General features: G+C 36.0%; 63 protein-coding genes and 1 riboswitch (2 of these 64 cut by a window edge). Of the genes, 6 read left to right on the forward strand and 57 right to left on the reverse strand.

Annotation, left to right across the window (positions count from 1 at the left end; all coding sequences use genetic code 11):
• From der to MKY26_RS09135, 4 genes are all read right to left on the reverse strand, one after another.
• On the reverse strand, positions 1-775 hold the 5' portion of the coding sequence (der, locus tag MKY26_RS09120; protein WP_095372747.1) for a ribosome biogenesis GTPase Der. The gene continues 536 nt to the left of window position 1, outside the view; 775 of the gene's 1,311 nt are visible here — the first part of the coding sequence; it begins with the start codon at positions 773-775; its stop codon lies off the left edge, out of view.
• 155 nt (positions 776-930) lie between these two features.
• Positions 931-1,116: a capping complex subunit for YIEGIA gene (locus MKY26_RS09125; protein ID WP_095372746.1), complete on the reverse strand. Its 186-nt coding sequence runs from the start codon at positions 1,114-1,116 to the stop codon at positions 931-933.
• 16 nt (positions 1,117-1,132) lie between these two features.
• Entirely contained in the window at positions 1,133-2,011 is an 879-nt protein-coding gene (locus MKY26_RS09130; protein ID WP_095372745.1) for a YIEGIA family protein, read from the reverse strand.
• On the reverse strand, positions 2,004-2,615 hold the full coding sequence (locus tag MKY26_RS09135; protein ID WP_095372744.1) for a YphA family membrane protein: 612 nt from the start codon (positions 2,613-2,615) through the stop codon (positions 2,004-2,006). Before MKY26_RS09135 ends, MKY26_RS09130 begins: the two co-directional genes overlap by 8 nt.
• Before the next feature lie 106 nt (positions 2,616-2,721).
• On the opposite strand from MKY26_RS09135, the gene MKY26_RS09140 reads away from it, so the two are divergent.
• Positions 2,722-2,859: a YpzI family protein gene (locus MKY26_RS09140; RefSeq protein WP_095372743.1), complete on the forward strand. Its 138-nt coding sequence runs from the start codon at positions 2,722-2,724 to the stop codon at positions 2,857-2,859.
• 228 nt (positions 2,860-3,087) lie between these two features.
• Here the strand turns inward: MKY26_RS09140 and fni are convergent, their stop codons facing one another.
• The 9 genes from fni to prsW all read right to left on the reverse strand — a co-directional run bounded on the left by fni (position 3,088) and on the right by prsW (position 11,462).
• Positions 3,088-4,152, reverse strand: coding sequence for a type 2 isopentenyl-diphosphate Delta-isomerase (gene fni, locus MKY26_RS09145; RefSeq protein WP_307313035.1), 1,065 nt, complete (start codon positions 4,150-4,152; stop codon positions 3,088-3,090).
• A 13-nt stretch (positions 4,153-4,165) separates the two neighbouring features.
• Positions 4,166-5,302 carry a 30S ribosomal protein S1 gene (rpsA, locus tag MKY26_RS09150; protein ID WP_095372741.1) on the reverse strand — a complete coding sequence of 379 codons (1,137 nt, stop codon included), beginning with the start codon at positions 5,300-5,302 and terminating at the stop codon, positions 4,166-4,168.
• 173 nt (positions 5,303-5,475) lie between these two features.
• Positions 5,476-6,057, reverse strand: a complete 582-nt coding sequence (locus MKY26_RS09155) for a lysophospholipid acyltransferase family protein (protein WP_095372740.1) — start codon at positions 6,055-6,057, stop codon at positions 5,476-5,478.
• Between the two features lies 1 nt (position 6,058).
• Complete coding sequence (cmk, locus tag MKY26_RS09160) at positions 6,059-6,730, reverse strand: (d)CMP kinase (protein WP_095372739.1); 672 nt, start codon at positions 6,728-6,730, stop codon at positions 6,059-6,061.
• 256 nt (positions 6,731-6,986) lie between these two features.
• Positions 6,987-7,172 (reverse strand): DUF5359 family protein, encoded by a 186-nt coding sequence (locus MKY26_RS09165; RefSeq protein ID WP_095372738.1) that lies wholly within the window; start codon positions 7,170-7,172, stop codon positions 6,987-6,989.
• 56 nt (positions 7,173-7,228) lie between these two features.
• A complete protein-coding gene (locus MKY26_RS09170) occupies positions 7,229-7,882 on the reverse strand; it encodes a flagellar brake protein (protein WP_095372737.1) in 654 nt (217 codons plus the stop codon).
• 230 nt (positions 7,883-8,112) lie between these two features.
• Positions 8,113-9,462: a germination protein YpeB gene (gene ypeB / locus MKY26_RS09175; protein WP_322909560.1), complete on the reverse strand. Its 1,350-nt coding sequence runs from the start codon at positions 9,460-9,462 to the stop codon at positions 8,113-8,115.
• A 13-nt stretch (positions 9,463-9,475) separates the two neighbouring features.
• Entirely contained in the window at positions 9,476-10,252 is a 777-nt protein-coding gene (gene sleB, locus MKY26_RS09180; RefSeq protein WP_370873269.1) for a spore cortex-lytic enzyme, read from the reverse strand.
• A 523-nt stretch (positions 10,253-10,775) separates the two neighbouring features.
• Positions 10,776-11,462, reverse strand: coding sequence for a glutamic-type intramembrane protease PrsW (gene prsW / locus MKY26_RS09185; RefSeq protein WP_095372734.1), 687 nt, complete (start codon positions 11,460-11,462; stop codon positions 10,776-10,778).
• A 102-nt stretch (positions 11,463-11,564) separates the two neighbouring features.
• Between prsW and MKY26_RS09190 the strand changes: the two genes are divergently transcribed.
• Positions 11,565-12,536, forward strand: a complete 972-nt coding sequence (locus MKY26_RS09190; RefSeq protein ID WP_095372733.1) for an asparaginase — start codon at positions 11,565-11,567, stop codon at positions 12,534-12,536.
• 272 nt (positions 12,537-12,808) lie between these two features.
• Here the strand turns inward: MKY26_RS09190 and MKY26_RS09195 are convergent, their stop codons facing one another.
• From MKY26_RS09195 to MKY26_RS09235, 9 genes are all read right to left on the reverse strand, one after another.
• A complete protein-coding gene (locus MKY26_RS09195) occupies positions 12,809-13,777 on the reverse strand; it encodes a YpdA family putative bacillithiol disulfide reductase (protein ID WP_307313029.1) in 969 nt (322 codons plus the stop codon).
• A 120-nt stretch (positions 13,778-13,897) separates the two neighbouring features.
• Positions 13,898-15,175 carry a Glu/Leu/Phe/Val family dehydrogenase gene (locus tag MKY26_RS09200; RefSeq protein ID WP_095373653.1) on the reverse strand — a complete coding sequence of 426 codons (1,278 nt, stop codon included), beginning with the start codon at positions 15,173-15,175 and terminating at the stop codon, positions 13,898-13,900.
• Positions 15,176-15,538: 363 nt separating this feature from the next.
• The gene (locus MKY26_RS09205) at positions 15,539-16,117 is read right to left on the reverse strand and encodes an adaptor protein MecA (RefSeq protein ID WP_095372731.1); all 579 of its coding nucleotides are present in this window, start codon (positions 16,115-16,117) and stop codon (positions 15,539-15,541) included.
• A 35-nt stretch (positions 16,118-16,152) separates the two neighbouring features.
• Positions 16,153-16,974: a metallophosphoesterase gene (locus tag MKY26_RS09210; RefSeq protein WP_341096087.1), complete on the reverse strand. Its 822-nt coding sequence runs from the start codon at positions 16,972-16,974 to the stop codon at positions 16,153-16,155.
• 312 nt (positions 16,975-17,286) lie between these two features.
• On the reverse strand, positions 17,287-17,745 hold the full coding sequence (locus MKY26_RS09215) for a YpbF family protein (RefSeq protein WP_095372729.1): 459 nt from the start codon (positions 17,743-17,745) through the stop codon (positions 17,287-17,289).
• 62 nt (positions 17,746-17,807) lie between these two features.
• Positions 17,808-18,533: a LysM peptidoglycan-binding domain-containing protein gene (locus MKY26_RS09220; RefSeq protein ID WP_095372728.1), complete on the reverse strand. Its 726-nt coding sequence runs from the start codon at positions 18,531-18,533 to the stop codon at positions 17,808-17,810.
• Entirely contained in the window at positions 18,530-19,120 is a 591-nt protein-coding gene (locus MKY26_RS09225) for a CPBP family intramembrane glutamic endopeptidase (RefSeq protein WP_095372727.1), read from the reverse strand. The genes MKY26_RS09220 and MKY26_RS09225 overlap by 4 nt, the downstream gene beginning before the upstream one ends.
• Positions 19,110-20,612, reverse strand: coding sequence for a RecQ family ATP-dependent DNA helicase (locus tag MKY26_RS09230; RefSeq protein ID WP_322909561.1), 1,503 nt, complete (start codon positions 20,610-20,612; stop codon positions 19,110-19,112). Before MKY26_RS09230 ends, MKY26_RS09225 begins: the two co-directional genes overlap by 11 nt.
• Complete coding sequence (locus MKY26_RS09235) at positions 20,612-21,667, reverse strand: helix-turn-helix domain-containing protein (RefSeq protein ID WP_322909562.1); 1,056 nt, start codon at positions 21,665-21,667, stop codon at positions 20,612-20,614. Before MKY26_RS09235 ends, MKY26_RS09230 begins: the two co-directional genes overlap by 1 nt.
• A 312-nt stretch (positions 21,668-21,979) precedes the next feature.
• On the opposite strand from MKY26_RS09235, the gene MKY26_RS09240 reads away from it, so the two are divergent.
• The gene (locus MKY26_RS09240) at positions 21,980-22,228 is read left to right on the forward strand and encodes a ferredoxin (RefSeq protein ID WP_095372725.1); all 249 of its coding nucleotides are present in this window, start codon (positions 21,980-21,982) and stop codon (positions 22,226-22,228) included.
• 302 nt (positions 22,229-22,530) lie between these two features.
• On the opposite strand, the gene MKY26_RS09245 is transcribed toward MKY26_RS09240, so the two are convergent.
• Positions 22,531-23,115 (reverse strand): ECF transporter S component, encoded by a 585-nt coding sequence (locus MKY26_RS09245; protein WP_095372724.1) that lies wholly within the window; start codon positions 23,113-23,115, stop codon positions 22,531-22,533.
• Between the two features lie 158 nt (positions 23,116-23,273).
• A riboswitch (FMN riboswitch) is annotated at positions 23,274-23,439 on the reverse strand.
• Between the two features lie 262 nt (positions 23,440-23,701).
• Between MKY26_RS09245 and serA the strand changes: the two genes are divergently transcribed.
• Positions 23,702-25,276 (forward strand): phosphoglycerate dehydrogenase, encoded by a 1,575-nt coding sequence (gene serA / locus MKY26_RS09250; RefSeq protein ID WP_095372723.1) that lies wholly within the window; start codon positions 23,702-23,704, stop codon positions 25,274-25,276.
• Between the two features lie 150 nt (positions 25,277-25,426).
• Here the strand turns inward: serA and MKY26_RS09255 are convergent, their stop codons facing one another.
• From MKY26_RS09255 to MKY26_RS09340, 18 genes are all read right to left on the reverse strand, one after another.
• Positions 25,427-26,239, reverse strand: a complete 813-nt coding sequence (locus tag MKY26_RS09255; RefSeq protein WP_095372722.1) for a histidinol-phosphatase — start codon at positions 26,237-26,239, stop codon at positions 25,427-25,429.
• A 205-nt stretch (positions 26,240-26,444) separates the two neighbouring features.
• The gene (locus tag MKY26_RS09260) at positions 26,445-27,092 is read right to left on the reverse strand and encodes a peptidoglycan DD-metalloendopeptidase family protein (protein ID WP_370873268.1); all 648 of its coding nucleotides are present in this window, start codon (positions 27,090-27,092) and stop codon (positions 26,445-26,447) included.
• 297 nt (positions 27,093-27,389) lie between these two features.
• Positions 27,390-28,688, reverse strand: a complete 1,299-nt coding sequence (locus MKY26_RS09265) for a hypothetical protein (RefSeq protein ID WP_341096129.1) — start codon at positions 28,686-28,688, stop codon at positions 27,390-27,392.
• Positions 28,663-29,214 carry an RNA polymerase sigma factor SigX gene (gene sigX / locus MKY26_RS09270; RefSeq protein WP_095372719.1) on the reverse strand — a complete coding sequence of 184 codons (552 nt, stop codon included), beginning with the start codon at positions 29,212-29,214 and terminating at the stop codon, positions 28,663-28,665. Before sigX ends, MKY26_RS09265 begins: the two co-directional genes overlap by 26 nt.
• 406 nt (positions 29,215-29,620) lie before the next feature.
• Positions 29,621-31,396: an ATP-binding protein gene (locus MKY26_RS09275; protein WP_307313015.1), complete on the reverse strand. Its 1,776-nt coding sequence runs from the start codon at positions 31,394-31,396 to the stop codon at positions 29,621-29,623.
• Positions 31,393-32,109 carry a response regulator transcription factor gene (locus MKY26_RS09280; protein ID WP_095372717.1) on the reverse strand — a complete coding sequence of 239 codons (717 nt, stop codon included), beginning with the start codon at positions 32,107-32,109 and terminating at the stop codon, positions 31,393-31,395. The genes MKY26_RS09275 and MKY26_RS09280 overlap by 4 nt, the downstream gene beginning before the upstream one ends.
• Before the next feature lie 122 nt (positions 32,110-32,231).
• Positions 32,232-33,419, reverse strand: coding sequence for a c-type cytochrome biogenesis protein CcsB (ccsB, locus tag MKY26_RS09285; RefSeq protein ID WP_095372716.1), 1,188 nt, complete (start codon positions 33,417-33,419; stop codon positions 32,232-32,234).
• Between the two features lie 2 nt (positions 33,420-33,421).
• The gene (gene resB / locus MKY26_RS09290; protein ID WP_341098682.1) at positions 33,422-35,065 is read right to left on the reverse strand and encodes a cytochrome c biogenesis protein ResB; all 1,644 of its coding nucleotides are present in this window, start codon (positions 35,063-35,065) and stop codon (positions 33,422-33,424) included.
• A 19-nt stretch (positions 35,066-35,084) separates the two neighbouring features.
• Positions 35,085-35,609, reverse strand: coding sequence for a thiol-disulfide oxidoreductase ResA (gene resA / locus MKY26_RS09295; protein ID WP_307313012.1), 525 nt, complete (start codon positions 35,607-35,609; stop codon positions 35,085-35,087).
• A 134-nt stretch (positions 35,610-35,743) separates the two neighbouring features.
• Positions 35,744-36,475, reverse strand: a complete 732-nt coding sequence (gene rluB / locus MKY26_RS09300) for a 23S rRNA pseudouridine(2605) synthase RluB (RefSeq protein ID WP_341096156.1) — start codon at positions 36,473-36,475, stop codon at positions 35,744-35,746.
• A 266-nt stretch (positions 36,476-36,741) separates the two neighbouring features.
• Positions 36,742-37,272 carry a spore maturation protein gene (locus tag MKY26_RS09305; RefSeq protein WP_095372713.1) on the reverse strand — a complete coding sequence of 177 codons (531 nt, stop codon included), beginning with the start codon at positions 37,270-37,272 and terminating at the stop codon, positions 36,742-36,744.
• A gap of 5 nt (positions 37,273-37,277) precedes the next feature.
• Entirely contained in the window at positions 37,278-37,865 is a 588-nt protein-coding gene (locus MKY26_RS09310) for a nucleoside recognition domain-containing protein (protein ID WP_095372712.1), read from the reverse strand.
• The gene (locus tag MKY26_RS09315; RefSeq protein WP_307313009.1) at positions 37,858-39,000 is read right to left on the reverse strand and encodes a D-alanyl-D-alanine carboxypeptidase family protein; all 1,143 of its coding nucleotides are present in this window, start codon (positions 38,998-39,000) and stop codon (positions 37,858-37,860) included. Before MKY26_RS09315 ends, MKY26_RS09310 begins: the two co-directional genes overlap by 8 nt.
• A 290-nt stretch (positions 39,001-39,290) precedes the next feature.
• Positions 39,291-40,172, reverse strand: coding sequence for a superoxide dismutase (locus MKY26_RS09320; RefSeq protein WP_341052766.1), 882 nt, complete (start codon positions 40,170-40,172; stop codon positions 39,291-39,293).
• A gap of 171 nt (positions 40,173-40,343) precedes the next feature.
• Entirely contained in the window at positions 40,344-40,832 is a 489-nt protein-coding gene (locus MKY26_RS09325; protein ID WP_095372710.1) for a YpuI family protein, read from the reverse strand.
• 72 nt (positions 40,833-40,904) lie between these two features.
• A complete protein-coding gene (locus tag MKY26_RS09330; RefSeq protein ID WP_307313006.1) occupies positions 40,905-41,261 on the reverse strand; it encodes a hypothetical protein in 357 nt (118 codons plus the stop codon).
• Positions 41,262-41,484: 223 nt separating this feature from the next.
• Positions 41,485-42,066 (reverse strand): SMC-Scp complex subunit ScpB, encoded by a 582-nt coding sequence (gene scpB / locus MKY26_RS09335; protein ID WP_095372708.1) that lies wholly within the window; start codon positions 42,064-42,066, stop codon positions 41,485-41,487.
• Positions 42,067-42,819, reverse strand: a complete 753-nt coding sequence (locus MKY26_RS09340) for a segregation/condensation protein A (RefSeq protein WP_095372707.1) — start codon at positions 42,817-42,819, stop codon at positions 42,067-42,069.
• Between the two features lie 216 nt (positions 42,820-43,035).
• On the opposite strand from MKY26_RS09340, the gene MKY26_RS09345 reads away from it, so the two are divergent.
• Together MKY26_RS09345 and MKY26_RS09350 are read left to right on the forward strand one after the other, a co-directional pair.
• Positions 43,036-43,170 (forward strand): YjcZ family sporulation protein, encoded by a 135-nt coding sequence (locus MKY26_RS09345; protein WP_095372706.1) that lies wholly within the window; start codon positions 43,036-43,038, stop codon positions 43,168-43,170.
• Between the two features lie 111 nt (positions 43,171-43,281).
• A complete protein-coding gene (locus tag MKY26_RS09350; protein WP_095372705.1) occupies positions 43,282-43,794 on the forward strand; it encodes a DUF309 domain-containing protein in 513 nt (170 codons plus the stop codon).
• A 13-nt stretch (positions 43,795-43,807) separates the two neighbouring features.
• On the opposite strand, the gene MKY26_RS09355 is transcribed toward MKY26_RS09350, so the two are convergent.
• From MKY26_RS09355 to fur, 16 genes are all read right to left on the reverse strand, one after another.
• The gene (locus tag MKY26_RS09355) at positions 43,808-44,170 is read right to left on the reverse strand and encodes a GNAT family N-acetyltransferase (RefSeq protein ID WP_095372704.1); all 363 of its coding nucleotides are present in this window, start codon (positions 44,168-44,170) and stop codon (positions 43,808-43,810) included.
• A 369-nt stretch (positions 44,171-44,539) separates the two neighbouring features.
• Positions 44,540-45,859, reverse strand: a complete 1,320-nt coding sequence (gene lysA / locus MKY26_RS09360; RefSeq protein WP_307313001.1) for a diaminopimelate decarboxylase — start codon at positions 45,857-45,859, stop codon at positions 44,540-44,542.
• Positions 45,860-46,041: 182 nt separating this feature from the next.
• Complete coding sequence (locus tag MKY26_RS09365; RefSeq protein WP_095372702.1) at positions 46,042-47,523, reverse strand: spore germination protein; 1,482 nt, start codon at positions 47,521-47,523, stop codon at positions 46,042-46,044.
• On the reverse strand, positions 47,520-48,086 hold the full coding sequence (locus MKY26_RS09370; RefSeq protein ID WP_307313000.1) for a stage V sporulation protein AE: 567 nt from the start codon (positions 48,084-48,086) through the stop codon (positions 47,520-47,522). The genes MKY26_RS09365 and MKY26_RS09370 overlap by 4 nt, the downstream gene beginning before the upstream one ends.
• A 28-nt stretch (positions 48,087-48,114) precedes the next feature.
• On the reverse strand, positions 48,115-48,537 hold the full coding sequence (locus MKY26_RS09375) for a stage V sporulation protein AB (protein ID WP_095372700.1): 423 nt from the start codon (positions 48,535-48,537) through the stop codon (positions 48,115-48,117).
• Entirely contained in the window at positions 48,527-49,147 is a 621-nt protein-coding gene (locus MKY26_RS09380) for a stage V sporulation protein AA (RefSeq protein WP_095372699.1), read from the reverse strand. Before MKY26_RS09380 ends, MKY26_RS09375 begins: the two co-directional genes overlap by 11 nt.
• A 167-nt stretch (positions 49,148-49,314) precedes the next feature.
• Complete coding sequence (gene sigF, locus MKY26_RS09385) at positions 49,315-50,070, reverse strand: RNA polymerase sporulation sigma factor SigF (protein WP_095372698.1); 756 nt, start codon at positions 50,068-50,070, stop codon at positions 49,315-49,317.
• A gap of 11 nt (positions 50,071-50,081) precedes the next feature.
• A complete protein-coding gene (spoIIAB, locus tag MKY26_RS09390; RefSeq protein ID WP_095372697.1) occupies positions 50,082-50,522 on the reverse strand; it encodes an anti-sigma F factor in 441 nt (146 codons plus the stop codon).
• On the reverse strand, positions 50,523-50,873 hold the full coding sequence (gene spoIIAA, locus MKY26_RS09395; protein WP_095372696.1) for an anti-sigma F factor antagonist: 351 nt from the start codon (positions 50,871-50,873) through the stop codon (positions 50,523-50,525).
• 177 nt (positions 50,874-51,050) lie between these two features.
• Positions 51,051-52,229, reverse strand: coding sequence for a D-alanyl-D-alanine carboxypeptidase family protein (locus MKY26_RS09400; RefSeq protein WP_341096233.1), 1,179 nt, complete (start codon positions 52,227-52,229; stop codon positions 51,051-51,053).
• Between the two features lie 270 nt (positions 52,230-52,499).
• Positions 52,500-53,804, reverse strand: a complete 1,305-nt coding sequence (locus MKY26_RS09405) for a pyrimidine-nucleoside phosphorylase (protein WP_095372694.1) — start codon at positions 53,802-53,804, stop codon at positions 52,500-52,502.
• 22 nt (positions 53,805-53,826) lie between these two features.
• Positions 53,827-54,645, reverse strand: coding sequence for a purine-nucleoside phosphorylase (locus MKY26_RS09410; protein WP_095372693.1), 819 nt, complete (start codon positions 54,643-54,645; stop codon positions 53,827-53,829).
• Positions 54,645-55,841 carry a phosphopentomutase gene (gene deoB, locus MKY26_RS09415; RefSeq protein ID WP_095372692.1) on the reverse strand — a complete coding sequence of 399 codons (1,197 nt, stop codon included), beginning with the start codon at positions 55,839-55,841 and terminating at the stop codon, positions 54,645-54,647. Before deoB ends, MKY26_RS09410 begins: the two co-directional genes overlap by 1 nt.
• Positions 55,842-56,090: 249 nt before the next feature.
• Complete coding sequence (xerD, locus tag MKY26_RS09420) at positions 56,091-56,984, reverse strand: site-specific tyrosine recombinase XerD (RefSeq protein WP_341096243.1); 894 nt, start codon at positions 56,982-56,984, stop codon at positions 56,091-56,093.
• 7 nt (positions 56,985-56,991) lie between these two features.
• On the reverse strand, positions 56,992-57,219 hold the full coding sequence (locus MKY26_RS09425; protein ID WP_095372690.1) for a YqzK family protein: 228 nt from the start codon (positions 57,217-57,219) through the stop codon (positions 56,992-56,994).
• A gap of 195 nt (positions 57,220-57,414) precedes the next feature.
• Positions 57,415-57,671: the 3' portion of a ferric iron uptake transcriptional regulator gene (gene fur, locus MKY26_RS09430; protein WP_224936064.1), read on the reverse strand. Its footprint extends 208 nt past the window's final position; 257 of the gene's 465 nt are visible here — the last part of the coding sequence; its start codon lies off the right edge, out of view; its stop codon occupies positions 57,415-57,417.

Here is a 57,671-nt window from a genome sequence, read left to right on the forward strand (position 1 = left end):
CAGAACGTTCAATGGCCCTTAAAGCACGTAACACACTATATTTCTCAGTTGTTTCGTACACTTTACCTTTTTTCCGCATACCCGCTGTATCTATAATGACATACTCATCACCATTATACTTAAGCTGTGAGTCAATCGCATCTCTTGTCGTTCCAGCTACATTAGAAACAATAACGCGATCTTCTCCTAGAATAGCATTTACTAAAGATGATTTCCCCACATTTGGTCGGCCTATAAGCGAGAACTTTATGACATCATCATCGTATTGATTTTCCTCATGATTAGGGAAGCTTTTAGCTGCCTCATCTAATAAATCACCCAAACCTAAACCATGTGATCCTGAGATTGGAAACGGTTCACCAAAGCCCAGGGAATAAAAGTCATAAATCATTTGTCTCATTTCTGGATTATCAATTTTATTGACCCCAAGAACAACAGGCTTTTTTGCTTTATACAAAATTTTCGCTACTTCTTCATCCGCAGATGTCACACCTTCACGACCGTTTACTAAGAAAACGATCACATCAGCCTCGTCGATAGCGATTTCAGCTTGTTGACGAATTTGTTCTAAAAAGGGCTCGTCCCCAATATCTATGCCACCTGTATCAATAATATTAAAGTCATGAGTTAACCATTCTGCAGAACTATAAATGCGATCTCTTGTAACGCCAGGAATATCTTCAACGATTGAAATTCGTTCACCAACAATTCTGTTAAAAATAGTAGATTTTCCTACGTTTGGACGTCCGACAATTGCCAGTACTGGTTTTGTCACGAACATCACCCCTCAATTTCATTAAAATACTTGCTTATATTAATTTAATGTAAGCAAATTTGATTTAAAAGAAACCCTTCAACTAATGAAGGGTTCAACTATAATATATTACCAAACAGCCACCTTCCTTACAAGAAGAAGCTGCATATTCATGATTAATGGCGGACAATCACGTACATTTCTTCAGTCAGCATATGAGCGATTCCGTCTAAAATAGCTTCTAAATTTGTAGCAATCACTTCCATTTCTTTTTTATCCTCACAATGAAACACTGCTGCACCACTAGGGACTTTCTTTGGGTTTGTTGTTATAACTGCAAGTACAAATTTATTGATTTCCATCATTTATCCCTCCCTATTATTTTGGCACATGCATTTCTTTTGGCATTTTTATTGCATTTTCCAGGGTTGGTACACCACCAATTACTTTAATTGCTTTTTCAACTGTTCTTTCCTGTGGAAGGATGAATACCCCTACTCGCCCATCATCTAAATCCCGTTTAGCTAATGGCACAAGTGCTGGGGCACCAGAATCCGTCACGACCCCTAGAGCCGTTGAAACATCATGTAATATCGCTTGTCTTTGCCCTAAATTTGCAATTGTCGTATTTACATTAAAATTTTTCGGAACCAGAATAAAACCCATCCCATACTTTAAAATTTCTTCTTGTCTTTCCGGAAGTCCAATGTTCATAATATAAATGTTGTCAACATATAATCCGGCTCCGTCGAAATGCGGCTTCACATATTTGATTTCCACAATATCTGATAACTTACCACCACTCATCATTACTTTTGATAACACGACGGCAATAGCAGCAGCGATAATTGCTACCCAAAGATTAAATAAGAGGTAAAATAATGTAGTAATAAGAGATGTAAACATGACTAAATAATTCCTGCTTTCAAAGGCAATAGCAATTCCTTCTATATAAGTCCTACCCCGTGGAACCATTTCATAACTATCTAACTCAGTTAACGTATTTCTTTCCATATTCCTAACCTCACGGAACTGTGAAGCAGCCACGGTTAAGAAGGTGATCGCAGTAAAATCCTCCTCCATGATCGACGGGATGGCCACACTGCCTAATCCAGCAGCAATAAAACCTAAAGCAATATGAATAATCTTCCCATGTAGATAGGTTGGGTACTGTCGATAATCTGTTCTTAACATATAAATCCTTGTTAATGTGCCAACAATTACACCTAAAACAACTGGATAGATATATTCATTCATGATAATTTTGCTTCTCCTTTACTAATGGATTTAAGTTTCTTTCTAGGTAAGCAGCCAAATATTCAATCATATTCCATCCAGAAACAACTACAAATGCCATACTTAGGACATCAAGAAAACGAAAAGATCCAATTTGGAAAGGAAATCCATACTTTTGAATAATAAGGGCAAATATTACCTCCCCGTTTAATGCAGCAAATATTAATATACAAATACGGCTTAACGCTTGCTTATGAAGAAGTATGACTAAACACGCTAACATACCGGCTAACATCCAGTCACGGTTAAAAACAACCCAGATTGGATCAAACATCTCAAAGCAGAGAAAAGCACAGTAAGCAAATGAGACAATGAGCATACATGTAACCAAATAGAGAGGATGACCACATTGCGATTTTACAAAGAGAAAACTAGCGGCAATGTAGAGAAGGAAGAAACTCACACCAATTTCTGTCGTTCCAATTGAAAAATGATAAGGCGTAATGATAATAAGCAATAATAGTGCGAATGACGCTAAATAACGGTATGTATTTGCTTTACTTACGAAAAATGTGACAATAATCCAAAGTGACCAACCAATCCAATAAAAGAAAAGACCTTCCAAATAAATACACCTCCTACTATCCCCATTATGGGTAGAAAATATGTAGTTTAATCTATTTGAATAAAAAATGTCTGATTTCTTATCTTAATAATTAGGAGGTGTAGATATGGGAAAAGATCGTCAGGAAAAAAAACTAAAAAGCAGTAAGAGAGTAGAATCAGATCGTGACCAAAGTATTCAGTACGACGGGGCAACAACAATGCAAAGTCCAGACAATGCACGCAAATTAAATAATAATAAATAACTTAAAAGAATTGTGTAAACCTCTTAGTAACGGGATTACTCTTTATTTAACTGTTTTACTTTAAATATTTTTGTCCTATTCGCGTGTTAGCGCGACTTTTGTTTCGTATTCAGTCAACAAAGTCGCGCTCTTCTTTTTATGACTTTTATTAATTATATAGTTTAAAAATCAATAGTTTTTAACGTAATAAAAGAGACTACCTTTGTAAGCAGTCTCTTATTTTAAAGATTATTTTGCATGAATCATTCTTGTACTGTATGTATGTGTATTAATTTGTCGCTGTTGCAGCCACTCAAGTACTTCTCCCTTAAAAATCAGGGGGGCAAGTTGTAATTCGTTAAGATTGCTTGCACCTATAGCTGTCATAATTATTTTTAATTCTTCATGAAGGGAAGTAACTTCTTTTACTACTGCTTCATAACCAGAATCCACTAATATCTTCAAGAAGTACCCTGCCATTCCTACACCGTTAGCACCAAGCGCAATAGCCTTTGCAATATCCATACTTGTCTGAATTCCACCAGATGCAAGTATCGTTATATCACTATTATGTGATTGTGCTTCGACAATTGAAGTAGCAGTTGGAATCCCCCATCCATCAAAGAATGACAGTACCCTCTCTCTTCGTTCGTTTTCGATTTTAGAGAAATTAGTGCCACCATAACCACCGACATCTACGATATTAACGCCAACACCTTTTAGCTTTTCTACAGCTTCGCGACTCATACCGAATCCTACTTCTTTAACGATAATTGGCACATCTAAGTGATTTACAATCTTTTCGATACGCATGAGGGCATGCGAAAAATCACGATCTCCCTCTGGCATCGTTAACTCTTGGACGACATTTACATGAATTTGTAATGCGTCTGCTTGTATCATCTCTACAGCATCTTTTGCTTGGTTTACCGTGGCTTCGCTACCTAAATTGGCAAATATCAATCCATCTGGATTTTCTTTCCTTACAATTTCATACGAAAAGCGTTCTTCTGAATTTTTTATTGCTGCCATCTGCGAGCCTACTGCCATCCCTACCCCTGTCTCTTTAGCCACCCGCGCGAGCAGGCGATTAATTTCAAGTGTCTTTGCACCACCGCCACCGGTCATTGCATTGATAAAAATAGGCGAACTGAGTTGTAGTTCGCCTATTTTCGTTCCCAAATGAATCTTTGAGAGAGATGTGTTAGGTAAGCTTTGATGTACAAAAGAAACACAATCAAATCCAGCGTTATTCGTTTGACCAGTTGTTAGCGCATATTGAATATGATCCCATTTTCTCTTTGCTCTCGTCACTATACTACCACCATTATTTATTTAATTTCTTTAACTGTTCACCAATCATTTCACCTAATTGGAACCCCTTAGACTCTTCAGGCAGTTCATAATCAGTTGGTTCTTCTTCTTTTTCAACAAGATCTTTAATACTTAGAGAAAGTCTTTCATCGCCTTCATTCACATCAAGGACTTTCACTTGTACTGCTTGACCTTCTTTTAATACTTCGTGCGGAGTGGCAATATGTTTATGTGCAATTTGAGAAATATGAACAAGCCCTTCCACTCCAGGGAATACTTCTACGAAAGCACCATAAGATACAAGTCTTTTCACTGTGCCTTCTAACACACTACCTTTAGGGGCTTTTTCAGCAATACCATCCCAAGGACCAGGCAAAGTATCTTTAATAGATAGTGAAATTCGTTCATTATCCTTATCTACACTTAGTACTTTTACTTTGACAGATTGACCTTCTGTAACAACATCTGAAGGCTTAGCAACATGCTCATAAGAAAGTTGTGAAATATGGACTAAACCATCAACACCACCGATATCAACAAAAGCACCGAAATCTGTAATACGTTGTACAGTTCCATCAATCACGCTTCCAGCTTCAAGCGATCCAAGTAACTCTTTCTTTTGTTTTCCTTGCTCCTCTTCAACAACTACACGATGAGAAAGAATTAAACGATTTTTATCTTTATCTAACTCTACAATTTTAAAAGCTAATGTTTGACCTTTATAATCTGAGAAATCTTCAACAAAATGTGCTTCAACTAAAGAAGCTGGTACAAATCCGCGAACTCCAAGGTCAACGACTAATCCGCCTTTAACAACATCTTTGATTTCAGCATCAAAAACTTCACCGTCATTAAATTTTTGCTCTAGTTGTTCCCAAGACTTTTCAGCATCTACTTTGCGCTTTGATAGTACAAGCGCTTCTTCTTCTACTTTTAACACTTCTAATTGTAGTTCATCACCTTCTGCAACAGCATCGCTAGCTGTTTCTACATGAAGACTTGATAGTTCACTAATTGGAATAATACCATCTAATTTGCTATTTTCGATATCGACAATCACTTGCTTCTCTTCTACTTTTGTCACTTTACCATTTACTTTATCGCCAACTTCAAAATTTGCTACTTCAATTTCATTCATTTCTTCTGACATATGTATTCCTCCTTAATCCAATGGCTAATTTCATTTTCCACTTATAAAATGCAATCTTACAAAGTGTAAATTGCACTAAATAAACTAGAGTTGTAAAACCACTTTGATCCTGAAATATAAAATGCCTTTTTATAAACTTCTTACAAATAGCACCTTTTGTCAAGTAAGAAGGTTTAGCGATTCTGTTCGATTAATTTTTTGATTTCATTCATAATGATATCCGTTGTTTCTTCTGCATTGACTTTGTTTGCACGGATTTCATCCATTGGGATAGGCTTTCCGTAGACGACTTTTAATTTCTTAAAAGGCTTATACGGGCCAATGATGGCACAAGGTACGACTGCAGCATTAGAACGAAGAGCAAAGAACCCTGCACCGGCAAGACCTTTACCAACTTCTCCGGTTTTACTCCTCGTCCCTTCTGGAAATAAACCTAAAACATGCCCTTCTTTAAGAACCTTCAACCCTTTTCTCAATGCTTCACGATCACTCATTCCTCTTTTTACAGAAAAAGCATTCAGATGTGGTAATAACTTCCCTAAAATTGGCACGTTAAACAACTCTTCTTTTGCCATAAAGTGAATGTCTCTTGGCGCTGTTATCCCTACAATTGGTGGATCCAGGTTATCAATATGATTGCAACATAAAAGGACGCCACCTTCTGCTGGGACATTCTCCCTACCTTTAACATCCATGCGATAAACGGGCTTTAATAAGCCGTATACTAAAGAGCGTGCAAATGTATATACACTCATATTATTGAATCCTTTCCTCAACCAACTTCATAATTCTATCAACAACTTCGTGAATGCTTAGTGATGTTGTATCCAATTCTACTGCATCCTCAGCTTTTTTGAGTGGTGCAACTTCCCTTTCCGAATCTAACTTATCTCTTTTAGCAATTTCCTCTTTTAAAAGAGCTAAATCTGAAGGAAAACCCTTTTCTAAGTTTTCAGCATGGCGCCGTGCTGCTCGTTCATCCACTGATGCTAAAAGAAACACTTTTACCTCTGCATCAGGTAAAACATGTGTACCAATATCACGGCCATCCATCACTACACCACCTTCTTGACCGAAGCGTTGTTGACGGGCAACCATTTCTTCTCTTACCTGCTTATGTTTAGAAACCGTAGACACTGAATTAGTTACTTCAGCTGTTCTAATTTCCGTAGAAACATCTATCCCATCTAAAAGAATACGTTGGCCTGATTCTCCAGGATTTAAGACAATCTCTGTCTCTTTTAACAAAGGAATTAATGATTCTTCATCATTTATATCTATTTCTGACTGCAACGCTTTAAATGTTAACGCGCGATACATCGCCCCTGTATCTATATAAATATAATGAAGCTTCTCAGCTATAATCTTAGCAACTGTACTTTTCCCCGCTGCTGCAGGTCCATCGATGGCAATTGATATTTTATTCATAAACCCTCCTGAAATACCTATACAAATATATTCTTTACGTTTTATATTCTATCATAAATTCACTTAATTAGTTGTAATGATTATGTGTTATTAATAATCCCCTCCCCTAATAGGGAGTCTTTTTATTAGTTAAAATAATACGATAATTTTTAAAAAATAAGAAGAAACACTAAAAAAGGATGTTCTCAGGAAGAACAATCCAAAAGGTCTGTAAAGCTATTATTTCTATTGGCCTGATTTTCATCATAAAATCAAGTTAAGGCCTCTTTATGTAGAATACCTCCTCATCATTGTTTTCTAAATGATGATTCACTCCTTCATATCTTGTCACTTCATTAAAATGCGGAAATAGGTGTAAATAATGAAAAACGGTTTGAAATAATAGTAACAACCCAAGATGAAAAATGATTAATAGTATGAGCGTGCGTTCGAATACTTTCATCCTCCCACCTCCATTAATCATTATGGAGACACAAAAGAGATTTTATGCTGTTCTGCTTAAGATTGTTTACTTTTCTTCATATGAAGTAACTGTTGTTCGAAGCAAAACCTCATCATTGCTTGTCTATCTTCTGCATTTATTTGTGGAAATCTAAATGATATAACGAGACGCCCATCTGCTAATGCCTCTTTCCTTACATATTCTGACGCTAAAACAAAGGAACGCTTTTTACCTTCTATCACAAGTGTAAAACGCAATAAATAGGGCGATGGTTTATACAAATAGGTAAAATTATTAACAACTACAGCTATTCCCCCTGCACTTATATTTCTACTTATCCCTATAATAGAGTGAGACATCCCTTCACCTACGGGTTGAATTTCAACAGATTCATTGAAATCAACTCTAACATACTCCCTCATTTGTTCCTTCTCATGAGTAAATTCTTTTGCATAAGCAATTTTCAATAATGGTGTGGACTGCATCATTCGACCGACCACTCTTCCAGAGAAGAAAAACATTTTCCCATTTGCATTGTAAGCAACACACTTAATTCTTCTTCCATCTACTAAGTACATTTTCCGATTCGTTTGTAAACAAACGGGATAATGAATATGTAATATATCCTCTTTAATTTCAGCAATTCTAGATATGTACTTGCCCTCACTTGATAGATAATGTTCTATATACAATTGATCACCTGGTGACAATGTATTCCCTCCTAATCTTTTCTACTTTTCCTTATTTTATCACTTAACTGTTACAAAAGAACTATATTTTTATTTGAATGAGATGAGAATTATTAACATCATGGTATAATCACATTACTCTATTTAGTCCTAATTTTTTTCTACATTTATATTTCATCTTCATGTCTTTATTTAGCCAATGATTTCCATAAAAAAAACCAAAAAGAACCCTTTTCGGGTCCTTATTTGCCTTATACCACATCTTCATAAATTGGTTCTGCATTTTGCAATTTTTCTACTTTTTCTTCTCTTCCATTTTCACTATTAATATAGATGCGATACGTGTCTTCACCTAATGTCCCAGTAAATTCATAACAAAGTACTTCTTCATTACTATCATTCAATATAATCGCTAACCGATCATCCATAATTTTTAGTTGACTATTGATTTTTTCTCTTGCTTCCTCTTTTGCTAACACAGCTTGAGGAATATCTCGCTTATGATGGGATTTCAAATAATCCTCTGCTGAAAATCCTAAAATTTGCCCATTATCTAATGCTACTTTCATCTTAATTGAATCTGGGTAAATTCTTACATCGTCCTGTTTAGACACAAATGTAAACACGCCCATTTGATCATATTGCACACTTTCAAATAGATCAAGATCTTCAAATTCATTATCTTTTAAAAATTTCACTGCTGATTGATGAGCATCTTCCAGACTAATTTTTTGTTGTTTTACATCTCTTGCCGTGATAAGCCAAATAGGATAACCGCCCTTTTTAGTAATATCTAAATTGGTTTCTATACTTTCTTTAGGAGACCTTAGTGATACACTAAAAAATCCATAATCCGATCCTTCGCCATTTTCTGCCACGGTTGCTTTAACATCATCAGGGGATTGCGCATATTTCTTCGCTTCTGATACAGCTTCCTTTTTAGATATTTCTTTTCCTTCTAAGTATTGATAGTTCTCATCTTTCTTTTGCATATTTACAAATGCGGGACCTAAATCCGTTTCATCGTATCCCTCAACTGTTTTTTCGACGGTTTGAAAGCCGTCTATAATTGTATTATCTGCTGCTTCATTATTTGTAGCAAGCGCTGTTTCTACATCCATCCATCTTAAGTCATTTTTGACGACCATATGCTGCACATTCCGTAATTCTGATTGAATATCTGCTGCCTGCTTGTATAATCCTTGTAAAGACTGATATTCTTCATCAGTCAATGGGTCTTTATCCAAGTCTCTAATCGCTGTCTTATAACTAAACTCACCAATTTGTGCTAAAAATTCTTCCGTCTTATTAAATGGTAAAAGTGATAGTGGCAGCTGACCTACATCTGAATGTGCTTGAGAGGTAATTCTCCAAACATCCGCAAGCGCAGGAGACAGTGAACTTCTAGAATTCATTGCCAAAGTAGATCCAATTTTATCATGTAATACATCGATTTCATAAGTGAGTTCATGAAATGCACGTTGATAATTGTTTTCTGCGTTAATTAATATCGCATTTTTCTCACGATGTTCTTGATAACCCCAGACAGCAGTTCCGATAACACCAACTGAAAGAACAGTTATGAGTATTCCTTTTAACACGTGACTTCACTCCTTATTTACAGAAAATATGTTGTCCAATTTTTTTAATTTGTGGTCTTGTCCAAATCCAAGGACTTGTTGCAGTATCTGGATTAAAGTAATAAAGGGCATCTCCACTCGGATCCCAGCCATTAATTGCATCTATCACTGCTTCCCTCGCTGTTTCATTAGGTGTTAGCCAAATTTGCCCATCTGCAACAGCCGTAAATGCTCTTGGTTCAAAGATCACACCATAAACCGTATCTGGAAAAGACGCACTTTCTACTCGGTTCAATATTACTGCCGCTACCGCTACTTGCCCTATATAAGGTTCGCCACGCGCCTCACCGTACACCGCATTTGCCATCATTTGTATGTCGTTTTCCGAGAATCCACTAGGAACATTTGCCGAAGTTGTACCACCGGAATTACCACTTGATGCATTACCATCATTTTGATTTGATCCACTATTATTAGCAGGTGCTTGTTGACTTAAATCCGTTCCGCCATAATGTGTAAATGAATTCCCTTGATTAATTTGATTCTTCACATATTGCTCATCATAATTTGACGCACTCACCAACTTTTCCTTCGTACCAGAACCAGCAAGCCCATCTATATCCAAGCCAAATTCATATTGAAAATTGCGTAATGCCCAATATGTGCCCCAACCGAAGACCCCATCGATTTTACCATTATAGAATCCTAAATATTGCAATCTTGCTTGTAGCTCAATGACATCATCGCCTATCGCTCCTTGTCTAATCACTTGATTCGAAAAAGCATTTGCCGACTTATCCAATTCAGCCATTGGAATAGTCGTCGCTATAAGCAGTAGTATTAGCATCACTTTAGTAAACATCAATAGTTGTTTCATCGTACTAACCTCCAAAAATACATCTTTTCATCTGTTAAACAATCAGGTAACCTAATATGGCGTTTTGCAGGTAAAAAATGATGGCTGTAACAGTTATTCCTCGATCTCTCTTTTTCACGTTTACTAATCAGCGAGGAAGCTAACAATACATCTATTTTTTGGTTCCAATTGGCTTTTTATACAAATTCAATGAGAAAATCATTTGGATAAATATAGCATTTACAGGGTGGCCATCAAATAGAGGCTCGTACGCTTGAAATTTAACGATTTTTATAAAAAATTCAACTTCTATGTTAGATGTTCTGATTACTTATTTTTCCTTTAGAAGGCATCCGTTAGCCGGAGGAAGCTTGGTGATTTGACAAAAAGAAAAGAAGGCGGATTTGAGTTTACTCAAATCCGCCTTCTTACTTTATCTGAACTGAAACTCATTACTTATAGCCTCTTTTAACCTATGTTAACCATAATTTGTTCTTGTATCTTCTAATGATTGATTATATTTAGCACTTAGTATTCTCGCTTGTTTGGCTTTCTTTAGCCCCATCCACCAAAGAAAGATCATAAATGGAACAATAAACAGCAGCCAATTTTCTAATGTTAACAAAATATAATCATATGTTCCATGCAAAAGGAAAGGAGTTGCTAGAGATAAGCATAGCCATTTCCCTCTAGATTTTTTCGAAAACTTTCCTTTTCCTAAATAATAGCCCATAATTACACCAAAAAGTGCATGACTAGAAACCGGGAATAATGCACGACCTAGCGCATGCTCTATTCCGAGTGTCAATAAATAAAAGATATTCTCCAATGTAGCAAACCCAAGTGATACTGCTGCGCCATAAACAATGCCGTCATACGGTTCATCAAAGTGCACATGGGGGTAAATAATAATAAGGAGGATAAACCACTTAAAAAATTCCTCAAGCATACTAGAAGAAAGAAAAGCAGAAACAAAATGAGAAGTAAACACTTGTTCTACTTCAAATACATATTGGATAAACATTATGGGAAACACAAGAAGTGCCCCAAATAAAAAGGTTCTAAAAACCATCGAAAAGGGCTCAGTCTCATATTGATCTTTTAAATAAAAGTAACTTAATAATGCCAAGCCAGGAGCAATGGCAGCAGATATTAATCCCAGCATGGGCTGTTCCTCTTTTCAAAGCTTTTCTTTAATCGTATCATGTATAGGTAAGATTGAAAATAAATTTACCAAAATAATTACATATTAAATGGAGGTACCAAGTTGGATAAAAAGAAAATACTCCTAATTCATACAGGTGGGACCATTTCAATGAGTGAGGATGTTGAAACAGGTGCAGTATTAACAAATGAAGAAAACCCATTAACAAGACAAACAAAAGAGTTAAATGAGCTTGCGCACTTGATTGTCGAAGAACCATTTCAATTACCCTCTCCCCATATTACGCAAAAGGAAATGCTTATATTACGAAACTTAATTCATTCTTACAAGGATAAGGTATCTGGTGTTGTCATTACACATGGTACTGATACATTGGAAGAAACTGCCTATTTTCTTGACTTAACAGTAAAGGGTTCTTTGCCGATCGTTGTGACTGGGGCTATGCGCTCTAGTAATGAAATTGGCTCAGATGGGTTATATAATCTGATTTCTTCTATTCGTGTTGCCATTTGCGATGAAGCGGATGGAAAGGGCGTTTTAGTAGTGCTGAATGATGAAATTCACACAGCTGAAAATGTGACAAAGACACATACTAGCAACGTCTCGACCTTTCAAAGTCCTCAATATGGACCCATAGGTATAGTCACAAAAAGGGGTGTACTTTTTCATCACCTCCCTGTTCAACATGCACATTTCGAAATCGAACAAGCAGATAAACAAGTGATGCTTATTAAAGCTCATGCCGGCATGGACTCTACCCTATTAGGAGCAATTGCACAAACTACATGCGATGGATTGGTGATTGAAGCGCTTGGACAAGGAAACCTTCCTCCAGCCATGCTTCCTGGTATAAAAGATTTACTTGCTAGAAAGATTCCCATTATTATCGTATCAAGATGCTTTAATGGCATTGCCCAAGATGTTTATGGTTATCCTGGAGGGGGCAAAGAATTAAAAGAGCTTGGCCTCATTTTTTCTAATGGATTAAATGGGCAAAAAGCTCGTATTAAACTATTAATCGCTTTGGAAAGCAGGATGCCCTTCGAAAAACTTGAAGAAATGTTTCAACTATAAATGTTTGATTTACTGACTTTCTTTATTCCATCTATTAGATGGGAAGTCTACTGAGTTGATCGCTCACTCCTTTGGCAGTTTATGAAGATCATAATGATAGTACGCCACAAAATTTCAACATATGGAAAAATCATCCTAGACAAAAGGCAAAAAATATTGACAAAGTGATGCAACATCATTTGAAAACCCGAACAAAGCAAAGCACCATTAAAGAGTGTTTTGCATAAAGTTCGGGTTTACTTAAGCTCATATTCTCGTCTGAACTTGTTTGATTATTGTTCTTTCTCTTTAATCGCTTTGGCAATCATTTCTCCATGATGCCTACCATTCTCGATAAATATTTCATTGGCATTATTACCCGCAGCAATCACGCCAGCAATATATATACCTTCTACATTGGTCTCCATTGTTTCAGGATGATGTTCAGGTTTTCCGGTCTCTTCGTCTTTTTTAATGCCTATTGATTGTAAAAATGGATGATCTGGATGATAACCAGTCATGGCAAAGACAAAATCATTCGCGATTTCCTTAATTTTCCCTTCTTTCTCATAGACAACAGAAGTTGCTCTTATTTCCTGGACATTCGCATTAAATTCCATTTGAATATTCTCATGGCGAACAAGTGAATCAAACTGCGGTAAAATCCACGGCTTAACGCTTTTTGAATATTCATCGCCCCGATAGAGAACCGTCACATTTGCCCCAGCCTTTTCTAATTCAATGGCCGCATCAACACTGGAGTTTTTCCCACCAATAACAACAACATCTTTATTAAAAAACGGATGGGCTTCTTTAAAGTAATGAAAGACTTTATCTAAATCTTCACCAGGGACCCCCATATAATTTGGTTGATCATAATACCCAGTTGCAACAATAACATAAGAGGATTGATATTCCGCTTTATCTGTTTGCACAGAGAAGTCATTATCTTTTTTCTTTATGATGCTTTCAACCTTTTCATATGCATTGACATTGATTGCTTTCCGTTTAACCACTTCTCTATAATAGGTAAGTGCTTGATTTCTATTGGGTTTATGTTCAACCGTTACAAACGGTATATTACCAATTTCTAATTTTTGACTGGAACTAAAGAAAGTTTGATGAGTCGGGTAACGATAAATGGCATTAACAATGTTTCCCTTCTCAATGACTAAAACATCTTTCCCTAACTCTTTTAAACAAATGGCTGCGGCTAATCCACATGGTCCACCACCAACCACAATCGCATCTTTTTTATTCATGATGATCCACCTCTTGGACTGACCCGTATGATATTTTATATATGTAGAATTGAAAAAAATCTCCTAATGTATATAATAGGAGATTTTTTACCTTCTTTCAAATGTAAGAAATTGCGAAAATTAAATCCAACCTCTAAATCTTGATGCTTCAGCCATTTTACGTACACCAACCATATACGCAGCTAAGCGCATATCTACTCTACGTGTTTGAGCGGTTTCATAAATATTATTGAATGATTTCACTAGAATTTTTTCTAATTTTTCTTCTACTTCTTCTTCAGACCAGTAGTAGCCTTGGTTATTCTGCACCCATTCAAAATAAGAAACTGTTACACCACCGGATGATGCAAGCACATCAGGCACAAGAAGAATATCTCTTTCTGTTAATATTTGTGTCGCTTCTAATGTTGTTGGGCCATTCGCTGCCTCTACTACAATACTTGCTTTAATATTATGTGCGTTTTCCTCAGTAATTTGGTTTTCAATTGCTGCAGGAACCAATACGTCACATTCGAGCTCGAGTAGCTCTTTATTCGAAATCGTCTCATTAAATAACTTTGTTACAGTTCCAAAACTATCACGGCGATCAAGTAAATAATCAATATCTAAACCATTAGGGTCATGAAGGGCACCGTATGCATCAGAAATACCCACAACTTTTGCGCCTTCATCATGCATAAACTTTGCTAAGAAGCTACCTGCATTACCAAAACCTTGTACAACCACGCGAGCACCCTTTAAATTAATACCCTTTTTCTTGACTGCTTCATGAATACAGATCGTAACCCCTTTAGCTGTTGCTGATTCCCTACCATGAGAACCACCAAGTACAAGTGGTTTACCAGTAATAAATCCCGGGGAATTAAATTCATCCATTCTGCTATATTCATCCATCATCCAGGCCATAATTTGTGAATTTGTAAATACATCTGGAGCTGGAATATCTTTTGTAGGACCAACAATTTGGCTAATCGCTCTAACATACCCTCTACTTAATCTTTCAAGCTCACGGAAAGACATATCTCTTGGATCACAAACGATACCGCCTTTACCTCCGCCATATGGTAGATCGACTATACCGCATTTTAAGCTCATCCATATAGATAGTGCCTTCACTTCTTTTTCTGTTACATTAGGGTGAAAACGAATTCCCCCTTTTGTAGGACCGACTGAATCATTATGCTGAGCACGGTAACCAGTAAAAATTTTCACCGTCCCATCATCCATCCTAACAGGAATTTTCACTGTTAATAAACGCATTGGTTCTTTCAACAGTTCAAAAACCTCTTCTGGATATCCAAGTTTCTCCAACGCTTTGTGGATTACGATTTGAGTTGACTTCAAAACATCCATTTTATCTTCTTGATTCGTATGATCAGTACCTTTATCGGCCACTATTTGAAACCTCCTAGAAAAATTCACATTCTTTAGTTGTCCGCTTTCAAGACATAGTATACACCTTTACTCTATTTATGCAAGGAGAAAAAGCAATTTTTTCTTATTTTTATGTAAACGCTACCAAAGCTATAATATTACGTATTTTCCTTATTTTCAAAAATATTTACATCTATTTTATTTTGCCTTTATTAGCTGATTTCATTCATAAAATACTCATATGTATTTATCGAGTTAAATTGAATTAATCTCATCGATAAGCTCCATATTACATCCTATTCCCAAAGAACTAATACGATAAACATCAAGGCACCTGAATATTCAAACAAATAGGATCACTTAAATCCTATTTGCTTGAATGTACCATTATTTAAAATAGTGTTCGATCTTTTCTAATGCATGGTCTCTAATTAATTCTTTTCCGTATTCTTTAATAATATATAAACTAACAAAAGAAACGGTACCATATTCAGCTAAAATTGAAATCAGTTTTTCTTCCGCTTGTTTTCTATTGCCTTCAATCAATACATAATAAAGTCCGTTATACACATATAATGAATTTACCACTTCTTCTTTCCATATTTTCCGGTGACTTAATGAAATAATATTCTCAAAATCATGAAATTCATATAAAATATAATCTTGTTTGTCTACATCTACTTGAAAATCAATGATTCCATCCTTAAGCCATTCTTCTTCTACTTCTTCTTGTATCGTTACAATCATAACCATTCCTTGTATTTGCATTGAAAAAATCTCGATACTGATTGTGCCATATATATCAAGGTCAAATTCTTCACTTGCTTCCTCAAGCATATCTTGAAAAAGCTGATGCCATTTTAAAGAGTCCTTCCAAATATCTTCCTTTGACAAGCCTCTCTCAAACAAATCATCTAAAGTAAGCAAAATTTTAATTTTATTATCATTCAAACGCTCCAATTGCATTTCTTCTGCCCCCTGCCCAGAACCGACTCTTGTGATTAGTGTATGGTATATACTTTAGTTGGTGAGTCGTCCTTAACATTTCCTTCTAAACTTGGATATAAAGAAAGAATATGTGTTTGTGCAGGTGCGCCTAGCCTTAAAGGCAAGGCTGTTGTCCCATAACCATTACTTACAAAATAAGGTATACCGTTCTTATATTTCATCCCACCTTTTTCATAAGGTCCCCAGTTTAAGATACGGATTTGCCCACCATGGGTATGTCCTGACATCATAAACGAAATTTGATATTCTGGTAATAAATAGTCAACAATACCAGGGTCATGGCTCATGAGAATACGACAGCCATTCCCAGCATCCTCAATTGCAAGATCAATCTGGTCTCTTTCCCTACTAAAATCATCTGTTCCAAGTAACACGATACGTTTACCATCTGAGCCTTCAAAACTGACTGCTGAATTATCAAGAATTTTCACTCCGAGATCTAATAGCAATGCATCTAGCTCATGAAAATCCACTTCATAATCATTATTCCCCCATACAAAATAAGTCGGAGCAATAGAAACAAGGTTTTCTATATTCCGTTTCGTCCTTGCCAAAGGTACTCCCTTTTCTGTTAAATCACCGCCTATGCAAACGATATCCACCTTTCTATCTTTAACAGCTTGAATCAACTTTCCTGATAGCTCTCTACGATGGATATCAGAAATAAAAAAAATGTTCAATCCTGCAAGACTCTCTGGGAAACCTTGTATGGCAACCTTTCTCACTTCAATTGTATCTTTATGTGCTTCCTTATACATATAAACGACGACCCCAACGGAAATAAACAGTAATGCACTTGCTAAAATAATATACATGACTCCACCTCATCTATATGTACTAAAATTTAAGTTAGTCAATAAAAAAAGGATGCTCTATAAACGAACAACCTAAATATCATTTATTTCGCTTCTACAAACCTTATATTTCATGTGAACTTGCCCGATTGTCGCTATGATGACTTGAATCACCGTTAGTTGTTCTGTAAGTTCTTAGATTTTCAAATGATTCATGTCATGCAATCGCAAACTGGGGTAGGTTTTAGTCAGCAGTTCCTCTTCATTTCTCTGCTTCTTCATTCGTATGAGATAGGTTTAAATGTCTTTACTCCCTATGGCTTTGAACTATGATTATTTGTTCTCATGAAACAGATTAATATCATAATTTTTTTTCATCATATTAAAGACATGATGTCTATTTTTCCACTCATCCTCTTTTTTCCACAAGTCCTTACTCTTATCGATGATCTCGCATCTAAGTGCATGATATTCTTTTTCCGCTTTATCACGCTTCTGTTGTAACAGGACCATATATCCATAAAAGCCAATCAACGTTACCATACTGTATAAATTGAATGGATGATTAATATAAACAGAAAAAACAGAAGCAAATGAATAGGAATAAGGTAAATAAAATTGATAATACACAAAAATCACATAAGCAAATGATAGAAATACAACTAGCCACATAATAACCAAATGCCACTCTTTCAAGTGATCATATTTCGCTTTTCTTTCAACTACTTTTTGAAGCATTTGTCTCGTTGCTTGGTCTGTTCTTTCATCTAGTTGATTAATTGCTGTTTCCATAAAATCCCCCCAGTCATAGCTATGCTTGCCCACATTATATGATTGGAGGAGTGGATTCATGACTAGTCGAGGGGAATCCTTAATACTTGGCCAACGTAAATTTCCTCAGATGGCAAATTATTAGCAGCCTTAATTTTTGCAATCCCATCAGGTGACTTATAATAATTCATAGCGATTCTATACATTGTTTCTTGTGATTGAACCGTATGCTGAACAACTTTTGTTGCTTGTTTTTTTGCTTCCTCTTCTTTCGCCTTTTGTTCTGCTAATTCCTTCTCTTTTTGTACAGCTTCTTCTCGTGCTTTCTTTTCAGCCTCTTCCTTTTCTTTTTTGGCTGCTTCTTCTTTTGCTTTCTTCTCTGCTTCCTCTTGTTTTTTTCGTTCAGCTTCTTCTTGTTCTTTTAATTTTGCCTCTTCAGCTGCTTTCTCCTTTTCTTGTTCTTCCTTATCTTCTTCCTTATCATCAGGGGCGGCTGCAACATTTTGTGATGACCCATTATTACTGCTATTTGATATACCAACAGTTTCAAAATCTTCTTTTTCTGCTGAAGTTGAAGACTGATCAGCTAGCATAGGAACAAGATAATAAACAGACAAAGCCACTATTGGTACCATAATAAAAAATGCTGCAAGTAAACGAATGAGTGGGTAGTCCAACTTTTTATCCACTGTTTGTTTTTCTTTAGTACTGCTGATCTCCGCCATTGACAACTCTTCACTAACATTTACTTTTTGTAATCTTTGGCGATCTCTCTTTGCCTTCTCCCGATATGATGCCTCTCTATTCATCTATCTTCCCTTCCTGCTCTTTGACTTTTATATATATATAACCCCAATAAACAATCAATAATAAAGTGCATAATAATTGTCGCTAACAAATTACCAGTTAATTCATATATCCAACCAATGAAGAAACTCAATAAAACGACATTTAAAAATAAGAACCATTGAAATAAATAACGATAATGGACAAGAGCAAAGATTAAACTAGTCACTATCAACCCAAAGTGAGTTTGCAGCACACCTCTAAATAACACTTCCTCACTAAAGGCAATAATTAACGTAATTACTACGATATGGGCTGGTGATAGTGAGCTGAATATCCTTATATTTACCCCACCATCATTATAATAGGAGGGAGGTAGGACCCGCATCCCTATTATATCAAGCATGACAATGACTAATCCTGATAATATACCAATCGCAATAGATGGTCCATCCCATTGAAATAGCGCAAAAAAAGAATCCCATGAATGAAAGAGAAATAGGCCAATAACCAATGCAATGAAAAGTAATAACACTTGTGTTAAATATAAATGAAATCTTAATTCTTTATCAGATAACAAACGAATGGTTTCTTCATATTTACTCTTCATTTTTGGATGTCTCACTTAATAAAATGTCTTGTAGGATCTCTTCCCAATTTTCATATAAAGGCATTATCCCTAGCTCTTCAGTTTGCAGATCAGGGTAGTTGCTACCATTACAATGATCGCAGCATTCTCCTATATTTAATGTCGGCTCTTCACCAAAATAGTGTAAGATTTTTTCTCGCCTACATGTGGAACTATGAATATATTGATAAACAGTTTGAATGGCTCCTAATTTAAGCTGGAATTGTTTATTCATAATCACCTTTAGTTCATCTAAGGAACTTGCCTCCTTATGATCAAGGATAGCATTACGATGAAAATCCTTTAATATTCGCATAGATGTTTCACTAAGATTAGCAATTACTGTTAAATCCTCTTCGTATTTTTCTAACTCCCACCACCTTAGGGAATCTGTTAAAAAAAAACGTTTTAAATTCTCCATTTGACTATCATTAATTAGTTCTGATTCTACCAACTGCATCGGCAGCTGTTCATCAAAAGGTGCATATAACAGTAAAGCAAGACTAGGCTTGCCATCTCTCCCAGCTCTACCAATTTCCTGTAAATATGATTCCATATTCATTGGCATATGAAAATGAATAACATAACGAATATTTTCTTTATTAATCCCCATGCCAAATGCACTTGTTGCACATATCACATCGAGTTGGTTATGAATGTATTGTTGCTGAATAAGTATTCTTTCTTCATGATTCAATCCGCCATGATAGATGCTCACTCTTTTTATCCCATTCTCTTTTAATGATTGTGCACAAACTTCTGCCGTTTTTTTACTAGAAAAATAAATAATACCTGGACCATGTAAAGCTCTTACCCTCTTAATTAACACATCGATTTTCTCTTGATAGCTTTCAACTTTCTCAACATGTAAAGAGATATTTGGTCGGTCAACTGAATAAAGAATATCAATACTGTTTTGCATGTTTAAAGATTGTTTAATATCCTGTTTCACCTTATCAGTTGCCGTAGCCGTTAACGCCAATATAGGCGGATGTCCTAACTCCTTCATTACAGAGCCAATAGCTAAATAGTCCGGTCTGAAATCATGTCCCCATTGAGAAATACAATGAGCTTCATCGACAACAAGTAATGTAATATGAAGCTCACTCAATCTCTCCATGAATAATTTTGATTGCAGCATTTCAGGTGAAGTAAAAATAAACTTATACTGGTGCAAATTTTTAAGTGCATACATTTTTTTTTGGTAATTTAAAAAAGAATTAAATGCGATAGCCCGTTTTTCCCCAATCAATAGTAATTGGTCTACCTGATCCTGCATTAAGGAAAGAAGTGGAGAAATAATTAAAGTTGTGCCTGGGAGCATAAATGTTGGAAGTTGATAACATAAAGACTTCCCAGAACCAGTTGGGAGCATGGCTAACGTATGCTTACCGGCCACTACCGCTTTTATTGTTTCTTCTTGTCCATCTCTAAAAGACGTATAACCAAATTTTTCTCTCAGTAATTGTTTCATTATACGCTCACCGCACTTTTATGTTTAGCTAGTACAAGCCGTATCTGAAAATAGCTTGCTTCAGGAACTGATTGACGGATATATTTTAGCTGCTTTATTCCGTTCGTTGAAGTTTTTATAATGTTTCTTTGTACTTCTGGTGGAACATATACATCTATATTAAAAGACGAATCAACAATGGCCAATTCCACAATATGATCTTCAATTGTTCCTTGTTTTAATTTTCTTATTTTAATAATATCCTCAATATCGTATCCTTGATTTAAATAGATAGCTGTTTTTCTTGTTGATTGTGTTAGCTGTAACCACTCATTTGTCTCTTTTGTCTCTAATATTTGCTCGAGTAACGGATAAGAGGTGTTATTTTCTTTTACTTCAGTTAATATCATGTGAATCACATTTGTAAAATGTAACTGATAGGTTAACATTGACATTTGCAACTGTTCGGCTGCCTGCTGCTGTGTTAAGCCAATTCGATTACTTCCTGTTAACCTTAGAATGAGAATAAGAGGGTCAATTTTTTTATTCGTTAAAATTTGTTGTAACTCCTTAAACAGTTGTGTTGCCAACTCATGGCGATTGATTCTATTCCTTTGAATAAAGTTCTTTAACCAATCAAGATCAGGTTTATTATTTTGAATAGGGAGATACCTTCCGTTATATGCGACTAGGTTAGAAATTACTTGAACCATAAGAGAAAGGCGCTCCCAAAAAAGTTTGTCCATCCGGTTATATGACCAGCCATTGAGATAGCTAGGTATGATTGGTTCAGCAAACTCTTGGAGATACATATCCCCTTTTTCCGTCATTCGATAAGACCCCTCACCAAGACAAGTGACATATTTCTCCTCTAAAAGATGATCTAATATTTGATTAAATTCCTCTCTTGCCAAATGGGGTAACACATGAAAGTATTGCTTCAAGTGAAATAAATGAGCATCTTGTATTGTTTGAGATGACTTTTTGCCATTAAGCAAATGTAAAATGGCATAAGCAGTTCTCTGATTCTCAATTGATTTTAGACAAAATAAGACCAATTTCTGAATAACGCTCACATTTCTCTCCCCTTTATTCATTGACTAATTAGTTTTTAGAATAGCATTTCCGTGGTGAATTTGCAGACTTTTTCGACATTATTTTAATTTTTTTTGTTGAATTTCATTGTATCATGAAACCGTTATATACGTGATAATATCAGTCAATTTTTCATCATGAACAAGATGAAAAGTCCCACCATAGACTATTCTAGATGGTAGATTTTTATTGAAATGTTTACAAGACAGATTTACAATAGAACATGTGGTAAGTGTTTCGGCAGATATTTTCGTGCTTTAACATGAAAAAGATTTTAAATAGGAGGTTATTCCATGGCGAAGTATACAATTGTTGACAAAGAAACATGTATTGCTTGTGGCGCATGTGGTGCGGCAGCTCCAGACATTTATGATTACGATGATGAGGGCATCGCATTTGTAACACTAGATGATAATGAAGGAATTGTTGAAATTCCCGATGTTCTTATAGAAGATATGATGGATGCATTTGAAGGCTGTCCAACTGACTCAATAAAAGTCGCAGACGATGCCTTTGATGGTGATCCGTTAAAATACGAATAGAACAAAAAGAAATCTAATTGTAAAAAAAGAAAACGAGTAAATCCTATTTTAGGGATTTGCTCGTTTTTTCTATGAGCTACAGGGAATCACATACTCGTATACTCATTCGAATAAAAATCGTTCCCTTCATCAATTATCCAGTTGGAATTAAAATAGTAGTTATCGAGGATTGCATATGAGTTCATTGGTGCTTTTACGAATGATGTAATATGATGGATAAGAGTGACAATTCTACTTAAGCGGCATAAAATTATATATTAAAAGGCATCTAACTTTTCAAAGTTAGATGCCTCCTTTATAAATTAAGCAATCGTATTTAGCGATCTTTGTTTATTAATCCAATTACTCATCTTAGCAAATACAAGCATAAATACCGATGCCATTAAAATTCCTTTAATAAAGTTAAAAGGTAGAATAAACATGACTGCAGTTGAACGCATTTCTGGTCCTGACATAGCGGGCATATTTAAAAACATTGTATAGGCAGGTAAAAAGACGAAATAATTAAGCAAACTCATGGATACAGCCATTACACTTGTGCCAATGATTAATCCTATTGTCATACCTTTTTTGGATTTCATCTTTGTATAAACATAATAGGTTGGCAAAATAAATAATAAACCTGCTACAAAGTTAGCAATATGACCAACAGGTACACCAGTAGCACTTCCCGTCATAAAATAATCCAACACATTTTTAAACAATTCGACCAGTATTCCCGCAATCGGACCAAATATTAACGCAGCCACTAAAGCAGGGATATCACTAAAGTCAATCATCAAAAAGTTCGGAAACGGTGGTAATGGAAAGTTTAACAACATAAGAATATACGCGATACTACTCAACATACCGATTGCAACAAAAGCTTTGACATTTAACTTCTTCAATTTTCCTCTCTCCTTTTAGGCTATCTCTCCTATAGAAGAAAGGTTCAGCAAATAAGCGTCTTTGCATAACAAAACCCTCAAGTAAACTTGAGGGAGAATTGAACAAAGACATTCTTAATAAACGTTCTTGTAGTGTATACTTTGAACGTTAGCAGAACCTCCATCTTCTCCCATCCAGACTTTACTGTCGGCTTTGGATTCTCACCAAATCCTGCCCAATACAAACGCTTCGTGCTAATTGCACTCCACTTTTAGGCTCGCGGGCTTAAAGTATAAATACTTATCACCGCCGGTCGGGAATTTCACCCTGCCCCGAAGATAGACCATATTTATTTGACAACTTCATTATACTGAAAAATAATTCATTTGTGAAGCCTAAAATAGTAAATATCTCGAATTAAAAACATTCCTTTCATTATGCACATTTGTCTTCAGGAGATAAAATTTTCTTTCCACGAAGATCGTTTTATTTTACTACATTAAAGCGTTTCCATTTTAAACACAAACAATAAATCCAATTGACAGAATAATATTCGTCTTGTAAAATAATCAGATAATTAAGTAACCAACTTAGGAGGGTTCATACATGTATCAAATATTAGTGGCTGATGCCATTAGTGAAGAAGGCTTATACCCTTTACTTAACGACACAAATGCTGAAATTATTCAAAAGAAAACCGACGATCCCGAGGTTGATTTATCAACTATTGAGGCTTTGTTAGTACGGAGTGCCACGAAAGTAACGGATGAATTAATGGCGGAGATGCCAAAGTTAAAAATTATTGCAAGAGCAGGTGTGGGTGTCGATAATATTGATGTTCCAGCAGCAACTAAAAGAGGCATTATCGTCATAAATGCACCAGACGGAAACACAATTTCTACGGCAGAGCATACTTTTGCTATGATGGCCTCCCTTATGAGAAATATTCCTCAAGCACATAGCTCAGTTAAGAATTTGGAATGGAAAAGAAATCAGTATGTAGGTACTGAACTATTCGGTAAAAGTCTTGGTATTGTTGGTATGGGAAGAATCGGGAGTGAAATCGCCAAGCGAGCAAAAGTATTTGGTATGAGTGTGTTAGTATTCGATCCCTTTTTAACGAAAGAACGTGCAGCAAAACTCGGTGTAGAATCTAGTACATTAGATGAAATACTGCAAAGATCTGATATTATTACGGTTCATACTCCACTTACACCTGAAACAAGAGGGATTATCAATGAAGAGGCATTGAAAAAAACAAAAAAAGGCGTTCGCTTACTTAACTGTGCCCGTGGTGGTATCATTGATGAGCAAGATTTAGCTAAATATGTGGCTAATGGACATGTTGGAGGAGTTGCATTAGACGTATTTGAAACTGAACCACCTGGTGAACACCCACTTTTGAAATATGAAAATGTCATTGTAACGCCACATTTAGGTGCGTCAACAAAAGAAGCACAATTAAATGTAGCAACACAAGTTGCTCAAGAAGTTCGGACTTACTTTGAAGGAAATCCAGTATCTAATTCAATTAACTTACCAGCTATCTCCAAAGACATTTATGAAAAAATACAACCTTTTTACCAAATCTCTAAACAAATCGGAAATATTTTAACTCAATGTGTTAAAGAAGGGGTACATGAACTCTCTATTACTTACTCTGGTTCAGTGACAGATTTAGAAACTGCATACTTAACAAAAGCAATGCTGTCCGGTTTCTTCAAAGGTAGAATTGACGTTAACGTGAATGAGGTTAATGCATTACTCACTGCAAAAGAGCGTGGTATCACTGTTGGAGAAAAGATTTCCACCGATGCATTTGGCTATGACAACTGCATTTCGGTCACAGCAAAAGGAGAAGAAAATGCATTTACAGTTAGAGGAACCTTTATTGATCATTATGGGCCAAGAATTGTCTATTTAAACGGGTTTAATATTGACTTCTTACCAGAAGGTAACCTTCTTTATATTCAACATATGGACAGACCTGGTGTTATTGGCCACGTAGGTCAAGTCCTTGGCGATCACCATATTAATATTGCCACAATGCAAGTAGGTCGTAAACAAGCAGGTGGAGAAGCGATTATGGTGCTAGCTTTTGACAAACCACTAAGTGACAAAGAGCTTTCCTTATTGAACAACTTAGATGAGATTGTTTCTATTAATCCTATTATTTTATAATTCCTTTTTGTAGAGAGTGGCCCTCAGTCGACCACTCTTTTTTATATTTAGGATAAAAGTAAAAGTCATTCACAACACAAACAGATTCCAATTAGAACCTGTTCATTTTATGAATGACTTTTTTAAATTGAGCACTATTCATCATTATTCCTAGCCTAAAGGGTATTCTTTACGTTCACCTTTTGAAAAAGTCATGATGGATGAATATCCAATTTCTTTTGCTAATGCAAGCGATTGATCAAAGTCTGCACCAACATGCTCGGGAAAATGAGCATCAGACGATAGAACGATTGGTATATTCTTCTCAAAACATTTTCGTAATAATCTTGGATCTGGATATAGCTCACCCACAGGTTTTCTTAAACCAGCACTACTAATTTCCACGCATGTTTTTGATTGTGCTAAAGCATCAGTTGCTCTTTCATATTGTTCTAATAGAAACTCTTCATCCTGAGGAACATACTTAAAAATCTTCACTAAGTCAATATGGCCGACAATATCAAATAGATTAGATTGAGCCAAAGTAACTATCTGATCATAATATTTACGATATACATCATAAAGATCGCGTCGTTCCCATTCCTTTTTGTACTCAGCTAAATCTATGCCAAAGTCACCTACCCAATGGACAGAGCCAATCACATAATCAAAATCATATGATTGAATGAATTTCTCCATTTCCTTATGCTTTCCAGGTGTATAATCCATTTCAATGGACATTTTTACATCTATTTCTTTATTCCATGCTTGGTGAAATAATGATACATAATCCTTCATATCATAATATCGTCTTTCATTTACCCATTTATTTTGCAGAATATCTGCCGTTTGGTAAAAGTGATAAGCATGTTCAGAAATACCAAATGAACCAATATTTTTATTATTAGCCGCGTTTGTAAATTGTTCTAAATAGTCTAATGTAAGTGTACCGTTCTCTAAATGATTATGATAATCCGTTAACATTTTGCCTGCCTCCTCAATTGTATGTAACAATTATACGCCTTAAAAGAGGCATGGACAATGAGATTTAACTATTTTTTTAGAATAATCAATACTTAAATGGCGTCAAATTATTTTGATTGAAAAAAGATGCGATTTTTTAAAAAAATACAACCTTTTCATTTATTTTCATATTACATGTACGTACCTTGTATGTATTCCTTTCAATTTAGGGAACCTGTAATATTTGATTAGGATATATGTTTTCTGTCCGCAATCCATTCTTATTTACCAATTCTGCTACCGTCACATTATACCTTTCACTAATCGACCATAACGTATCTCCTGTTTTCACTTCATACGTATCCATATGAGGTCCGTTCATTTTTCCTGAAACAAGTATCGTATCCTCATCGTGATTAAATACTAAAAAAGGATCAAGCGCATTCTCCTTAGAAAAGGTCCATTCGTTTGCGTGAACTTCAAAATGCAAATGAACCCCTGAGGAATCACCGGTATTCCCCATCTCTCCTATTGTATCGCCTGCTGAAATCACTTCACCTTCAAATACTAAACGCTTTTTCAAATGAGCATAAATGGTTTCTGTATCGTTATGATGCTGTATAAACACAACATTACCATATGTATCAGAGTAATATGATCTTGTAACTACTCCACTATCCACTGAGTGAATAGGTGTACCTATCTCTGCAGCAATATCAATCCCTTTATGATGTCCTCCTCTAGTTCCATATGTATCTGTGATGACCCCTTCTACTGGCCATACCCAATTTTTTGTTTTTTCTGGCCAAGAGTCTGCTAAAGCATTTTTTTCACTACTGAATATTAAAAAAAGAAAACATATACTTCCGAACATGAATAAACGGCTTACTTTATACTTCAAAACTTTGCCTCCTATAGCGGTTATATTATATAGACAAATTAATTACTCTATGATTACGACAAATCCTGCCAAAAAACACATCCATTACTATGTACGAGTTTTTTAAAAATATGTATATAAAAATAAATTTTTCTTTTTTTAATGTAGCACCTTATTTTAAAATTATAGTTATGAGTGTTTTACTTTTTTCAATATTACCTTTGTCAAAAACGCAAAAAAGTTGGTAATATTAGACTTTTACAGTCATAATTACCAACTCTTTATTCTTTCTTATGGTAAATCCCTTTTATTAGGTGCTACCGGCACTTGAATTTCTTTTTCTAAATCAAACCGACCAATTTGATCAATTTCGGTATTTTCCAACTTAACCTCATTATATTCAAATTCCTTGGCTGTTAATAGAATCGCTTCAATCGTATATAAAGTTTCCTCATCATTCTTTATATCGGCATCATCTTCAAAAGTAATTAATAATTGTTCATCGGAAACGACTTCCGTTTCAAAGTCTATGTCATTAGGTATAGAAGCTTTCAGGTTATAAGTTTCAATCCCTTTTTTCATTGCTGCAAAAGCATCTGTCACTGAGTTTATTTTTTCTCTAAACGGAACAAGGAAAGGCGTTGTCCATTCTTCGTTAGGATAGTAAAAATAGTAAGCAGATTTATTAGACGTATCAACTTGATCTATTTCTTCTGTAAAGCCTTCATTTCCCATCTCTAGCCCTTGTTCACCATCTGTTAATAAATCGATTTTCTCTATATTAAAATCAGCCATCATATCCGTTAATATTTCTTTTATTGCTTCTGATTGACTGCTTGATGAAATATTTGTTGCAGCAGGAAAATCAACTGCAAGCACTTGATTTGAAGTATCATAATGAAAGTCCGCATTAAATGGGTTTAGCTCCCCTAACCCCCATTCAGCTTCTTTTAAATCTGACATATGATTAATGAATAATTCCATTTTAGAAAGATCTGCTTCTTTATTTACCATCACACTAATGGGAATAAAATTTTGAACATTATGATCCGGTATAGAATAAGTTAAAACTTCCTCTTGATCTTTAATATCTTCCGCATAGACTGCAGTTGGTTCAATTTGCTGTGTCACTGGTTGCTCATTATTATCATTGGCATTGGCCTCTTCTGACTGGTCATTTTGAGCATAAATTTCATCCGTCTGATCTATATCTTCTTGCGGAGTTACTTCTTCATCCTTTACTATGTCTTCCGTATTTTCTTGCGTATGATTACTCTCGTCATTTGTTATCTCATCGTTTACTTCCTTTTGTTGAGTCGCATTCGATGCCAATTGATTCTCTTGCTCGCTATCATCTATATTACTTCCGGCTGAATCTTGAAAATTGATCATGGTCGGAACGAGAATACATAACAATAAAACAGCAACTGCAGAAGCTACAGATGGGGTTAACCACCTTTTTCTTTTCTTCTGCACTTTAAATATCATCATTTGTTGATACATATCTTGCTTACTTATGTGGTTAGTAATTTTAGGAAGTTGTTTCAATAGTTCTTCGATGTGATCATCTTTCCAATCTTGTTTTTTCACTATTTAACCCCTCCTTTTCCCACATGTCAGACATGTTTTTCTTCAGAGCCTTTAATGCTCTGTGTTGCGTAGTTTTCACTTTACTTTCCGTCCAGCCTAGAGTTGCTGCCGTCTCAGCAATGGATAGTTCTTGAATATATCTCATTATAATAACCGTTCGTTGGTCCACTGAACACTTCTCCATGCACCGATATATCATTTGGATTTCCTGACTCTGCATAACTACTTCCTCTGGCATAGGGTGTTCATCTTTAATCTGTTGCTTTGACCAATCAAATTTTTCAATTATTTTTTGTTTCCAGCCTTTTTGTTTTCTAAATGAATCAATGGCCACATTCCTTGCAATTGAGAATAGCCATGTTTTTTCACTACTCTTGCCTTCGAATTTATCATATGACTTCAAAACTCTTATATATACTTCTTGCATAAGATCTTCTGCCAGCTCTCGATCTCTCACCATATAGAATAAGAATTGAAATACATCCTGATGGTATTTTGTATATAATTCATCGAAAACGGAGTCCAATAACTTCCCCTCCCCGTTCATAAATAATAGTCGTTATTAGAATTAAAAAAGTTACACTCTAACTATAGTATTAATGAAATTAAAATGGAAGGGTTTCTTTAGGAAATCTCTTTTTGCTTATTTCGCTTCTGTTTTCTGACATGAATGGTTTGCCAAATGCACATCGATTGTCTGAATCATCACATATCCAGCTCTTTTATACTTGTTAGAGATAAAATTCAAAAGAAGGCCTTATATTAATCCCATGTGGTATTGACATTCATACGTAAACAGGAATAAAAAAACCGAACACGCACTCTTAATTAGGAGTTCATGTCCGGTTTTTTTGAATCGCAGTTACTATATTTCATTTTTATGATTGGAATGTTCCTTATGAATCAAGAGAATTCGTCAAGAATAGCGCTGACTATTCATGACTTTTCGGAAGAAAGATGGAAAATGTCGTACCATGTCCAATTTTACTCTGAACAGTGATTTGACCTTTATGGGTATCGACAATATTTTTGGCAATTGCGAGGCCAAGCCCTGTTCCAGATCTTCCTCTTGTTCGTGCTTTATCTGCTTTATAAAACCTTTCAAATACAAATGGCAAATCTTCTTCTGGAATTCCAGATCCAGAATCAACAACCTCTATCATTAGCCCTTTTTCGTTACTACGTTGAACGACAGTGACTTGTCCACCTTCAGGAGTATGTCTAATAGCATTATCTATCAGATTGGTCAAGACTTGCTCCATCCGATCAGGATCAAAGCTTGCCCAAACCCCTTTATCTTCCAATGACTCAGCTAATATAATTTTCTTTTCAGCCGCCAGTCTTTGAAACTTTCTAGTAACTTTTAGAATAAATGATTTTACTTCTACAGCTTCACGAATAAGCTGAATATGGCCAGCTTCCATCCTTGCGATATCTAGTAGTTCATTCACAAGTCTACTCATTCTTAACGATTCATCATAAATAACTTTAGCCATTTCTTTCTTTTCATCCTCAGTACCAGCGATGTCATCGACAATTGCTTCACTATACCCTTGCATTAAAGCAATTGGTGTCCGTAATTCATGAGAGACGTTGGCGATAAAATCTTTGCGTAATTTATCAAGTTGTCGTTCCTCTGTCATATCACGGATAACTGCAACAGCACCCCGAATATAGGTTTCATTATATAAAGGACTAATAATCATTACCCACGTTCGCCCTTGAATATTTACTTCACCTATACTTTCACTTTCTGTATTTACAGCTGTTTGGAACAACTCCATTACATAAGCAGGTACACTATTAGTGAGACCATCTTCACGTTCATAGGACCAATTACGCAGAAAACGGTCTGCGGGTGGATTTGTTATCACAATTTCACCATCTTTACTAAAGGTGAATACACCATCTGCCATACTGCTTAAAATACTAGATAATTGTTCTTTCTCTTGACTTAAAGCATCAATATTATATTTCAACTGCCGGCCCATCCGATTAAAGGTAATCGCTAAATCACCTATTTCATCTTTAGAAAGATAAGGTACTTTTGTATCAAAATTCCCTCGTGATGCTGCTGTGACGGCTTCTTTCATTTTTCTAAGTGGTGCAGTAATCCTCGTTGACAAGAAGAAGGCAAAAATAGTTGTTAAAATAATCGCTACCCCAGCGGCTAATAAAGTAAACTTAGTTGTTGACTCTGTTGTTTCTTGCATAACCTCCAAAGATTGATATATAAATACTGCACCATCACTTTCATTTGAAGGCGGAAGTGGGACCCCGCTAATCAGTATATCAGGATTATCTATATTTCCTTCTCCACCATTTGTTAAATAAGAAGACACCTTAGTAACTGATTCATTTTTTGTAAAAACAGCTTTTAAATCTGGGTCACCATGTAAATAGGATAGTGGCAACTCGAATGTTTGACTTTCATTGGGAGAATAGTACACTTGATCATCAGCAATAATAATTACTTTTGTCACTTCATCCACTAGCTCCCAAGCAATTTCCAGTCCTATTTCACGATCATGTTTTTCCAAGATCATTGCTATTTTATTGGCAGTTGCCTTCAATCCCTTTTCTGTTTGATCAATATGATAATTCTCAAAGAATTGCAGCAACATAACCGTTAAAATAAATAAGACAAAGGAGACCAGTATAAGAAAAGTTGCCCATAGTTTCCCTACAACACTATGCCATAACCTCATTCATTTACAACCTCAAACTTATAACCCACTCCCCAAACAGTAACAATCATTCTAGCGGCTTGCTCTGATACTTTGTTTAATTTTTCTCGCAACCTTTTTACATGTGTGTCTACTGTACGCAAGTCACCAAAGAATTCATAATGCCATACTTCTTTTAGTAACTGTTCACGATCAAATACTTTATCTGGTGCTTTAGCCAAAAAGTAAAGCAGCTCATATTCTTTAGGAGTCAAGCTGACTTCTTTACCATCTGCTAATACACGGTGAGCATCATTGTCTATTGTTAAATAAGGAAAGACAATGATATCTTTAGCAGTTGTTTCTGGTGGGACGTAAGAAGATTTAGACGACCTTCTTAGCAATGCCTTCACTCTTAAAACCACTTCTCTAGGACTAAAGGGCTTGACGATATAATCATCTGTACCTACTTCAAATCCTTGGACGCGATTTACTTCCTCACCTTTTGCCGTAAGCATAATGATTGGTGTTGTTTTCTTTTCTCTTATTTCTTTACAAACTTCTATCCCATCTTTACCTGGCATCATTAGATCTAAAAGAATGACATCATATTCATTTGTTAGGGCTTTATCTAGTGCCTCGTCACCATCTTCTGCTTCTTCAATAACATAGTCTTCTCTCTCTAAATACATTTTTAATAATCGGCGAATTCTCTCTTCATCATCAACAACTAAAACTTTTACTTCATTATCCATTTATAGCACTCCTTTAGAATGAAGATTATTTTCATAGAAAAAAGCCTTCACTCCACTACATGTGAAGTGAAGGCATAAAATCTAGCACTACCTTAATGCTCAATTCTATTTTAGCAAAATTTTCACGATCCTGCATAGGAATGCAACCCGGCAATAACTAAGTTGACAACAATTAAGTTAAACATGATAATAATAAACCCAATTACACCGAGCCAAGCAGATTTTTTACCATGCCAACCTTTTGATAATCTGAGGTGGAGGTATGCTGCATAGAATAACCAAGTAATTAATGCCCACACTTCTTTAGGATCCCAGCCCCAAAATCGCGACCAAGCGATCTGTGCCCATATCATGGCAAAAATTAACGCTCCTAATGTAAACACCGGAAAACCAATTAGGACAGATCGGTAACCTACTTCATCGACTAAATCTAAATTTACTCTCTTCGTTAGTGGTTGCAAGGCTAGCGTCATTCGTTTTCTAACAAATAACCTAAATAGCAAATAGAGAATTGCTCCTGTAAACAATGACCATAAAACAGTATTTAACTTTTTGGCATTAATGATACCAGGAGTCTCCACCAATGGGCTAAATTTATCCGGCGTTAAATGTTCACCTTCATGAGGCCCAACGAGAGCAGGTAAGTGATATTCTAACGTTTCTTCTACATTATTATTATCAACCCAATGAAACTCTGACTTATAGCCTGTTGCCCCAAATACGGAAGAAATGATAATAAAACCTAGTGTACAGACAACTCCAAAGAGAACAACTTCTAACCAGATTGCCTCTTTTGTTTTTTTCGTATGATCCACTGCTTTGATTAAATAGATTAAGCCAGCAACAAAGCTAATCGCTAAAATCGCTTGTCCTAACGCTGCTGTTGTTACATGGATATGAAGCCAATTACTTTGAAGAGATGGGACCAATGGTGTAATGTCCCTTGGGAACATGGCAGCATAACCAATAAGGAGAAGTGCCACTGGTAATGTAAATAACCCAAGGGCAGGAAGCTTATAAACAAAATAAATGACAATAAACGCCCCAACTAAACACATGCCAAAGAATGTTGTAAACTCAAATAAATTACTTACTGGTGCATGTCCAGCTGCTATCCATCTTGTAATAAAATAACCTACTTGACATATAAATCCGGCAATCGCTATCGTAACACCTATTTTTGCCCACTTATTTGGTCCATGATCTTTTTCTCTTGCTTTCTTGTCCTTAATCGAACCGGCAAAAAAAGCCGTGCCTACTAAATAGAGCAAAAAGGCGATAAATAATAAATTTCCACTTAATGCAACCATTATTACTCCTCCTTACCCTTCTTATTTGTTGTTTCATCTGATTGGTCAATCGGTTCTTGAATACCACTACCATCAAATACATGGGTGATCTCTCTCTTAAGTCCGTGCCAATTTTTATTTGTATGACCCGCAACTAAAACTTGATCTCCTAACCTTCTAACCCATATTCTGCGATGGTTCCAGTATGCACCTTGCACGACACCAATCATGAAGATGAGACCACCTATAGCTAGAATAGGAAGTGTTAAGTCTTTTCTTACGGTCAAAGCACTAACATTTTGCGTGTCTACTCCTTTAAAGGCCATCTTTAAGTCATTATCACCATATGGTTCAATCGTTTGTTGTATAGCAACGAAGCTAACTTCTCCATCAGGATGTTCGGGTGAGAACATTTTAAAGATAAACGCTGGGTTGTTCGGCACGCGTGATTTCGTGACTGGCTCTGAATTTTCATCAAATTCAAAATCAGGGAAATAGCTCATTAGCTCAACACTGTATCCATTTTCAAATGTATATTCATCTTGTGGGTTATGTAAATCAATCGTCATTTGACCAAATTCTTCATTTGTTTCTTTATTCGTTAAAGCAAACGACATTTCGCTTAGCTCACCTAGTTTATAGCTTTGTTGATAAAGAGCAAACTGTTCAAACTTTAAAGGTTCATTTACCCTTAATTCATAGTCTTCTAGCTTTTCTAGTTCTGGGTCTTGCCCTGCAATTGTTTCTCCAGATTCTTTGTAAAGACTCACATTTGTTTGAAAGTTCTTCGCGACTGTACCATTGTTTTCTATCGCTGTTGAAAACGCTTCATTTTCTTTTTCTTTTTCATAAGTTTCTAGAATAAATTCGTGATTTTCCAGATAATACTCGCCTTTTGTTTCTGGGATAACGACTGTTTCACCTTCACGGATCCATAGCAATTCGTCAACATACATTCCTGGCACAAAACGCAACATGCCTCCAATTAAAAAAATGATCAACCCAATATGGTTTATATAAGGGCCCCATCTTGAAAATCGATTTTTCTCAGCAAGTATACTCCCATTCTCTTCTCTTATGTTGTAGCGTTTTTCCTTTAGTTTCGCCTTGATTTTCTCAAATGAATCCTCTTCTACAGAAGCCAAGGTTGTAGCTCTATATAATCTTTGGCGTTTTAAAAACCCTTCATGCCGATCGACTCTTTGTTTTTTCAAGGCACGGTATAGAGGTACGACACGATCAAGACTACATATAACCAGAGATACGCCAATTGAAGCAATGAGCAATAAATACCACCATGAGCTATACAGGTTGTGAAATCCTAACGTATAATACACTTCCCCAGCAAACCCGTATTGATCCTCATAATAAACGGATGCATTTTCTGTAGGCGGTATATACATTTCTTGCGGGAAAATGGTACCAATTGCTGAAGCGGCTAATGTAATAATGATTAAAGTTACCCCTACTTTAACAGAAGAAAAGAAGTTCCATATTTTATCAATAATTGTTTTGTTGTACGTTTGTGACCTTCTCGCACTGCCCTCATAACGCATATCAACGAGCTTTTTACTTTTCTCTTCTTCTACTAACACACGACCGCATGATTCACATAGGACTGTACCATGAGGGTTTACATGGCCACATTCACACTTTACTTGTTTCATCATAAAAACTCCCCAATAATTACGGTTTGATTTGCGTCATAAAATCTTTTACCATTGGTTCTGTCAAAGTCCCCGTATGATATTTCACGACTTCACCTTCAGGATTAATGAGAAAAGTCGCAGGCAAAGGACCGATTCCATATGCTGCCTTTACATCTTCATTTTTATCAATGACTACCGGAAAAGTCATGCCATGTCTTTCAATAAACTTATTCACTGCTAGATTCGATTCACTTATGTTTACTGCGATTGTTTGAACCCCTTGATCTTTAAATTGTTCATATTGATTGTTGATAAATGGCATTTCTTTTTCGCAAGGCTTACACCAAGTACCCCAAAAGTTCAAAAAAACGCCTTGGCCTTTATAGTCAGATAATTGATGCTCTTTTCCATCCATATCGACTAATACAAAATCAGGAGCTTCTTTACCTATTTGTACTTTATGCACATTATCCTTATTAAAGTTTGCATATAGCGTGTAAGCAACGGCTGCAAATAGAATCACTAATATCGCTGTCCTCATAACGAGCCGTCGTTTTTTCATGAAAAATTCCTCCCAAAGTTAAGACACAAATTTTTAGCATTATTTTAACAATTTGGTATTTATTATATCACTAGTATGAAAACAGTCCTTGTAAACGGTGTGAAGGAAATGTGACAACTCTATGACTTTTTCATTTATTTACCTGTACTCTTTTTAGCTAATGCCCTAAATTGCTTTACTTCATGTGCTGTAAGTTCTCTTGCCCCGCCCGCTGAAAGTCCGTTCAATTGAAGGAATCCGTATCTTTCTCTTTTAAGCTTTTGCACTTGATGACCAACAGCCTCAAACATTCTTCTCACTTGACGGTTTCTGCCTTCGTGAATCGTTAATTCGATTATCGCTGTTTGTTTTTGTTTATCACTACTAAGCACTTTTACTCGTGCAGGAGCCGTTTTTCCATCTTCCAAGCGGACACCTCTTTGTAAATGATTTAAACTTTCTTTAGAAGGAATGCCCTTTACCTTCGCTACATATACTTTTTCAATTTCATTTCTTGGATGCATAAGCAAGTTCGCGAATTCACCATCATTCGTCAATAATAATAATCCTGATGTATCATAATCTAATCGACCCACTGGATAAATTCTTTGTTTCACATGTTCAAAGTAATCGGTTACCACTTTTCTACCTTTGTCATCCGCAACACTTGATAATACACCTCTTGGCTTATATAGAAGAAAATAAACCGGCTCTTCACCCTCAACCGGGATACCATCAACTTCGACTTTATCAGAAGGTGTCACTTTCAACCCTAATTCTTTTACAATTTTACCATTAACCTTTACACGGCCATCTACAATAAGTTGCTCCGCTTTTCTCCTAGATGCAACCCCTGCATGGGCTATGACTTTCTGTAATCTTTCCATTATCAGTCACCTCAAAATCTCTATTACTGTCCATATGAATTATGCCATAAGTTCAAGTTTTTTCAAAGAGCGCATTTTTTAACCAAATTGTACATTTTTAAACTAAGTATACAATAGTCATTCCCTTCTCTTTGAATTTGAACAGTTAGTAGGCAATTCTAACATAAAAGAAGCATTGTAGTAAGCTGTTATCACACTGCACAAAAAAAAGCCAAACAAATGATCCAAATTTGTTCAGCTTCCTCTTTTATAAATAAAAGACTACATTATGAAAAGACAAGTAATACAATAAGGATGGCAGCGATAAAACCTGCTAAGTCTGCTAATAGGCCAACTTTCAACGCATCACCCATCTTCTTAATACCGACTGCTCCAAAATAAACAGTCAATACATAAAAGGTTGTATCTGTACTCCCTTGAATGACAGATGCCATTCTTCCAATTAATGAATCTGGTCCGTGTTCAGCTATTAAATCAGTTGTCATTCCTAAGGCAGCATTACCTGATATTGGACGAATAATAGCGAGCGGGACAACATCTGCTGGAATCCCGATAGCCACAAATAATGGTCTGATGAAATCAAGAAAGTATTCTAATGCACCTGATGCTCGAAAGATAGCAATAGCTACCATCATACCTACTAAGAAAGGAATGATTGAGATAGCAATTTTAATGCCATCTTTCCCACCTTCTACAAAACTCTCATAAGTCGGTACTTTTTTAAACGTCGCGTAGACTAATATAAAACCTATAAGTACGGGAATAAACCAAAGAGAAATTAAAGATACTATTTCCATCTATCTCATCCTTTTCGTGATCTCCTGTAATAAAAGTATCTATCAATCAAAATAGCGGAAATGGTCGAACAAATTGTCGCTATAAGGGTAGGACCAACGATGTCAGTTGGACTAGCTGACCCGTAATTCATGCGGATGGCGATAATTGTTGTTGGAATTAATGTAATACTTGATGTATTGATGGCAAGAAATGTGATCATAGAACGACTTGCTTCTGTACTTTCACCATTTAATGCTTTTAATTGTTCCATTGCTTTAATCCCTAGAGGTGTAGCAGCATTCCCTAAGCCGAACAAATTGGCCATCATATTCGATAATATATAGCCCATTGCCGGATGATCTTTCGGTACATCCGGAAAAAGTCTTGATATAAATGGTTTAAATAGTTTAGCCAGCTTGTCTAATAGACCTGCATGTTCGGCTATTTTCATCATTCCTAGCCAAAAGACTAATATGCTGATTAAACCAATACATAATGTGACTGCTTCTTTTGCCCCTTTAAATATCGCTTCATTTACATCACTTATAGTTCCATTAATCATGGCAAAAACGATACCAATGATCGCTAACCCTGCCCATATAACATTAATCATGTTGTTGTACTCCTAATATCCTTATAAACAGATGTTTGAAGTAATCAAAAAATTTTCCTTTTTCTTCTTTAACTCCAGCCTGATTATAGTGAATAGGCAAAGTTTTAATTGCTTCATCATTTAAGTAAACAACGGCTTTTCCTACTATTTCAGGTGATTTTTCACCTTTTCTCCAACTCTCTTTCGGTTCAATGAAATTATATTTAATCCGAAAAGATTCTTTCTCTTTTTCTGTTACCGGGTATGAAAAGGAGGAGTGCAGTGATACCTTATCTTTGTAGAAAGCATATTCTACCCCCTTAATTCTCCCTTCACTCAATACTTCAACTTGTTCATATTGATCGAATGCACCCTCATACATAGCAATATGATCATTCCAATCATCCGGTCCATTTAACGTAACAGCAATTAGATCAAGATTGTTTTTTGTCGCTGTTGTTACTAAAGTCCTTTTTGCTCTTTTTGTATAACCAGTCTTTCCACCAGTTGTATATTTATAAAGCTGGGTCAATAAACGATTTTTATTATTCCAGCTGTAATCTCTGTTTTCAGATCGATAAGATTTTGTCCCTGCTATTTTTTGATACGTCTCATTTTTCATTGCATAGCGAGTAAGTAACGCCATATCATAGGCAGTTGAATAGTGATTTTCATGATCGTCAAGCCCATGTGGATTTTCAAAATGCGTATTTGTCATGCCTATTTCTTCAGCCTTCTGATTCATTAAATACACAAAGCCATCTAAGCTTCCGCCTACATACTCTGCAATCGCAACTGCCGCATCATTACCCGAGCGAAGCATTAAGCCATAAACCAAATCTTCTAGTTTGATTTCTTCCCCCGGTTTCAAATAAATGGATGAGCCTTCTGCTTTTAAAATCGTATCAGTTACTTTCACATCTTCTTCTAGCTTATTTGATTCAATCGCCAATATTGCTGTCATAATTTTTGTTATACTAGCAATCCGGTTTCGATCATTGGCTGCCTTATCATAAATAATTCTACCTGATTCCTGTTCGATTAATACTGCATTTCTAGCACTAACAGAGGGCTTCGCCTCTACTAGTTGTGGACTTAAACTAAGCAATAAGGTGGACATTATGAGAATAGTGATTAGGTTTTTCCATTTCTTCATCGCACAAACCCCGTCTCATTTTATGGTTTGTACAATTCTATGCAGGACAAGTTTTGTTATGACAGATTCATGGCGATCGGTTCATAAATTAGTAGTCTGTATTTTATCAACCTTCATCGAAAGGAGTTGAACTTCATTCAAATTGGGGTAAGGATACGGGTATTGTAAACTGTTGGATCACTTGGACTTTGTTGACTGACTATGATTGAGGTTCCGCAAGAGATGAGAGCTCAATACTCTTGCGGGGTGTAAAAAACATAAGCAACTGCCTGTTTTCTTGTACTATTTTCTTAAAAAGGCTGCCATTTCATTTCATGTGCTTTTTGAAACCTTCTTGAAACATTGTCCCAGTTTACAATATTCCACCAACTTTCAATATAAGCACCTTTGTCATTTTTATATTGTAAATAATAGGCATGCTCCCATACATCTAACACTAGTAACGGGATCGTGTCCCATTGTGTTAAGTTTTGATGTTTTTCAGATTGTAATACTTCTAAATGTCTAGCTCTCGGAGACCAAACAAGAATGGTCCAACCTGAACCTTCTACTTGCTTTGCCGCTTCTGTAAAATGTTTTTTAAAAGCTTCAAAGCTACCAAAGTATTTGACTATTTCTTTTTTTAATTCCCCCGTAGGTTCTCCACCACCTTGCGGACTCATATTTCCCCAAAATATCGTATGCAAATAATGGCCTGATCCATTAAAAGCCAATTCTCTTGACCAATGTTTAACTAGAGAAAAATCGCCCGAATTTCTCGCCTTTTCTAATTCTTTTTCTGCTTTATTCAGTCCATCCACATAACTTTTGTGATGCTTATCATGATGTAATCTCATGATTTCTTCTGAGATATACGGTTCTAAAGCATTATATCCATAAGGTAAAGGTGGAAGTTCATGCTTTCCAGCTTGAACACTTACTTCATTAACATAAATTTGTCCAAGTGATAATCGGTGATTGAAATACTGTTCCATCTCACCGTGAAGTTCTTCTACTTTTTCGTGAATTTCTTCTATTTCCTTGTCTCCCATACTATGATCAATTGTCTCCATAATGGCTGTCATATGATCAAGTTTATCCCATAGCTCATTGCTCTCTTCAATATTTTCACTCTCCAAAAAAGCCCTCATATCTTCATTCCATTGAAACACATTCTTTAAGTATTCATTCATACGATGATTCAAGCTAAATCCCTCCTCTTCACTACATCATATGTATAGTAATGATAAATAATATCGTTTTTTAGCCATTCTACATGATGCTTATCATTTTGAACGCTATAGACACAAAAAAGCACGAACAAATTTGTCCGTGCCTTAGCTCATTCTAAAGTATTTCAATATTTATTTTGATTGCATCATTTTTGTACGATAATCTGTTTCGTAGTATTCTAGTTCTTCTCTTATCTTTTGGAAATCGCTTTCTAATCCTCTAAATAGGTTCTCAAGGCGAACGGGTACTTCGTGATGAAAACGAATTGAATTCTTTCCTGTATACGCTGAACGACTATTCTCATACCACGCATCATTTTTAGGTGAGAAAAACTCTTCAATACAATGATGGTAAAGTTTATACAATGTTTGCTCAGCTGCTCCCCGCTGAAATTGATCACTCATGAGTATGATGCGACATGCTTCATGACCTTCCTCGCAAAACACTAGAAGCTTTCTCAAATTCGATAAAATGCTTTTATAATATCGCTCATCACCCTGTCCTTCCTCTTTAAGTACCGACAAGGTTGTTTCATTTAAGAAGTTCTCAAAAGTGCTTACCGTATTACTAAGGAATTGTTGCACATCTTCCATTTGTGATTCAACTATAGAATTTCCCATCATTTTCCTCCCGTATATTTAGCTACTCTTTTATCCATTTCGTTCTTCAGCCAATTTGTTTATATCAGCTCTTCATTTATTCTGCATCATTGTTTCTATTATGTTAGATATTTGCTTAAAATCAAATCCCTCAAATAACCGTATAAAAGCGGTCTCATCACTTATAAATAACCGTTTTCTCAGCTTCAATTCCGGATGATTGAGAAGAGAAGCTAGCGCTGCAATATCCTTAAAAGTACTATCACTTACTGACTGTTCATATGATGTCAATTGATCAAGCTTTTCTTCAAAGTACTGCAAATAAGTTAATGTGAATTTTCTTTCCTCTCCATCTTCCTCATAAACGACTTCACTTTTATTAAAAAAATCTTCGAAGGAATTAGGAAGAGTTTTTTCAAGCGACCATCCTTTCGATTGCAGAATGAACAATCAGAACCCTCCTTCAGATTCAATCTACTTTTTGATAAGCATCGTGATTGATAATAATGAAGTTTGCTGATGACATAAATTTATTAAGGGAAATAATTTTCTTTTGTACCATCTGACATTATGTATATATGCCTTTGGTGTTTAATTATGCTAAACAAGTAAATCACCCTTAATGTTTTTATATTAACATAAATGAGCTGTTGATTGTTCAGAATTATTTCACTTATACATTATTTAATGTATCAAAGAACAAATCTGCTTCTGTTTGCTCAAACTCTTCGTCTCCTTGATCAGGTAGCTTTGGCAGCTCTTTTAAACTTTTTAATCCAAATGTATCTAAGAAACCCTTTGTCGTGCCATACAAATATGCACGACCATTACCTTCAGCTCTTCCTACTTCTTTGATTAATGCTTTTGCCACAAGTGTTTGTAATGGTCTTTCTGTCTTCACTCCACGAATTTCCTCGATTTCAATTCTTGTAATGGGCTGCTTGTAAGCAATAATTGCTAATGTCTCTAAAGAAGCTTGCGATAAAGAATGGGAGGAAGGAGCTTCCACGAGTTTCTTTAAATAGTCAGCTAATTCCTTTTTAGTCGTTAATTGATACGACCCACCAATTTCAATGATTTGTAATCCCCGTCCTTGGTTATTTGCTAACTCAGTCATTAATTGATTCATTCTTTCACTTGCCTCTTGATCACTCACTTCAAATACCGAAGCAATCGATTTCAAATTAAGTCCTTCATCTCCTGCTGCAAATAAAAGCCCTTCTAAAATGGCTTTCCAATTTTCTTTCTTACTCACTTACTTTCCCTCCGCTACTTCTACATACAATTCTGCAAAGTTATTATCTTGTGTAACGAGCACAGCCTGTCTTTTCATTAACTCTAGAACAGCTAGAAAGGTTACAACAACTTCTTCTCTAGAATGTGCAGTAAATAAATCATTAAAGTTTTTACGGCCATTACTTTTTCTAAGTGTACGTATAACTTCGTCTATTCTTTTTTCAATCGGAATTTCCTGCCTGGCTACTTTCGTTGCAAGTGGTTCTTTCCATTTTTTTCTTCTTAATAACTTTTGCAGCGCACCTAACATATCGTAAAGCGATACGTCGACTTGGGTCTGTTCCATTTTCACTTCTTTTGCCATGTCAGAAAGGTCACTCGGTGCTTTTGTGTATAATAAGCTTCTTTCTTGTTCAAGTTCCTTTAAGTCCTCGGCTGCTTCTTTAAAACGACGATACTCTATTAATCTTTCAACGAGTTCATCTCGTGGATCTTCTTCCATTTCCATATCAATATCTTCGTCATAGTTATCTTCTTCGTGCTTTGGGAGTAGCATTTGACTCTTGATAGCGAGTAACGTGGCAGCCATAACCAAATACTCACTTGCTATATCCAGCTCTAATTCTTGCATAGTATGTATATAGATTAAATACTGTTCAGTAATTTCTGCTACTGGAATATCATATATATCAATCTCGAGCCGATTAATTAAATGCAGTAATAAATCGAGCGGCCCTTCGAAGGCGTTAATCTTTACATTATAATGCTCCATATGTTCCACCAAAATTTCTATAAAATTATTTCTTTACTCTATACAGTATAGATGATTCAACGTAGCGAATCCAACATAATTCTTTCCTTCAACAACGGACTCTTTTTTCAACTTTTAGAAACTTACTTTTTATTTTATCCTAAGCCCAAACATGAGACAAACTACGCACATACAATGAGAAGGTAATGACAATTAGGTACTAATGGAGGTATAAATATGTCCAGAGAAAATTATGGTGACAATCATCATAGAGAAGAAGAGTGCTATGGTGGCGGTTTCGGTGCAGGCTTTGCTTTAATCGTTGTTCTCTTCATCCTACTTATTATCGTAGGCGCTTCTTGGTTATTTTAATGTAAATAGACATTGCCTGGCATTGTAATTTGCCAGGCATTTCTTTTTTCCATCATTATTATATGATACCATGAAATTAATCAACTGTATGTTTGAAGGAGGAGTGTAACTTTGCATCCCCAAGCTTTTATTGACTATTTAGCTCATTATCACGGCGATCGTGATTATTTTGAATGCCACGAAATTTTAGAGGAATATTGGAAAGAAGTAGACAATCGAAACAAGCAATCCATCTGGGTTGGCTTGATTCAAGTCGCCGTGTCTAATTATCATCATCGTAGAGGGAATTTTCATGGTGCTAAAAAAACATTGCAAAAAGCAGCATTTATTCTTTCGTCATATCCAAAAGAAGTAAAACAACTTGGTATTGACCATCAACAACTGTTAAATGATATACACACAATGCAAGAAGAAATTGATAAGGCCTTTCCTTATAAAAGCTATTACTTCCCTATAAACGATGTTTCCTTATTAGATGAGGTCAAAAAGACATGTAATTCTAAAGGATTCCGATGGGGACAGGAAAGCAATCTTGAAAACGAAGAAATTGTTCATCGACATATGAAAAGAGATCGGTCAAATGTCATCGCAGAAAGAGAGAAAGCCCTCCAAAGACATCGCTAAAAGGCAGCGAAAATTATTCGCTGCCTTTATTTATCTCTTCACATTTCTGTAAAAAGGCTTCTGTAACATTGTCCGCTGTTAGTTCTTTATGTGGATAAGTGTCATTTAATGCTTTTATCATCGACTTACCGACTCCTTGCTGACGATGAGAAGGGTTGACTGATATATGACGAACTTCAATATGATGATCAGATAAGCATACACCAACTAGCCCAATAATATCTTCGTCTTCTTTCCACAAAAACAATTGCAGATTTTCTTCACTTTCATACTCTTTAATCGTCTGTAACAACTGCTTTAATACTTTTTCTTTTGGCATAAAAGATAAAAGTCCCATAGCAATCTTCTCAAAAGACTTTTTATAGCGTATTAACATGATAACCCCTCATTATTAGTAAAACCGTTTATTTGCTATTATTTCCATTTCACAACTAACATAAACTATTTTATCATATGTATCTATAGATAGAAATGGAACTAGTTATGATTGCGGGGCAATAAATAACCAATAAATAAGCCCCCATATAAAAGCTATACCTAAAATAAAGACAAATAACATAATATTACTTTTTTTATCCATACTTTCTTCAGTAGCTCCCCTTTTGATATACATTCATCTTTATTGTACATGAAAGGTTTCTACATTCCAATATGTTAAAAGAAGGAGTTCGCCAAATAAGTAGAATAATAGGTGAGTCCCTTATGAAGATTCTGAAACCCACCTAAGTTTCTTGGTTCATGTTAATTACTGATTAACCTTGTTTTTTAAAGGTAAATCTAGCCGTGCCATATCTTCAAATGATTCTCTTTTAATGACCAATCGATCTTCTCCATCTTCCACAAACACAACAGGTGGACGAGGGATACGATTATAATTATTTGCCATTGAATAACCATATGCACCTGTACAAAAAACAGCTAACAAATCGTTGTTTCCAGCCTTCGGAAGTGGCAAATCCCAAATAAGCATATCTCCGGATTCACAACATTTACCTGCGATAGAGACTTTTTCCTCTATATCATCTAGGACACGATTAGCAAGAACAGCTTCATATTGTGCCTGATAGAGAGCAGGACGGATATTATCACTCATTCCTCCATCAATAGCCAAGTATTTTCTTACATTCGGAACATCTTTTGATGAGCCAATTTGGTAGATGGTTGTGCCAGCATCACCGACAAGTGATCTTCCAGGTTCAATCCATATTTCAGGTAAAGTCATCCCGTGATGGCTTGTTTGTTTTTTTACTTCCTTGATAATTTCCTCTACATACGTTTCTGGGGCGAGTGGTTCATCTTCCTCTGTATATCTAATCCCAAATCCTCCACCTAAATTAAGAACTTCAGATTCATAATCATATTTTTGGCTCCACGTTTTCAATTTGGCAAAGATTTTTTGTGTGGCAAGGATAAATCCAGTTGGTTCAAAGATTTGTGAACCAATATGACAATGGAACCCAAGTAAATGGATGTGTTGGGAATTAAGGGCGATTTTTAATGCTTCCTCTGCCTGTCCATTTTGTAAATCGAAACCAAATTTAGAGTCTTCTTGCCCAGTTAAAATATAATCATGTGTATGCGCTTCTATTCCTGGAGTAATCCTTAGTAACACATCGACGCGCTTATTCATTGATATAGCTACTTCTTCTAATAAGTTCATTTCATGGAAATTATCTATGACGATACAACCAATATTATAGGAAAGCGCCATTTCTAATTCTTCACGGCTTTTATTATTCCCATGAAAATGAATACGTTCAACTGGAAAATCCGCCCTAATGGCAGTGTATAGTTCTCCTCCAGAAACAACATCTAAAGACAATCCTTCTTCTTCCACTAACTGAATCATCGCTACAGAAGAGAAAGCCTTACTTGCATAGGCTACTTGTGCCTTTATATTATTTTCCTGAAACATTTTCTTAAATCCACGTGCTCTTCTTCTTATTAACTCTACATCATAAATATAAACAGGCGTGCCATATTTACTAGCTAATTTTACTGTATCAACACCGCCAATTTCTAAGTGTCCTTTGTCATTTACCTTTGATGTACCGTGAAAAAACATGCTTTCCCCTCTTTCGTCCATTACTTCTCTAATCAAAGAATTGATGCTTATTTTTATCGGACTAAAATGAAGAAATAGACAGAATCCTTAAGAAACTGTCTATTCTGTCATCCTTTAACCCTTTATTCAGTTGAACATACTTTACCATAATTCCCATATGCCTGCAATCGCCATTTACCCAATTATTTTGGTGGCTGCTTAAAACGATTGCGAGAATGGGTAATACTTGGTCGGATTTTTGACCCTGGGACGGCTCTTCTAAAAATAATATGAACGATAGCGCCAGGGCAAAATGGAATGAATGGCCATAAATATGGTGTTCTAAATGAACGCATGGATACAAGAAAAAGAATAAATAGCGTAATTCCGACAACTAAACCTGGTGTATGAAAAATTGCAACTAATATTAACAAGAGCATACGAATAAGTTTATTTGCCACACTTAATTCATAGCTCGGAGTAGCAAAAGTTCCAATTGCCGCAACAGAAACATAGAGAATAACTTCAGGTACAAACAATCCAACAGTGATTGCAATTTCTCCTATTAGTATTGCAGCTATTAGTCCCATTGCCGTTGATAATGGGGTCGGTGTATGGATAGCAGCTAATCTTAAAAACTCTATCCCTAAATCCGCTAATAATAATTGAATAAGAATAGGTATATTTGATTGTTCATTCGGCCCGATATAATCAATGGCATCCGGAAGCAAAGACGGTTCTAAGACAAATAAAAACCACAATGGTAGAAAAAATAAAGAAGCAGCAAGTCCGATAAACCTCATAAATCTAACAAAAGTACCGACAGCTGGGGCTTGCCTATATTCCTCTACATGCTGCAAATGATGAAATAAAGTCGTTGGGGCGATGATTACACTGGGCGATGTATCCACAAAAACCACGACATGACCTTCCATCAAGTGAGTGGCCGCTACATCCGCTCTTTCAGTGTACCTTACAAGTGGAAATGGATTATAACTTTGATGAAGGATGAATTCTTCTACCGTTTTATCTGCCATGGGTAGCCCATCGATATCGATTTCATTAATTTCTTTACGTAACACTTCTACTAGGTTGGGATCAGCTAACCCTTCAATATAGCCTAAGGAAATATCAGTTTTTGACCTTACACCAACATGGAGCATTTCAAACCTTAAACGTTCATCACGAATTCTTCTTCTTGTTAGAGCTGTATTGACAATTATATTTTCTACGTAACCATCACGAGAACCTCTAATTACCTTCTCCGTATCAGGCTCTTGTGGTGTTCGTCCTGGATAACTTCTTACGTCTATTACTAAAGCGGTACCTTCACCTTCCATCACAATAACAATAAGCCCTGATAATACTTGGTCAACGAGCTCATCAATTGTCTTAATGCGATCAACTGCTTGATGAACGATACGGTTCTCTACAATATCAAAGAGATGGGTCGATAATTTTTCTTTATCATTAATCCCTACAAGCTCTTCAACAATTTCAATGATAAATTGTGTCTCTGTTAAACCATTAATAAAGTATAAATGAACATCCTTTTTTAATACTTTAAGCTTTCTCACTCCAAGGTCAAAACTTGTTCCAAGACCTACATGGTCCTGCATGTACGCTTCAACTTCCTTGACGGATGTGGGTAATGGTCTCTTTCTTATTTTTTCTTTTTCGCTCATAACATACCGCTCCTTTCCAGTATAAGTTCAACAGCTTGTTTCGTAATGGGTGAACCGGCTTCTATTGAATCAATTCTTGCCATTTTACCAATATCACCAATACCGACGATAAAAGGGATATTTAACATCTCAAGACAATAAACGGTATCACCTACTATTCTGCCTTCATCCATATCTGCTATCCCAGATTTATCAACACCATATTCTGTCAATTCACCAAAGCGATCAATGCTTACATCTACTTTTGTCCATTCCTCGTGGTGAGTCCTTGATGCTACAGCTATTGCACCAATGACTTCAATATCAGGGTGATTGGCAACGAAAGTCATCGCTTTCTCTCCTGGACCTTCTCCGATATAACCACTATCATCAAACATGATATAAACAGGATCTGAATGAGCTTTTTTAATTAAATGCACCATCTCTTCACCAGACAGTATAGTTGGATTTCCTTGAGAAGCAGAAATACAACTACCACCAATATCATGAGCAATGAGCTCTATTGTTCGCTTTGCAAACTCATCTCCATCTGTAATCAATATGACTTTTCTCCGTTCTTTCATCGCCATTTCCCTTTCTAAGTGAGCAAACCTACAGATTGACATAATATATCCATTGAAATAAAGATCCGATAATTTTCCCAAAAACAAAAGCCATTAATAAATAGACAATTTTCCCTTCTACACCAATGCGTTTAGCTAATATCGGGAAGACATTTAGAACTTCCGTAAGTGCAGCTGCAAGCATTCCTACAAAGATTCCACATAACAGGCCAATCGGAATAAGTATAAAGGGCGGTGCTTGTAGTACTGGCTCCCACATGGAAGCTACAGCTCCAGCAATCACCCCGCACACCGCTGCCCATTCATAAGCATGGATCATCTTCATTGTTTTTGTTAGTTGTGTAAGCCTTGGAATAATTCCTAAGACAGATAAGAATGCAACTACTCCACCACCTACAGCTATACCACTCGCTAAGCCTATAAAGATGGCAAAGATAATTTTACCGCTCATCAATATTCTTCATACTCTCTTTGTTTTCGTGTAGGGAAACATAGTTATCCAAATCCATTTGATAATTAAACATCTCTACCTCTAAAGGACTAGGCTCTTCATTTAAACGCTTTTTAAATACATGATTGAAGAAGAGAATCATTCCTAAGCCTAATCCAATTGAGTATGGGATTTGAAAAATCAATGGCCGACTATCTACTTCACCTGTAATCAATGTATAAATCTTTTGTTGAACTTCTTGCATACTAACGTCTTCATGAAAATTCATGATGGTGAGAGCAGCACCAAAAAATAATAAAAACCATATTAGCATAAACAATGGAAGTGAGACTTTTCTTCTTTTCACGGCAACTTCAACAATAATCTGTGTCGGCCCAACCGTTTGGATTTCCAAACTCGGAAAACATTTTGTAATATGCTTAATTACCTGCATAACATCAATAATGATAATATTTTTATCTTCCTTAGACACACGGTATAACAGGAGATTAGCTAATTTATCATAAACTTCGTCATCTGCAATCAACTGCGCAACATCCGATAAAACAATAGTTTCGTGCGGTTTAACCTGCAATCGATGTCGCAAGCGTAAATAAACGATACGTTCCATCCTTTCACTTCCCACACAAAGATTTCCTTGCATATAGTATGAGTAAAGGTATTTCACTTCATGAAATCCAATAATTTCCTCACACTGATATTACTTTCTTGGTTATTAGTAAATACATAAACGTCGACTTTCTTCGCTTAAAAGAAGCAAATGAAAGAGCATATAGACTATAAGTCCATATGCTCTTTCATTTGCTTCAATATTTTCTTCTCAAGCCTCGAGACTTGTACTTGTGAAATGCCAAGCCTGACTGCTACTTCTGATTGTGTTTGGTCTTTGTAATAGCGCAAATAAACAATCAGTCTCTCTCTTTCATCTAATTCATTTATCGCTTCTTTTAATGCGATTTTATCAAACCATCTCCCCTCATCCCCATCATCTATTTGGTCAAGTAATGTAATAGGGTCACCATCATTTTCATACACGGTTTCATGAATTGACGAGGGGAGTCGACTAGCATCTTGGGCCATGATAATATCCTCTGTTGGGATATCAAGGAATTCTGAAATCTCTGATACGGTTGGTACCCTACCTAATGATTTCGATAACTCATCTTTTGCTTTTCGAATTTTATTTCCGAGTTCTTTAAGTGAACGACTGACTTTAACTGTTCCATCGTCTCTTATAAAACGTTGGATCTCACCAATAATCATAGGAACAGCGTAAGTAGAAAATTTCACATCATAACTCAAATCAAATTTATCAACCGATTTCAACAATCCAATACAGCCAATTTGAAATAAGTCATCTGGTTCGTATCCTCGATTGAGGAAGCGCTGGACAACTGACCATACTAAGCGCATATTCTTTTGGACAATCAAATCTCTAGACGCTTGATCACCATTTTGACTTTTACCAATGAGCTCTTTAACTTCATGATCTTTTAAATATTGCGTCTTTCCTGTTTTAACCTCCACATCCATAGCAAGACTCCTTAATTACATAGCATTTTACTATTTGATAAATGCTTCTTTAAACGAACCTCTGTGCCTTCACCTGGGTGTGATACAATACTAATTTCGTCCATAAAATTTTCCATAATCGTAAAGCCCATGCCTGATCTCTCTAGCTCTGGCTTTGTTGTATAAAGAGGCTGTCTTGCCTCTTCTATATCCATAATACCGAGACCTTCGTCTTTAATGGACAGTTCGACTATTCCTTCCTCAATGGTTACTGAAATGTGTACTATGCCATCTGGGCTCATATCATAGCCGTGAATAATAGCGTTCGTTACAGCTTCTGAGACAACGGTCTTAATTTCTGTTAATTCATCCATTGTTGGATCAAGCTGAGCAATAAAAGCTGCCACTGTCACTCGAGCAAATGATTCATTTTGACTGAGAGCAGTAAACTGCATTTGCATAACATTTTTCACTTACGCCACCCCCAATCGTTGCAGGGCAAACGCTTCAGTAGGTTCTAAGCGAATAATTTTAAATAAACCAGACATATCAAAAAGTCTTTTTACAGATGGAGAAATTGCACATACAACCATTTCTCCATTTTTTTGTTTCACTTGTTTATATCTGCCAAGAATTACTCCAAGTCCAGAACTATCCATGAATGTTAATTGTTCCAGATTAAGAATAATATGGTGGATATCGTGTTCCTCAATCGTTTTTGTTGCTTTTGCTCTTAATTCATCCGCAGAGTGATGATCAAGCTCCCCGCTTAAACGAATACATAATACGTTGTTTTTTATTTCTAAATTAATTGCTAGACTCACTAACCATAGCCTCCTTTGTAATCAGTTGTCTCTATGGATTAGACAGGATTGACACCAATAGAATATCAACCTGCCTTTAGTGAGTCCAATTCTATACTATGAACTGTTTTTCCTTCATGAAGACAAAACTAGTGTTTATTCGCTAAAACAGGACTTGTCTTCACTCGATTCGACATATTACTCTGAGACTTTCGTAAACATTCCCATTGAACGCTTAAACAATGTCCATACGTTGGCTTTTTTACTATCTTGACTTGCGACTAAAGGACTTTCAACCATTGTTTTTCCGTCTTTTTCAAAAATAATCTTGCCGACTTCATCACCTTTTTTAACAGGAGCCTTCATATTTTCATCGAGTACAACCGTTTGTTTCACGTTTTTAATATCTTCACCTTTTTTAGCTAATATTGAAATGGGTTCGCTTGTTAATGCTTCTACTTGTTTCTTTTCACCTTTTGACACTTTCACTTTTGCCACCGATTGATTCCTTTTATACATGGCATGAGTTTCATATTTATTAAAAGCATAGTCTAGCATTTTCGTCACTTCTGCATTTCTCTCTTTTGAGCTAGGTGCACCGAAAACAACCGCAATGACACGCATGCCGTTTTTCTCAGCTGTCGCCGTTAAACAATACTTTGCTTCTTGAGTAAATCCAGTCTTAAGACCATCTACCCCTGGATAAAAACGCACTAATTTATTCGTATTTACTAACCAGAACTTTTTATCGGTGTCTTCACGCAAATAAGCCTCGTAAGTACCGGTAAAGTTTGTAATATCTTCATACTTCAGTAATTCCTTTGCCATCATCGCCATATCATGAGCCGTACTAAAATGATCCGTTACCGGGAGGCCTGTAGGATTTTTGAATACAGTGTCCTTTAAACCTAGCTCTTTTGCTTTTGCATTCATCATATTGACAAAGTCATCTACCGTACCCGCTAATCTTTCTGCTACAGCAACAGAAGCGTCATTTCCAGAACCGATTGCAATTCCTTGTAACATTTCTTTTGTTGTCATTTCTTCTCCAGGCTCAAGAAAAATTTGTGAACCACCCATAGAAGCAGCATATTCACTTGTCTTAATCTTTTCATCCCATTTAAGTTTGCCTTCATCGATTGCTTCCATAATTAAAAGCATCGTCATAATCTTCGTCATACTTGCGGGTGGTAATTGAACATCACTATTTTTTTCATACAGAACTTTGCCTGTATCTCGCTCAATTAAAATAGCTGACTTTACATTTTTCACAACTTCTTCTTCAGTCATTTTTTCACTTTCACGTGCAAATACTTGTGGTGCTATGGTAGAAACCATGAGAATACATATAAAAAATACGCTAACTATTCGCTTCATCGCACAAACCCTCCATTCTTTATAGTTTCCATGATTACCATTTGTTGATAATTTATACCAATGAAAATACCATAAACTACATTTTATAAATGAGAAATTCCGTGTTTTACTTTGAAAAAAGATCGGGAAGGTGAGAGGTATGAAATGAGACCTTCTATGCTTTGATGTGGGAATTATTCGAAGGAAATATTTTAAGAATGAGCATCTTTCAGTTAAATTGTACTAAAAAAGCTTAAAGGTTTTATTTCCTTTAAGCTTTTTCTAGTATTTTTATTCTGTGATGACTTGATGTATCAATGTTGGTGCTGTTACTTCTTCTGACACTATTTTAATATGATTAATAAGGATATCTTTTACTTCTTCCACATCTTCCATATTGCTATGAATCGTTAACAACGCTTCTCCTTTTTGGACAGAATCGCCAACTTTTTTATGAAGAAGGAGGCCTGCTGCGAGATCTATAATAGAATCTTTTGTTGCTCTACCCGCACCAAGCATCATTGCAGCAGTACCAAGTTTTTCTGCAGCAATTTCAGAAATATATCCACTTTGTGCAGCTTCTACCTTTATTTGATATTTTGCCTGTGGAAGTAGAGATGGGTCATCAACGACTGCAACATCTCCTCCTTGAGATTGGATAAATGTTTTAAAAGTCTCTAACGCTTTACCACTACTGATTGCTTCTTGTAATAGCGTGCGCGCACTTTCTAACGTATCGGCCTTTTTCGCTAATACGACCATTTGACTTCCAAGAGTTAAACATAAATCAGTCAAATCTTCCGGGCCTTCTCCTTTTAAAGTATTTATCGCTTCTTCTACTTCTAAAGCATTACCGATTGCTAGGCCAAGGGGTTGGCTCATATCTGAGATGACAGCCATTGTCTGTCTACCAACATGATTCCCGATTTTCACCATTGTTTTTGCTAAAGCAATTGCTTCTTCAATCGTTTTCATAAATGCACCTGAACCCGTTTTCACGTCTAAAACAATTGCATCTGCACCCGCAGCAATTTTTTTACTCATGATACTTGATGCTATTAATGGGATGCTATTAACAGAAGCGGTCACATCTCTTAACGCATAAAGCTTCTTATCAGCTGGTGTCAAGTTTCCACTTTGACCTATGACTGCTAATTTATTACGATTGACTAAATTCATAAATTCATCATTATCAATCTCTACATGAAATCCATCTATAGCCTCTAATTTATCAATGGTCCCACCCGTATGGCCCAGACCTCTTCCGCTCATCTTTGCAACTGGTACACCTACAGCAGCTACTAGCGGCCCTAATACGAGCGTAGTTGTATCTCCTACACCCCCAGTAGAATGCTTATCGACTTTGATTCCATCAATGTTTGAAAGATTAATTTCATCGCCTGATTTAACCATTGCCGTTGTTAAATCAGCTGTTTCTCTTTCATCCATTCCTTGAAAATAAATAGCCATAGCAAGTGCACTTGCTTGATAATCAGGGATTGTTTCATTTGTGTAGCCTTGAATAAAATAGTTAATTTCCTCTGTCGTTAAGCAATGACCATCCCTTTTTTTCTCAATGATGTCCACCATTCTCATCGTATCGTTCCCCCCACTAAATTTAAATTTTTGTCACGATTCCTTTGACAAAGCTTAAAAATTGTTGTTTTACTTTCTCCGTTGTTTCTATCACTTCTTCATGATTTAATGGTTGGTCTAAAATACCTGCAGCCATATTAGAAATACAAGAGATTCCAAGTACATTCATACCAGCATGATTCGCAACAATAACTTCCGGAACAGTTGACATACCAACTGCATCTCCACCACAAATTCTAAGCATTTTTACTTCTGCAGGTGTTTCATAAACTGGCCCTGTATTAGCTACGTATACACCAGTTTGTATGTTTAATTGTTGGTGTTCTGCGACCTCTTTTGCGACTTGTATCATTTCTTTATTGTACGCTGATGACAAATCTTGAAAACGCACTCCAAAATGGTCGTCATTAGGACCTATAAGTGGGTTTACCCCCATATTGTTAATATGGTCTGTGATGATCATTAAATCACCTGGTGAGAAAGTTTCATTAACGCCTCCAGCAGCGTTGGTTACGATTAATTTCTGTACTCCCAACTCCTTCATTACACGGATCGGAAACGTAACTTGCTGCATAGTATAGCCTTCGTAATAATGAAATCTTCCTTGCATCGCAACAACCGCTACACCGTTTAATCGGCCAATAACGAGTTGACCTGCATGACCGGCTACTGTTGATTGCGGGAAACCCGGTATATCTCTATAAGGTATTTTTATCGCATTTGTTATCTCTTCAGCAAGAACCCCAAGTCCAGAACCTAATATAAGTCCTACTGTTGGTGTTTGGTCTATTCTAGATTGAATTAATTCTTTCGCTGCTTTTACCTCATGTAAACTAGTCATTATTTCCCTACTCCCTTGACATTTTTAAGAAAGCTCTCTCCAATCAATGGCTTCTTTACTTGGAAATTCTCTGCAATAGTCGCGCCAATGTTAGCAAATGTCTTGCCTTGAGGCAGTTCTTCTCCATGAGATAAGCGCTTAGAATAAACAAGTAATGGCACATATTCTCTCGTATGGTCTGTACCATGATGGATTGGGTCATTACCATGATCCGCTGTAATAATCAGAAGATCATTTTCATTTAACTGCTCGAACAGTTCAGGTAAACGAGCATCGTATTCTTCTAATGCTTGACCGTATCCAAGTGGATCTCTTCTATGTCCATAAAGGGCATCGAAGTCTACTAAATTCAAAAAGCTCATGCCTGTAAAGTCTTTTTTTGCTATAGCTACCATCTTGTCCATGCCATCCATATTTGAAGTGGTTCTAATTGCTTCTGTTACGCCTTCTCCATCATATATATCATTAATTTTTCCGATGGCTATGACATCTAGATTGGCATCTTTTAACTCATTCATTACTGTTCTGCCAAATGGCTTTAATGCATAATCATGTCTATTCGCTGTTCTTATAAATGCCCCCGCTTTACCAACAAATGGTCTAGCAATGACTCTACCTACCATGTATTTTTCATTTAAAGTCAATTCTCTAGCAATTTCACAAATACGATACTGTTCTTCAATTGGTATGATTTCCTCATGGGCGGCGATTTGTAGCACCGAATCAGCCGACGTATAAACAATAAGAGAACCTGTCTCCATATGCTCTTCCCCTAATTCGTCTAAAATCACTGTTCCACTCGCAGGTTTATTACCAATCACTTTTCGACCTGTCTTTTCTTCTAGTTCTTGAATTAACTCCTCTGGAAATCCATTAGGAAATACTTGAAAGGGTTTTTGAATATGAAGGCCCATTATTTCCCAATGCCCTGTCATGGTATCTTTCCCAACAGAAGCTTCTTGAAGCTTTGTATAATAAGCCTCAGGTTGTGCGACTTTTGCTATCCCTTTTATTTCATTGATATTACTTAATCCGAGACGTTCCATATGTGGCATATGCAAACCGCCCATTTTCTCGGCAATATGGCCTAACGTATGAGAACCTTCATCACCGAAATTTTTCGCATCAGGTGCTTCTCCTATTCCAACAGAGTCCATTACAATAAGGAAAATACGTTTATATGTAAATGTGTTCACAATTAACACTCCTTTCTAACTATTTCTTTACTACAGAAATCCTTACTTATCATACCCCAAAAAGGCTTTCATCAACAGCGAAGGATAGTGTAAAACGTCTAGAACCTAACAAAGAGGAATGTCATGAATATACTTCACCTTTAAGAAAGATTTCTTTCGTCAGAAGTCTGACATCTATATTGTACTGAAAATAAAAAAAGAAAAACAGTCTTTTATATCACTTTTCACTGTTTTTCTACATATTTCCTGTTAAGCCCTCGGATGGAATTGTTTATATACATCTTTTAATCTCGTTTTTGACACATGTGTATATATTTGTGTCGTAGAAATATCTGCATGGCCAAGCATTTCTTGTACAGCTCTTAAATCTGCTCCATTTTCAAGTAAATGGGTGGCAAATGAATGCCTTAAAGTATGAGGCGTTAACTCTTTTTGAATATCAGCTACTTGTGCTGTTTTTTTTAAGTTTTTCCAAAACCCTTGCCGTGATAACCCTTTACCGTGATGATTTAAAAATAAGTATTCTGTCGGGTGTTTTGGTGATAACAACTGTTGTCTACCCTTATCTAAATAATCTTGAATAGCTGCTTGTGCTGTTTTTCCTAATGGAATGATTCTTTCCTTATTTCCCTTACCAATACATCTTAAAAAACCCATGGTTAGATGAACATCATTTATTGTTAAATGGATTAATTCACTGACGCGGATTCCTGTTGCATAGAGTACTTCTAGCATGGCTTTGTCCCTTAAATAAAAGCGGCTGCCATTGTTCGGGAGGTCTAGCAATCTCTCAACTTCCTTCATATTTAAAACCTTTGGCAAAGATTTTTCAGCTTGCGGTGTTTCAATATGAATAGAAGGATCGTGATCTGCTATTTTTTCACGAAGTGCAAATTGGTGAAAGGAACGAATAGACGCTATATGCCTTGCAATTGTTTTAGCAGACTTACCATCATCCTTAAGCTGAGCTAGAAACTGAACAATATGAACACGTTCAATCTCATTCATCGATTGCTTCATCATCTTCTTCTCAATAAACAATATATAACTTCTTAAGTCTCTTTCATATGACATTATCGTATTTCTGGCTAGCCCTTTTTCAATCATTAAATAGTGGATAAAATCCTGCAGATGATCATTCATAAAATCATTACTCCCCATTTAAATAAAACAGAATCAACCGATCCAACCAAGAAGAGTCCGTTGCATTCGCACTTGCTGCTACCTTCACGGCTGCCCCACTCGGTTCATCATAACGATGATAATCCTGATACTCTTCATTTAACCACATAATACCATAATAAAAAAGAATTGTGCTTCCTGTAAAAAGAACAAAAACCTTAATGGTTTGATAGACTAGTTTGATCCATGCACTCATCATTTCTCCCCCAAATAAAACGTCTTATTAGAGGGTATGCCATTTTGGACAAGATTTATACCTGTTTCCAACGAGGAATCATTTAAGTTCTGTGAGCTTCTATCGAACAAAAACCTTAATTTCGTTCGCAGCTTGAGACAGAATTAGAGAAAAATAAGAAAACCCTTTCCAATGAAATTAGAAAAGGGTTTTGCCTTATGCTTCTGGCTCTTCATCATTTTTTTTATCTTGACATCGATAGCAGATGCCATGAAAAGTAAGACGATGGTCTTTTATTTTGAAATGCCAACGCTTCTCAACAACTTCTTCCACATCTTCTAGTAGATCTTCTTGAATTTCATCTACTGCACCGCATTCTATGCATACAAGATGATGATGGAAGTGAGCAGCACCTTCTTGACGTAAGTCATATCGGGAAACGCCATCACCAAAATTAATTTTATCAACAATTT

This window comes from Cytobacillus sp. FSL R7-0680 (genome assembly GCF_038009245.1).
Classification (GTDB): Bacteria; Bacillota; Bacilli; order Bacillales; family Cytobacillaceae; genus Cytobacillus; species Cytobacillus kochii.

Bases quoted from the DNA above. Each gene is read 5' to 3' on its own strand.
- resA (WP_307313012.1), bottom strand. From the start codon at position 35,609: ATGAAAAAACGACGGCTCGTTATGAGGACAGCGATATTAGTGATTCTA.
- MKY26_RS09410 (WP_095372693.1), bottom strand. From the start codon at position 54,645: ATGACTAGTTTACATGAGGTAAAAGCAGCGAAAGAATTAATTCAATCT.
- serA (WP_095372723.1), top strand. From the start codon at position 23,702: ATGTATCAAATATTAGTGGCTGATGCCATTAGTGAAGAAGGCTTATAC.
- MKY26_RS09140 (WP_095372743.1), top strand. From the start codon at position 2,722: ATGGGAAAAGATCGTCAGGAAAAAAAACTAAAAAGCAGTAAGAGAGTA.
- MKY26_RS09375 (WP_095372700.1), bottom strand. From the start codon at position 48,537: ATGAGCGGTAAAATTATCTTTGCCATCTTTATAGGCTTAGCGAGTGGT.
- MKY26_RS09305 (WP_095372713.1), bottom strand. From the start codon at position 37,272: ATGGAAATAGTATCTTTAATTTCTCTTTGGTTTATTCCCGTACTTATA.
- MKY26_RS09325 (WP_095372710.1), bottom strand. From the start codon at position 40,832: ATGGGAAATTCTATAGTTGAATCACAAATGGAAGATGTGCAACAATTC.
- MKY26_RS09405 (WP_095372694.1), bottom strand. From the start codon at position 53,804: ATGAGAATGGTGGACATCATTGAGAAAAAAAGGGATGGTCATTGCTTA.
- cmk (WP_095372739.1), bottom strand. From the start codon at position 6,730: ATGAATAAAATATCAATTGCCATCGATGGACCTGCAGCAGCGGGGAAA.
- ccsB (WP_095372716.1), bottom strand. From the start codon at position 33,419: ATGGTTGCATTAAGTGGAAATTTATTATTTATCGCCTTTTTGCTCTAT.
- MKY26_RS09230 (WP_322909561.1), bottom strand. From the start codon at position 20,612: ATGAAACAATTACTGAGAGAAAAATTTGGTTATACGTCTTTTAGAGAT.
- lysA (WP_307313001.1), bottom strand. From the start codon at position 45,859: ATGTTTTTTCACGGTACATCAAAGGTAAATGACAAAGGACACTTAGAA.
- MKY26_RS09240 (WP_095372725.1), top strand. From the start codon at position 21,980: ATGGCGAAGTATACAATTGTTGACAAAGAAACATGTATTGCTTGTGGC.
- rluB (WP_341096156.1), bottom strand. From the start codon at position 36,475: ATGGAAAGATTACAGAAAGTCATAGCCCATGCAGGGGTTGCATCTAGG.
- sigF (WP_095372698.1), bottom strand. From the start codon at position 50,070: ATGGATGTGGAGGTTAAAACAGGAAAGACGCAATATTTAAAAGATCAT.
- MKY26_RS09225 (WP_095372727.1), bottom strand. From the start codon at position 19,120: ATGAAGAGTAAATATGAAGAAACCATTCGTTTGTTATCTGATAAAGAA.
- sleB (WP_370873269.1), bottom strand. From the start codon at position 10,252: ATGGCTGAATTGGATAAGTCGGCAAATGCTTTTTCGAATCAAGTGATT.
- MKY26_RS09255 (WP_095372722.1), bottom strand. From the start codon at position 26,239: ATGTTAACGGATTATCATAATCATTTAGAGAACGGTACACTTACATTA.
- MKY26_RS09275 (WP_307313015.1), bottom strand. From the start codon at position 31,396: ATGAGGTTATGGCATAGTGTTGTAGGGAAACTATGGGCAACTTTTCTT.
- MKY26_RS09155 (WP_095372740.1), bottom strand. From the start codon at position 6,057: ATGAGTGTATATACATTTGCACGCTCTTTAGTATACGGCTTATTAAAG.
- MKY26_RS09400 (WP_341096233.1), bottom strand. From the start codon at position 52,229: ATGAAGCGAATAGTTAGCGTATTTTTTATATGTATTCTCATGGTTTCT.
- MKY26_RS09340 (WP_095372707.1), bottom strand. From the start codon at position 42,819: ATGGAGCATTATAATGTAAAGATTAACGCCTTCGAAGGGCCGCTCGAT.
- resB (WP_341098682.1), bottom strand. From the start codon at position 35,065: ATGAAACAAGTAAAGTGTGAATGTGGCCATGTAAACCCTCATGGTACA.
- xerD (WP_341096243.1), bottom strand. From the start codon at position 56,984: ATGAATGATCATCTGCAGGATTTTATCCACTATTTAATGATTGAAAAA.
- MKY26_RS09425 (WP_095372690.1), bottom strand. From the start codon at position 57,219: ATGAGTGCATGGATCAAACTAGTCTATCAAACCATTAAGGTTTTTGTT.
- MKY26_RS09280 (WP_095372717.1), bottom strand. From the start codon at position 32,109: ATGGATAATGAAGTAAAAGTTTTAGTTGTTGATGATGAAGAGAGAATT.
- MKY26_RS09220 (WP_095372728.1), bottom strand. From the start codon at position 18,533: ATGAATAGAGAGGCATCATATCGGGAGAAGGCAAAGAGAGATCGCCAA.
- MKY26_RS09380 (WP_095372699.1), bottom strand. From the start codon at position 49,147: ATGGAACGTATCGTTTATTTACGCTTGCGACATCGATTGCAGGTTAAA.
- MKY26_RS09355 (WP_095372704.1), bottom strand. From the start codon at position 44,170: ATGTTAATACGCTATAAAAAGTCTTTTGAGAAGATTGCTATGGGACTT.
- MKY26_RS09260 (WP_370873268.1), bottom strand. From the start codon at position 27,092: ATGTTCGGAAGTATATGTTTTCTTTTTTTAATATTCAGTAGTGAAAAA.
- MKY26_RS09210 (WP_341096087.1), bottom strand. From the start codon at position 16,974: ATGTATATTATTTTAGCAAGTGCATTACTGTTTATTTCCGTTGGGGTC.
- MKY26_RS09320 (WP_341052766.1), bottom strand. From the start codon at position 40,172: ATGAATGAATACTTAAAGAATGTGTTTCAATGGAATGAAGATATGAGG.
- MKY26_RS09365 (WP_095372702.1), bottom strand. From the start codon at position 47,523: ATGAGCGAAAAAGAAAAAATAAGAAAGAGACCATTACCCACATCCGTC.
- MKY26_RS09315 (WP_307313009.1), bottom strand. From the start codon at position 39,000: ATGAAGAAATGGAAAAACCTAATCACTATTCTCATAATGTCCACCTTA.
- MKY26_RS09370 (WP_307313000.1), bottom strand. From the start codon at position 48,086: ATGAAAGAACGGAGAAAAGTCATATTGATTACAGATGGAGATGAGTTT.
- rpsA (WP_095372741.1), bottom strand. From the start codon at position 5,302: ATGTCAGAAGAAATGAATGAAATTGAAGTAGCAAATTTTGAAGTTGGC.
- MKY26_RS09310 (WP_095372712.1), bottom strand. From the start codon at position 37,865: ATGATTAATGTTATATGGGCAGGGTTAGCGATCATTGGTATCGTTTTT.
- MKY26_RS09195 (WP_307313029.1), bottom strand. From the start codon at position 13,777: ATGAATAAAAAAGATGCGATTGTGGTTGGTGGTGGACCATGTGGATTA.
- MKY26_RS09345 (WP_095372706.1), top strand. From the start codon at position 43,036: ATGTCCAGAGAAAATTATGGTGACAATCATCATAGAGAAGAAGAGTGC.
- MKY26_RS09165 (WP_095372738.1), bottom strand. From the start codon at position 7,172: ATGAAAGTATTCGAACGCACGCTCATACTATTAATCATTTTTCATCTT.
- MKY26_RS09205 (WP_095372731.1), bottom strand. From the start codon at position 16,117: ATGCAATTGGAGCGTTTGAATGATAATAAAATTAAAATTTTGCTTACT.
- MKY26_RS09130 (WP_095372745.1), bottom strand. From the start codon at position 2,011: ATGAATGAATATATCTATCCAGTTGTTTTAGGTGTAATTGTTGGCACA.
- MKY26_RS09125 (WP_095372746.1), bottom strand. From the start codon at position 1,116: ATGGAAATCAATAAATTTGTACTTGCAGTTATAACAACAAACCCAAAG.
- MKY26_RS09215 (WP_095372729.1), bottom strand. From the start codon at position 17,745: ATGGAAACAGCAATTAATCAACTAGATGAAAGAACAGACCAAGCAACG.
- prsW (WP_095372734.1), bottom strand. From the start codon at position 11,462: ATGCTGGGATTAATATCTGCTGCCATTGCTCCTGGCTTGGCATTATTA.